General features: G+C 70.2%; 24 protein-coding genes (2 of these 24 cut by a window edge). 10 read left to right on the top strand and 14 right to left on the bottom strand.

Annotated elements, in window-relative coordinates; genetic code table 11:
- The 4 genes in view from AWQ70_RS15770 to AWQ70_RS15755 are tightly spaced (at most 57 nt apart) and all read left to right on the top strand, a layout consistent with a single transcriptional unit that may run on beyond the window.
- Positions 1-1,229, top strand: partial view of an ABC transporter substrate-binding protein gene (locus AWQ70_RS15770; protein WP_067176372.1) — the 3' portion only. Its footprint begins 559 nt before the window's first position; 1,229 of the gene's 1,788 nt are visible here — the last part of the coding sequence; the start codon falls outside the window, past its left edge; the stop codon is at positions 1,227-1,229.
- Between the two features lie 57 nt (positions 1,230-1,286).
- A complete protein-coding gene (locus AWQ70_RS15765) occupies positions 1,287-2,267 on the top strand; it encodes an ABC transporter permease (protein WP_067176370.1) in 981 nt (326 codons plus the stop codon).
- Between the two features lie 10 nt (positions 2,268-2,277).
- Positions 2,278-3,336 carry an ABC transporter ATP-binding protein gene (locus AWQ70_RS15760; RefSeq protein ID WP_067176368.1) on the top strand — a complete coding sequence of 353 codons (1,059 nt, stop codon included), beginning with the start codon at positions 2,278-2,280 and terminating at the stop codon, positions 3,334-3,336.
- Positions 3,336-4,364, top strand: a complete 1,029-nt coding sequence (locus tag AWQ70_RS15755; protein ID WP_067176365.1) for an ABC transporter ATP-binding protein — start codon at positions 3,336-3,338, stop codon at positions 4,362-4,364. Before AWQ70_RS15760 ends, AWQ70_RS15755 begins: the two co-directional genes overlap by 1 nt.
- A gap of 91 nt (positions 4,365-4,455) precedes the next feature.
- On the opposite strand, the gene AWQ70_RS15750 is transcribed toward AWQ70_RS15755, so the two are convergent.
- Together AWQ70_RS15750 and rpe are read right to left on the bottom strand one after the other, a co-directional pair.
- On the bottom strand, positions 4,456-7,605 hold the full coding sequence (locus AWQ70_RS15750) for a S41 family peptidase (RefSeq protein WP_067176363.1): 3,150 nt from the start codon (positions 7,603-7,605) through the stop codon (positions 4,456-4,458).
- Positions 7,606-7,820: 215 nt separating this feature from the next.
- Positions 7,821-8,489 (bottom strand): ribulose-phosphate 3-epimerase, encoded by a 669-nt coding sequence (gene rpe, locus AWQ70_RS15745; protein ID WP_067176361.1) that lies wholly within the window; start codon positions 8,487-8,489, stop codon positions 7,821-7,823.
- Between the two features lie 160 nt (positions 8,490-8,649).
- On the opposite strand from rpe, the gene AWQ70_RS15740 reads away from it, so the two are divergent.
- Positions 8,650-9,423, top strand: a complete 774-nt coding sequence (locus AWQ70_RS15740; protein WP_169808674.1) for a thioesterase II family protein — start codon at positions 8,650-8,652, stop codon at positions 9,421-9,423.
- Between the two features lie 331 nt (positions 9,424-9,754).
- On the opposite strand, the gene AWQ70_RS15735 is transcribed toward AWQ70_RS15740, so the two are convergent.
- Positions 9,755-9,976, bottom strand: coding sequence for an MbtH family protein (locus AWQ70_RS15735; RefSeq protein WP_067176357.1), 222 nt, complete (start codon positions 9,974-9,976; stop codon positions 9,755-9,757).
- A 374-nt stretch (positions 9,977-10,350) separates the two neighbouring features.
- Here AWQ70_RS15735 and AWQ70_RS15730 point away from each other — a divergent pair, with 374 nt between their 5' ends.
- Complete coding sequence (locus AWQ70_RS15730) at positions 10,351-12,483, top strand: M20/M25/M40 family metallo-hydrolase (protein ID WP_169808673.1); 2,133 nt, start codon at positions 10,351-10,353, stop codon at positions 12,481-12,483.
- A gap of 28 nt (positions 12,484-12,511) precedes the next feature.
- On the top strand, positions 12,512-13,717 hold the full coding sequence (locus tag AWQ70_RS15725; RefSeq protein ID WP_067176351.1) for a cytochrome P450: 1,206 nt from the start codon (positions 12,512-12,514) through the stop codon (positions 13,715-13,717).
- Here the strand turns inward: AWQ70_RS15725 and AWQ70_RS15720 are convergent.
- The 7 genes from AWQ70_RS15720 to AWQ70_RS15690 form a co-directional block, all read right to left on the bottom strand.
- The gene (locus tag AWQ70_RS15720; RefSeq protein ID WP_067176348.1) at positions 13,708-14,877 is read right to left on the bottom strand and encodes a pyridoxal-phosphate dependent enzyme; all 1,170 of its coding nucleotides are present in this window, start codon (positions 14,875-14,877) and stop codon (positions 13,708-13,710) included. The genes AWQ70_RS15725 and AWQ70_RS15720 overlap by 10 nt on opposite strands.
- Positions 14,878-14,959: 82 nt before the next feature.
- Complete coding sequence (locus AWQ70_RS15715) at positions 14,960-16,189, bottom strand: MFS transporter (protein WP_084517140.1); 1,230 nt, start codon at positions 16,187-16,189, stop codon at positions 14,960-14,962.
- Entirely contained in the window at positions 16,186-20,064 is a 3,879-nt protein-coding gene (locus AWQ70_RS15710; RefSeq protein WP_067176345.1) for a non-ribosomal peptide synthetase, read from the bottom strand. The genes AWQ70_RS15715 and AWQ70_RS15710 overlap by 4 nt, the downstream gene beginning before the upstream one ends.
- Positions 20,051-23,335: a non-ribosomal peptide synthetase gene (locus tag AWQ70_RS15705; protein WP_084517135.1), complete on the bottom strand. Its 3,285-nt coding sequence runs from the start codon at positions 23,333-23,335 to the stop codon at positions 20,051-20,053. The genes AWQ70_RS15710 and AWQ70_RS15705 overlap by 14 nt, the downstream gene beginning before the upstream one ends.
- On the bottom strand, positions 23,328-32,912 hold the full coding sequence (locus AWQ70_RS15700) for a non-ribosomal peptide synthetase (RefSeq protein ID WP_067176338.1): 9,585 nt from the start codon (positions 32,910-32,912) through the stop codon (positions 23,328-23,330). Before AWQ70_RS15700 ends, AWQ70_RS15705 begins: the two co-directional genes overlap by 8 nt.
- The gene (locus AWQ70_RS15695; RefSeq protein ID WP_067176335.1) at positions 32,909-34,177 is read right to left on the bottom strand and encodes a cysteate synthase; all 1,269 of its coding nucleotides are present in this window, start codon (positions 34,175-34,177) and stop codon (positions 32,909-32,911) included. Before AWQ70_RS15695 ends, AWQ70_RS15700 begins: the two co-directional genes overlap by 4 nt.
- Positions 34,174-39,366 (bottom strand): non-ribosomal peptide synthetase, encoded by a 5,193-nt coding sequence (locus AWQ70_RS15690; RefSeq protein ID WP_067176332.1) that lies wholly within the window; start codon positions 39,364-39,366, stop codon positions 34,174-34,176. Before AWQ70_RS15690 ends, AWQ70_RS15695 begins: the two co-directional genes overlap by 4 nt.
- A 266-nt stretch (positions 39,367-39,632) precedes the next feature.
- Here AWQ70_RS15690 and AWQ70_RS15685 point away from each other — a divergent pair, with 266 nt between their 5' ends.
- Both AWQ70_RS15685 and AWQ70_RS15680 read left to right on the top strand, forming a co-directional pair.
- Positions 39,633-40,856: a cytochrome P450 gene (locus tag AWQ70_RS15685; protein ID WP_067176329.1), complete on the top strand. Its 1,224-nt coding sequence runs from the start codon at positions 39,633-39,635 to the stop codon at positions 40,854-40,856.
- 5 nt (positions 40,857-40,861) lie between these two features.
- Entirely contained in the window at positions 40,862-41,884 is a 1,023-nt protein-coding gene (locus AWQ70_RS15680) for a MupA/Atu3671 family FMN-dependent luciferase-like monooxygenase (RefSeq protein WP_067176326.1), read from the top strand.
- Here AWQ70_RS15680 and AWQ70_RS15675 read toward each other — a convergent pair.
- Together AWQ70_RS15675 and AWQ70_RS15670 are read right to left on the bottom strand one after the other, a co-directional pair.
- Positions 41,881-48,162, bottom strand: a complete 6,282-nt coding sequence (locus tag AWQ70_RS15675; RefSeq protein WP_067176323.1) for a non-ribosomal peptide synthetase — start codon at positions 48,160-48,162, stop codon at positions 41,881-41,883. The two genes, AWQ70_RS15680 and AWQ70_RS15675, sit on opposite strands and share 4 nt — an antisense overlap.
- Positions 48,163-48,176: 14 nt before the next feature.
- Positions 48,177-54,449: a non-ribosomal peptide synthetase gene (locus AWQ70_RS15670; RefSeq protein ID WP_169808672.1), complete on the bottom strand. Its 6,273-nt coding sequence runs from the start codon at positions 54,447-54,449 to the stop codon at positions 48,177-48,179.
- Between the two features lie 179 nt (positions 54,450-54,628).
- Here AWQ70_RS15670 and AWQ70_RS15665 point away from each other — a divergent pair, with 179 nt between their 5' ends.
- Positions 54,629-55,531: a GNAT family N-acetyltransferase gene (locus tag AWQ70_RS15665; protein ID WP_067176316.1), complete on the top strand. Its 903-nt coding sequence runs from the start codon at positions 54,629-54,631 to the stop codon at positions 55,529-55,531.
- Between the two features lie 21 nt (positions 55,532-55,552).
- Here AWQ70_RS15665 and AWQ70_RS39865 read toward each other — a convergent pair whose 3' ends face one another.
- Both AWQ70_RS39865 and AWQ70_RS15655 read right to left on the bottom strand, forming a co-directional pair.
- A complete protein-coding gene (locus tag AWQ70_RS39865) occupies positions 55,553-56,170 on the bottom strand; it encodes an LmbU family transcriptional regulator (protein WP_281196987.1) in 618 nt (205 codons plus the stop codon).
- A 618-nt stretch (positions 56,171-56,788) separates the two neighbouring features.
- A protein-coding gene (locus AWQ70_RS15655; RefSeq protein ID WP_084517127.1) for an RsmB/NOP family class I SAM-dependent RNA methyltransferase crosses the window boundary here: on the bottom strand, positions 56,789-57,671 show its 3' portion. 674 nt of this gene lie beyond the right edge of the window; 883 of the gene's 1,557 nt are visible here — the last part of the coding sequence; its start codon lies off the right edge, out of view; its stop codon occupies positions 56,789-56,791.

Below are 57,671 nucleotides of genomic sequence, written 5' to 3'. Positions count from 1 at the left end.
CGCAGGAGGACTACAAGAAGACCTACAAGGGCCCGTACGACGGCAAGCACCTGGACAACGTCGAGACGCCCGACGACAAGACGATCATCTTCAAGTTCAAGGAGCCGCACGCCGACGCGAACTACGCGCTGGCGATGACGACGTACGGCGTCGTGCCGAAGGCGAAGGACACCAAGGAGAAGTACGACAAGGAGCCCTTCTCCAGCGGTCCGTACATCATCACGAACCACGTGACCGACAAGTCGATGGAGCTGGAGCGCAACCCGCACTGGGACCCGGCCACCGACCCGATCCGCGGCGCGTACCCGGACAAGTGGCACCTTGAGTTCGGCTACCAGGCTCTCCAGGTCACCGACCGGTTCATCGCGGACGCCGGCGACGACAAGAAGACGTTCAGCTTCTACACCTCCGTCGCGCCCGAGCGGCTCCAGCAGGTGCTGACCGACCCCAGCTTCAAGTCGCGCCTGATGACCCAGCCGTCGCCGTACACGAGCTACTTCTACTTCAACCTCGACCGGGTCAAGGACATCAAGATCCGTCAGGCGATCAACTACGCGTGGCCGACCAAGCAGATGCAGACGATCGGCGGCGGCCCCTCCTCCTCGGTGATCTCGACCACCATCCTCAACCCGACCGTGTCGGGCTTCCAGGACTACGACCTCTTCGGCAAGAAGGCCAAGCCCGAGGGTGACATCGAGAAGGCCAAGGAGCTGATGGCCCAGTCGAGCAACCCGAACCCGACCCTGGTCTACGCGTACAACCAGACGCCCACCCAGGAGAAGATGACGGTCGCGATCAAGACCGCCATGGAGAAGATCGGCATCAAGCTCGTCGCCAAGCCGATCAACCCGAAGATCTGGTACGACTCGGTGACCCAGGTCGACAACGGGTTCGACCTCTACTGGGGCGGCTGGGGCGCCGACTGGCCCACCGCGGCCACGGTCTTCCCGGTGCTCTTCGGCCCGGTCACCGACGGCGCGCAGAACATCTCGCACCTGAAGGACCCGGAGATCACGGCCGAGATCAAGCGCATCCAGGGCCTGAGCGACGCCGAGGAGGCCAACAAGGCCTGGGGCGCCCTCGACAAGACCATCATGGAGAAGGTGACGCCGCTGGTCCCCGACCTGAACGACATCGCCAACTCCCTCCACGGCTCGCTGATCGGCGGCGCCGAGATCGACCCGATGAGCTGGGTCGTCTCCCCGAACACCATCTTCGTGAAGCAGTAAGCCACGCCTCCGGGGCGCCCCGCACGGGGCGCCCCGGAGCACCGCACAGGAGCTCCAGTGCTTCGTTTCCTGACCCGCAGAACCATCGGCGCGGCGTTCATCCTGCTGATCGTCGCCGCCGTGACGTTCTTCCTCTTCTTCGCCGTGCCCGCCGACCCGGCCCGGCTCGCCTGCGGCAAGGTCTGCCCGCCCGAGACGCTCGCCCAGGCCAGACACAACCTCGGCCTGGACCAGCCGATCTTCGTGCAGTTCGTCGAGTGGCTCGCCGGGATCTTCGTCGGCCGCGAATACGAAGGGCTGGGGCACTGCCCGGCACCCTGCCTGGGCTACTCGTTCGTCAACCGGGAGCCGGTGTTCGAGACGATCATCGACCGGCTGCCCGTGACGCTCTCGCTGACCATCGGCGCGTCGGTGGTCTTCCTGATCTTCGGAATCGGCACCGGCATCGTCGCCGCGCTGAAGCAGGGCAAGCCCCTCGACAAGATCGCCAGCGTCTCGTCGCTGGTCGGCGCCTCGGTGCAGATCTACTTCATCGGCACCCTCGCCATGTACTTCCTCGTCTTCCAGTGGCAGGTCATCGAGCGGCCGCGCTACGTGCCGCTCACCGAGGACCCGATCGGCTGGGCGTACGGCCTGATGTTGCCGTGGGTCGTGCTGGCGATCATCTTCACCGCCAACTACACCCGTATGACCCGCTCGACCATGGTCGAGCAGCTCGGCGAGGACTACGTCCGCACGGCGCGCGCCAAGGGCATGTCCGGTCGCACCGTGGTGATGCGGTTCGCGCTGCGCGGCACACTCACCCCCCTCGCCACGATCTTCGGCATCGACCTCGCCAGTCTCATCGGCGGCGCGATCATCACCGAGACGACGTTCAGCCTCCAGGGCATCGGCCGCCTGTCCATCCAGTCGGTCACCAACAGCGACCTGCCCATGCTGATGGCCACCGTGCTGCTCGCCGCCGCCGCGATCGTCGTACTCAACGTCATCGTGGACGCGCTCTACGCGGTCATCGACCCGCGCGTCCGCCTCAGCTAGGAGCCATCGCTTGACCGCCGTCACGTTCACCGAGACCGGCCCGGGCCGCCGGGGCGACTCGTTCCTGTCCGTCCAGGACCTGCACGTCTCCTTCTCGACCGAGGACGGGGTCGTCAAGGCGGTGGACGGGCTCTCCTTCGAGGTCGAGAAGGGCACCACCCTCGGCATCGTCGGCGAGTCCGGCTCCGGCAAGTCCGTGACCAACCTCGCCATCCTCGGCCTGCACAACAGCGAGCACGCCGAGATCGGCGGCGAGATCTGGTTCGAGGACCAGGAACTGGTCGGCGCGAGCCGCGGCACCCTGGAGCGGCTGCGCGGCAACCGCATCGCCATGATCTTCCAGGACCCGCTGACCGCGCTGTCGCCGTTCCACACAATCGGCCGGCAGATCGGCGAGGTGTACCGCAAGCACAAGGGCACGAGCAAGCGCGAGGCGCGCGACCGCGCCATCGAGATGCTCGAACGCGTCGGCATCCCCAACGCCAAGGTCCGGGTGGACGACTACCCCCACCACTTCTCCGGCGGCATGCGGCAGCGCGTCATGATCGCGATGGCGCTGGTCTGCGACCCCGCGCTGGTCATCGCCGACGAGCCGACGACCGCGCTCGACGTGACCGTGCAGGCGCAGATCCTCGACCTGCTCAAGGACCTGCAGGACCAGATGGGCACCTCCATCATCCTGATCACGCACGACCTCGGCGTGGTCGCCCAGACGGCGCACAACGTGCTCGTCATGTACGCCGGCCGCGCCGTCGAGCGTGGCACGGTCCGCGAGGTGCTCGGCACGCCCCGGCACCCGTACACCTGGGGGCTGCTGTCCTCGGTGCCGCGGCTGGGCTCGTCGGTCGACGTGCCGCTCAAGCCGGTGCGGGGAACGCCTCCCAGCCTGCTCAACCCGCCCCCGGGCTGCCGCTTCCACCCCCGGTGCGACTACCGGAACCTGGTCGGCCCCGACCTGTGCTCCACCGAGCAGCCGGAGCTGTCGCCCGAGCGCGGGCACGGCGACGCGTGCTATCTCACGCTGCAGCAGAAGCAGGAGATCCACACCCAGCTCATGGAAGGCCGCTGATGCAACCGCTGCTGGAGCTCAAGGGGCTCACGAAGTACTTCCCCGTGACGGGCGGCTTCATCTTCAAGCGCCAGGTGGGCAACGTGCACGCCGTGGACGGCGTGGACCTCAAGGTCGGCGAGGGCGAGACCGTCGGCCTCGTCGGCGAGTCCGGCTGCGGCAAGTCGACCCTCGGCCGGCTGGCCGCCCGCCTGTACGAGCCGACCTTCGGCAAGGTGCTCTACCGGGGCCAGGACATCAGCACCGCGTCCCGTCGCGAGCTGAAGCCGATCCGCCCCGAGATCCAGATGATCTTCCAGGACCCGTACAGCTCGCTGAACCCGCGCCAGACGGTCGGCGCGATCATCAGCGGCCCGATGGAGATCAACGGCATCAACCCGCCGGGCGGCCACGAGAAGCGGGTCCGGGAGCTGCTGGAGACCGTCGGGCTCAACCCCGAGCACTACAACCGCTTCCCGCACGAGTTCTCCGGCGGCCAGCGGCAGCGCATCGGCATCGCGCGGGCTCTCGCACTGAACCCCAAGCTGATCATCGCCGACGAGCCGGTCTCCGCCCTGGACGTGTCCATCCAGGCCCAGGTCATCAACCTGCTGCAGGAGCTCCAGCGCGACCTCGGCATCGCGTTCCTGTTCATCGCGCACGACCTCGCCGTGGTCCGGCACTTCTCCCAGCGCGTCGCGGTCATGTACCTCGGCAAGGTCGTCGAGGTCGGCGACCGCGAGTCGATCTACCTGCGGCCCCGGCATCCGTACACGCACGCGCTGCTGTCGGCCGTCCCCGAGGCCACGGTGGAGGACGAGCCGCGCCAGCGGATCCGGCTCGCGGGCGACGTGCCCTCCCCGATCAACCCGCCCACCGGTTGCCGGTTCCGTACGCGCTGCTGGAAGGCCCAGGAGCGGTGCGCCGAGGAGGCGCCGCCGCTGATCCAGCTCGCCGGCAACCGCGAGGGCCACCTCACCGCGTGCCACTTCCCCGAGGCGCCCACGACGTCGGGCGAGGACGTGGTGCTCGACCCCGCCCTCGCCTGACTGTGTCCACGGACCTTGGCCGTCCCCGTGCCTTCTTGGGCACGGGGACGAACCGGGGACTGTCCGCGGCCTGCCGTACTCTCACCCCTCGTCAGCGCGGCGGCGGCAACTCCGGCGGGGTCGCCGGGTCCCTCTCCTCCAGCGCCGCCAAGGCGAGTTCCACCGCCCGCGCCAGCTGCGGATCCCGCCCGGCTACCAGATCCTGCGGCGTCACGATGACCTCGACATCCGGGACGACGCCGTGGTTCTCCACGCCCCACCCCTCGCCCTCCAACCAGAACGAGTACCGCGGCTGAGTGACGACGGTCCCGTCCACAAGCGAGTACCGCGAGTCGATGCCGATCACGCCGCCCCAGGTCCGCGTGCCCACGAGCGGCCCGATGCTGCGATTCTTGATCCCGGCGCTGACGATATCCCCGTCCGACCCGGCGAACTCGTCGGTGACGGCCACGATGGGCCCGCGAGGTGCGTCGTCCGGATACCGCATCGGCTCGTACCCTCGGGCCAGCGACCACCCGGTCACCCGGCGCTGCAGCTTCTCCAGCACCAGCTCGGAGACATGACCGCCCCCGTTGTCGCGGACGTCCACGATGAGCCCGTCGAAGCCCATCTCGGCACGCAGGTCCCGGTGGAAGTGCGCCCAACCGGTGGCCACCATGTCCGGCACGTGCAGGTAGCCGAGCCGCCCGCCCGACGCCTCACGCACGAACGCCCGCCGTCCGGCCACCCAGTCGTGGTACCGCAGCGGCGTCTCGTCGGCGACGGGCGTGACGACGACCCGGCGAGTCTCGCCGCCGGAGCCGGGCTGGACGGTCAGCTCCACGGGCCGCTCCGCCGCGCCGGCCAGCAGGGCGAGCGGCCCGCGGACCGGATCGACCCGGCGTCCGCCCACGGCGACGATCGCGTCGCCCTCCCGGACGGCGACGCCGGGCGCGAGGAGCGGCGAGCGGGCCTCGTGGTCGGATGACTCCCCGGGCAGGATGCGGCTGATCCGCCACACTCCGTTCTCGTCCCGGGCGAGGTCGGCGCCGAGCAGGCCCTGGCGGCGTTTGGGATCTCGGGCGGCGCCGGCCGGCCGCGCGTAGGCGTGGGAGGTGGCCAGCTCACCCTGGACCTCCCAGAGCAGGTCGATCAGCTCGGAGTAGGCGCCGATCCGCTCCACCAGCGGGGCGTAGCGGTCGAGCGTGGCCTGCCAGTCGACGCCGTTCATGTCCGCGCGCCAGAAGTGGTCGCGCATGAGCCGCCCGGCCTCGTTGTAGGCCTGCCGCCACTCGGCGACCGGGTCGATGGTCACGGCCACACGGTCCAGGTCGATGGTGACGACCTCGCCGTCCTCTCCGGTGGCGCGGGTCTGCAGGCCGTTCTTGCCGGTGGCCACCAGGCGCGTGCTGTCGCCGCTGACCTCGAAGGCCCGGAACTCCCTGCCCAGCTCGCTGACCTTGCGCTTGGTCAGGTCGTAGCGTTCCAGGATCGGCGCACCGGGCTCGGTACCGTCGCCGAGCTGGCCGTTGAGCGGATGGCGCAGCCACAGCAGGCCGTCCTTGGCGGCACGCAGGTTGGAGTAGGTGCCGGCGGGTACCGGCACGGGCACGATCCGCGCCGCCAGCCCGTCGGCATCCAGCTCGGTCACGGGCGGCGTGTCGGACGTGCCATCGTTCCCGGCGTCCGAACCGGCGTCGGCCTCCCCGTTGAAGCCGCGGCCCGCCGGCGAGGGGTCGAACGGCGAGGGCGTGGTCGCCTTGAGCGGCACCAGGTACGGCCGGCAGCTGCTGGGGAAGGACAGGTCGAATACGTGGGCGTCGTAGACCGGGTTGAACGTACGGTCGGACAGGAAGGCCAGGTACTTGCCGTCCCTGGTGAAGGACGGGCTGTAGTCGTTGAAGCGCGGCGGGGTCACCTCGATCGCGGCGCCTCCGTCCACGCGGGCCAGCTTGAGGTGGCGGCGCTCGGCCTGGTAGGCATGCGCCCACGCGAGCCAGGCCGAGTCCGGCGAGAACGTCAGATGCTGCACGTCGCCGTGACCGGTGCGGTCCAGCTCCCGGACGTTCCCGAGGTCGAGGTCCACCACCAGGAGCCGCCCATCGTGAGTGGCGACCGCGGCGTGCCCGCCGTCCGGCGCTGCGGCCAGGTCGAGCACCCGGCCGAGCTGACCGGCGGCCAGCGTGCGAATCTCACCGCCGGGTGCGCCGATCTCCAGCGCGTCCTCGCCGGAGGCGTCCGACACCCAGACGGCCCGGCCGGCGTCGTCGAGCGGCCGCGGCAGCCGTACCCGGACGCCGGGCTCGGCGCGCAGCACGCCCGCGGGGCCGTCGCGGTGGGTCAGCCAGTGGGCGGTGCCGCGGATCTCGACCACGCTGGCCCGCCCGGTACGGTCCGGCGCGAAGCCGTCGACCTTGCTCGGCGCCGGTCGCCTGGCCCGGGCCGGACGCGGCCCGCTCAGGGTGAGGTCCAGCTTGTACGGCTCTGCTTCCAGGCTCTCCAGCAGCCACAGTTCGCCGGCGAGGCTGTAGACGACGCGGGAGCCGTCGGATGCGGCATGGCGCGCGTAGAAGCCGCGGTGCTTGGTGTGCTGCCGCAGGTCCGAGCCGTCGGGCAGGCAGGAGTACAGGTTGCCGTCGCCGTCAGTGTCCGCGAGGAAGGCCAGGCGCTCCCCCACCCACATGACCGACCAATGCTGCGCGGGGTTGCCGGCGAACAGGCGGGTGAACTCGCCGTGGCCCGTGGCGTCCACCCAGATCTTGGCCGCGGTGCCTCCGCGGTAGCGCTTCCACTGCGACGGTTCGCGCCACACCGCCGAGACGGCCGCCACCTTGGGGCCGCTGACCGCGGCCTCGCTGACCCTGCCGTACGGCAGAGCCGTCGCCTCGCCGCCGTCCAGCGGAACCGCGTAGGCCCACAGCCGGGAGCGTGAGCCGTGGCCCGCGGCGGTGACGGCCAGCACGTTCCCGTCCTCGGTCCAGCCTCGCACGCCCGTCATGGCGTTGCCCCAGTGCGTGAGCCGCTCGCTCTCGGCGCCCTCCAACTCGGCGGCGAACACCTCGGGCTCGCCCTCGCGGGTGCTCGTCCACGCGATGCGCGTGCCGTCGGAAGAGAACCGGGGGTGGGAGACCGCGACCTGGTCAGCCGTGAACCGCCAGGCCCTGCCGCCTCCCACGGGTGCCAGCCAGACGTCGTCGTCCGCTACGAAGGTGAGGAGATCATCATGCAAGTGGGGGTATCTCAGATATGCGCCATTCGCCACATATGCACCGTACGTCGATCAAGCCCTTCCTGCTTGCGGATTTCCGGACCTGCAAGCGTTCACCTGGATCGAGGGAGCGGAGCGAAAGGGAGCGAGGACGTGGTGCTCGACCCCGCCCTCGCCTGAGAACCGAGGTCCGGTCATTCGCGGCCCGGGGCGTCACCCGCCCCGGGCGCCGCGGCTCCCCGCGTACGCTTCGGAACCGCGAAACCGTCCTACGCCTGCTGGGCGGCCGCGGCGAGCGCCCGGAGGTCGTGGACGGCCCTGGCCGCGTCCTCCGCGCCGTAGACCGCGCTGCCGGCCACGAAGACGTCCGCCCCAGCCTCGGCGCAACGCTCGATCGTCTCCGCCGAGACGCCGCCGTCCACCTGGAGCCACACCTCGCCGCCGTGCTTCTCGATCAGCGCGCGGGCGCGGGTCACCTTGGGCAGCACCACGTCGAGGAACTTCTGGCCGCCGAAGCCCGGCTCGACCGTCATCAGCAGGAGCATGTCGATCTCGGGCAGCAGATCCTCGTAGTACTCGATCGGGGTCGCCGGGTTCAGCGCGAACCCCGAGCGCGCGCCCGCCGAGCGGATGGCCCGCAGCGTACGCACCGGCGCCCTCGACGCCTCGGCGTGGATCGTCACGCTGCCGGCGCCCGCCTCCGCGTACGACGGCGCCCACCGGTCCGGGCTCTCGATCATGAGGTGGCAGTCGATCGGGAGCGACGTCGCCTTGAGCAGCGACTCGACGATGGGCAGGCCGAGCGTGAGGTTGGGCACGAAGTGGTTGTCCATGACGTCCACGTGCAGCCAGTCGGCGACGCCCTCCACCCGGGTCGCCTCGTCGGCGAGCCTGGCGAAGTCTGCGGACAGGATGCTGGGCGAGATCTGTACGGCCATGATGCCTGAGTCTATTGACAGTCCTCCCCCACCCGAAAACGGGGATTCGACAGTTGAGGACGCCGGGCTCTCCGCCCACCCGCGCCACGACACCCACTTGTGTACAGTCAATACTTCTTATGATCATCCGGCCGAAGCGAGTCCCGGAGAAGGAGTGCCCGTGAAAAACCACTGGCTCCTCCACTGGCGGCCTCTGCCCGACCCGGCACTCCGCATGATCTGCTTCCCATACGCCGGCGGAGGCGCCTCGCTCTACCGCCCCTGGGCTGAGACGCTGCCCGACGAGGTCGGCCTCTGCGCCGTGCAACCACCTGGCCGTCAGTCGCGTTTCAGCGAGCCCGCTTTCACCTCCCTGACCTCGATGCTGCCCTCCCTGATGAATGCACTGGCGCCATTGCTTGACAGGCCGTACGTGACGTTCGGACACAGTCTGGGCGGCCTGACGAGCTTCGAGCTGGTCCGTCACCTGCGCGCGAACGGCCTGAGACTGCCGGACCTGATGATCGTCTCGGGGTGCCGCGGACCGCGTGTTCCTTCACGCGACCGTCACATCCATGATCTCCCCACCACCGAATTCCGCGCCGCCATCAAGGAGCTCAACGGCACGCCCGGCGAAGTGCTCGAGAACGAGCTGTTACTGGAGCTGATCGAGCCCGCGCTACGCGCCGACATCGCCATGAGCGAGCGTTATGTCTACCGCCACGAGCCTCCGCTGCCGATGCGTTTGTCGGTGTTCTATGGAACGGGCGACGAGGCCATGACCCGGGCGGACGCCGAAGCCTGGCGCCAGGAGACGACAGGCGCGTTCGTCCTGCGCGAGCTCCCCGGCGACCATTTCTTCATCCATAGCGCCGAAGCCGATCTGCTGCGGGCGGTGCTCCGGGACATCACGCCATTGCTCTACACCCGCAGCGACCAACCCCTTGATCGCTGAACTCGCGATTGCGGCGCAGGCCACCGGCCGCTGAATGCGTCTGATCATGGCCGCCTACGCCCGAGTCCGGCCGGCCCGCCCGCACGTCGATGACCTGCGCCGTCCCTGGCATCCACGCCCGAACCGGGAAGGCCGCTCAGCCCGTACCGGGTCCGCCTCGGTTTTCGCCTCTCCGCGCAAAACTCGGGGCGCCCGCCGGCTCACCGAAACTCGCCCGGCCCGGCCTCGGACGCCCCAAAGGGTCAAGGAGCCAAGCGAAGGACAAGCGTCCGCCCTACCGAAAGACCGCAATGACCGGCGACGAACACCGAGAGTGGCGTCACATCGCGGGCTAAAGGGTCGCGGAGCCCTCCATCGCCTCGATGAGGCTCTTCGGCCGCATGTCGGTCCAGTTGGCCTCCACGTAGTCGAGGCAGGCCTGGCGCGTGTCCTCACCGTGGGCGACGGTCCAGCCGCCCGGCACGTCGGCGAACGAGGGCCACAGCGAGTGCTGGCCCTCAGCGTTCACGAGAACCAGGTAGGTGCCGTCGGGGTCCTCGAACGGATTCGTCATCGCAGTCCTTTCTCTATCGGCAAGAGCCAGGTAGGCATTATAGCCATACGCCCCTTTTTTGGCATTATCTTTTGTTTTATAGACGCATTTCGGGTGTCGCATCTTGCGTCGCGTTGATTCCAGCCATTATTCTCCGCAAACCTCCCGCCTTACCGACCGAAGGGACGTTCGCGATGACCTGGAGAACCGTCTTGCGGTCGGCAACTCCAGTCGTCGACGACAGCCGGAAATTCCTCTGGCGACCGACGACACTCGTCGCCTGGGTGCTCATACCACTCGCCGCCTTGCTTTCCGTGACACAAATATTGCCGCCCGTTCCGGCGCCCGCCCAGGCGCCTGCCGGAGAGTTCTCCGCCGGCAGGGCGATGGACCACGTGAGGCAGATCGCGACCAAGCCTCGGCCCACCGGCTCAGCCCAGGCCGCCCAAGTCCGCGACTATCTGGTGCGGCACCTGTCCTCGCTCGGCTTCGCCACCGAGATCCAACGCGCCATCCCGGTGCGCACCCAGGCAGGCGGCATGGTCAACGCGGCCCGCGTGGAGAACGTCATCGCACGCCTCCCCGGCACCAACCCCGGCTCCGCGGTCATGCTCAGCGCCCACTACGACAGCGTCCCCTCCAGCCCCGGCGCCAACGATGACGGGACCGCGGTGGCCGCTCTCCTGGAGACGGCCCGCGCCCTCAAAACGGGGCCTCCGCTACGCAACGACGTGATCATCCTGCTCACCGACGCCGAAGAAAGAGGGCTGCTCGGTGCCCAGGCCTTCTTCGAGAGCCACCCGGCCGCAAGGGATGTCCGGGCCGCGTTCAACTTCGAGGCCCGCGGTGGCGGCGGGCCCTCGGTGATGTTCGAGACGGGCCCGGGCAACGGCCTCCTGGTCCGGGAGCTCGCCCGCACGTCTACGCCGGTTGCCACGTCCCTGGCCGTCGCCGTTTACCAATTCCTCCCGAACGACACCGATTTCTCGGTCTTCCGGCAGGCCAACGTGCCAGGGCTCAACTTCGCCTACATCGGCGACCGTGTCTATTACCACATGCCCGCGGACTCGCTCGCGGACGTGGAAACGGCCAGCCTCCAACACCACGGCGTCTACGCCCTGGGCCTGGCCAGGCAGCTCGGCGACGCCGACCTGCGCGACCTCCGCGCCCCGGACTCGACGTACTTCACGCTGCCAGGGCTGGGCCTGGTCTGGTACCCGTCCTGGCTGGCCACCCCTCTCGGCGTCTTGGCCGTGCTGCTCGTGCTGGTCGCCGTGGTCTTGGGCCTACGGCGAGGCCGCCTACAGCCCGGCAAGCTGGCCACCGCCCCCTTCCTGGTGCTGGCTGCCATGGCGACGTGCGCCCTGGTCCCGGCCGCGCTGTGGTGGGTGGTGACGCTGATGCATCCGGACTATCAGGCCATGCCGGCGGGCGAAAGCTACAACGGCAGTTGGTACGGCGTCGCACTGCTGCTCACCGCCGGGGCGCTCGCCCTCGGCTGGGTGCGCGTCTGCGTGCGGATCGTCGGTCGGGACAACGCGCTGGCCGGCTCGGCGATCATCTGGGGTGTGACACTCGCGGCCATGCTGGTGGTCGTTCCCGACGGCGCCTATATGCTCACCTGGCCGCTGCTGTTCTACGCGGGCGCGCTGGTGTACCTCTTCCGCCGGCTCTCCGACATCGGAAGGGCCCGTGCACTGACCACCCCGGCGCTGGTGATCGCTGCAGCTTTGTTCGCTCCCGCGCTGTACCTGCTGCAGCTCACGTTCGGGGTCCCGTTCTCCGGTCTGGTCGGCGCCCTCATCGCACTCGTGGCCGCGCTGGCCCCGGCATTCGCAAATCCGACGAGCCGGGCCGTGCGGTGGTGGCCGGCGCCCGTGGCCGTGGCAGTGGTCGCCCTGCTCGTCGTGGGCAACGTCACGGCGGGATACGACACGGTGCGGCGCCGCCCTGCCACCCTGGTGTACGGGCTCGACTCGGACACCGGGGACGCGCAGTGGATGTCCCCGGACGCCGAACCGCAACCCTGGCAGGCCAAGCTGCTGACCGGCACTCACCAAGGCCCCCTTCCGGCGTTCTTCCAGAACCCGATGGAGCTCAGGATCGGGCGGGCACCTGCCGTACCGTCGCTGACCGCGCCCGAGCTCCAGATGCTGTCCAGCACGAGCGCGCACGGCGTACGCACGGTGCGGCTGCGGATCCGCTCCACGCGTGGCGCGCCGATGCTCCAGCTGGCCGGCGACTCCGGCGCCGTTCTGCACAAGCTTTCGATCGACGGTGGCGGAACCGTCCGGCCGGCGGCGACCGCCAAGTGGAGCCTCAACTTCTTCGCGCCCGACCGCGAGGGCGTGCAGGTGACGCTCGAGCTCACGGACGGCCGGCCCTTGGTGGTCAGGCTCCGTGACCGGAGCTTCGACCTGGCGGAGATCCCCGCCCTTGCGAACGTCGCCAAGCGCCCGTCCGACACCATGCCGGGCACCGACGACGGCGACTTCGTCATCGTCAGCCGTCGCATCCCCCTTGCCTGACACCGGCCTGGAAGAGCAGAGGAAACGCATGACTCAGGAACGTCTGATCGACGCACTCCGACCCGAGTGGCTGCAGGACCCTTACGGTCTCTACCGGCGGCTCAGGGAGCGCAGTCCGATCTACTGGGACGACTGGATGCGTAGCTGGGTCGTCCTCGGGCATGCCGACATCACCAGACTCGGCAAAAGTGGCAGCCTGTCGGGCGCCAGGATCGCCGATTTCCACGAACGCCTGCCCAAGGGGGCGCGCGCGGAGATGGCACCGCTGGCCAAGGTGCTCTCGGACATGATGCTGTTCACCGAGCCTCCGCGGCACACGCGGCTGCGGAGGCTGGTCAGGCCCGGGCTCACGCCCCGGTTCATCCGGTCGATGCGCCCCATGATCGAGCGGCTCGCCGAGTCGCTGCTCGACGCGGTCATCGAGCGTGGGCGGCTGGACGTCATCGAGGACTTCTCAGAGCCGCTCACCCGTGGAATGATCGCCGAGCTGGCGGGGGTCCCCCCGGAGTCGGCACACCTGCTGGAGAACTGGCAGGGGCTGATGCACGAGTTCTTCACCCAGTCGAGTAAAGAGGTCGGCCGCATCCAGCACCTACATGACGTCTTCGGCAAGAGGGCGGCCGAGCGCGCCGCGGGGATGGCCACCGACAGGTTCAGCGAGATGATCGCCCCGCAGGTGGCCGAAGACGAGTTCAGCGACGACGAGATCTTCGCCAACTTCATCCTGCTGATCGACGCCGGGCAGGCGACGACCACTCACTTGATCGCGAACGCCGTGCTGGCGCTGATCCGCCACCCCGACCAGATCGAACTGCTGCGGCGCGACCCTGCGCTCGCCGCCAACGCCGCACACGAGCTCATGCGTTATGACAGCGCCGTCCAGTTCACGACCAGGATCGCCGAGGAGGACATCGACGTTCCCGGCCACGCGATCAAGCGTGGACAGTCGGTGACACTCGTACTCGGCTCGGGCAACCGTGACCCGCTGTGCTACCAGGATCCCGATCGGCTCGACGTCACCCGCAAGGCGACCGACCATCTGTCCTTCGGGCACGGCATCCACTACTGCCTGGGCGCCTCACTGGCACTGGCCGAGATAGAGATCGCCATCGCGACCCTGCTGCGCCGCTGCGACGACCTCCGTCTCGGCCATCAGACGCCCGAGTGGCTCGAAAGCATCAACTTCCGCTTCCTCAAGAGCTTGCCGATCACGTTCACCCCGCGTCAGGCGTAGGAAATTCCCCGGCCGGTCGAGCTGATGTTCACCAGGATGTTTCCCGACGGGCGCCGTTCCGCCTCCGCCACCACCGCGGCGAGCTGGTAGCCGGTCTCCAGCGCAACGGTGCGGCTCTGGGTCCTGCCGAACAGCTCGGCCGCGCTCCTGGCCTCCTCGTCGCTGAACGTCGCGGTCCTGATCAGTCCATCGGCGTGGAAGCGGGCGACCGGAGCGGCGACGATCGTCGAGCCCAGGCCGCCGATGTAGGCGTCGTCGCCGAGCAGGTGATCCAGGCCATAGGTTCGCAGGCGCGGGTAGAAGTCCTGGTCGTCGATGGAGTACTCGCCCATCCTGCCCTTGCTGACGATCGGGCACAGCTCCGACTCCGCGCACACCACGTCCGTCGGCGTGCCGTACTCGATGGCCTCCGTCAGGAAGGCCCCGGCGATGCCCAGCAGGTTGGCGCCGCCGCCGCAGCTGCCGACGACGACGTCCGGCCTTACCTCGCCGAGTTGCTGCCTGGCCTCGAGGCCGACGATGGTCTGAGGCACGATGAAATAGGTGTAAACGCTGCCGAAGATGTAGCGGGAGCGGGGCCGTTTCCCGGTGTAGGAGACGGCGCGGTTGGCCGACAGCACGAGAGGGTCGAAACTGTCGTCATCGGTGTCGGGGCCGACCACCTCGACCCGGGCGCCGGCCGCCTCCATCAGACGCACCCGGTCTGGCCGTGCCGCCACGCTCGCTTCGTCGATGAAGCAGATCACCTGGATGCCGAACCTCGACGCGGCCGTGGCCAACGCGATGCCCCAGTTGCCGGTCGTCTCCGTGGTGATCTCGCGAACGCCGTCGCGCGCGCAGTGGTAAGCGATCCAGAAAGCGCTGTTGGCCTTGTGGTTGGAAGACGGCGTCGCGCCCTCGTCCTTGATGAAGATCCGGCATCCGGTCCCCAGCGCCTGCGCGAACGCGGTCGCCTCGAACAGTGGCGTCGGCCGGTAGCCGTGGAAGACCTCACGGAGATCGTCGGGGATGGGGATCCAATGCTCCCCCGACAGTTCTAGGGCGGCCAGCGACGGCGGCAGCGCCTGCTCCAGCCGTTCGAGCGTGATCGGCTCGCGCGTGACGGGATCCAGGACGCTTCCCGGGCAGTAAGCGGACAGGTTGAGCAATGCGTCGATCATGCTTGGCCCTTTCGGTCAGCGGATCACTCGGGAGGTGGCGTCGGCCCTCGGGGCCCCGGGATTTGCGCAGGTCTCTGGTGCGTCACCGGACGGCGGCCTGCGTGACAGGGGCATCGAGATCGGACTCGACCCCCCTGACGCGCGGGTTCGCGAAGGTGATCCCGGCCGCCGCCACCATCACCACGCCCAGGGCGGCCAGCACCAGCGGCCCGCCCGAGTCCGTACGCTCGGCGAGGAAACCAACCAGCAGATAGGCGATCGGCACGCAGGACTGGGCGATCATCCGACGCGTGGAGAACACGCGGCCTTGGAGGACGGGGTCCACCTTGAGCTGCCAGATCGTCTGACTGGAGGCGTTGACGACGGGGATGCAGAAGAAGTAGGCGAACGACACGACACCGAAGACCACCAGACCGGGCCATCCGCCGGCGATGAGCAGCAGGCCCCCGGCGAAGGCAGCGGCGCCGCAGATGAGCGGCACGCGCCGGGCCGGCCCGCCCCACGCCGACATGAGCAACCCGCCGGCCAACATTCCGAAACCGCCGATCGAGGCGATCGTGCCCAGCGCCGTGACCGAGGCGACCGACAGCACCAACGGGGTGACCAGCACAGTCACGCCACCCGTGACGAAGTTGCAGACGGCGAAGAACACCAGCAGGCCCAGCAGCCCTCGTGCACCCAGCAGGTAGCGCCAGCCCTCCGTCACCTCCCGGACGAACGCCACGCCCGTGCCCTTGTCGGCCGCGACGCCCGGGACCCGCACGACGGCCAACGTGAGCAGCGCGAAGCCGAACGAGACCAAGTCGAACGCGACCACGGCGCCGAGCCCGAAGGCGTTCAGCAGTCCGGCGGCCAGCAGTGGCGCGCTGAGCTCGGCGACGGCCTGGCCGGTGCCGACCATGCCGTTGGCGCGGCCGAGATGCTGTTTCGGCACGAGGACCGCGATCGCCGCGGTCAGCGCCGGCCATTGGAAGGCCGCGCACACCGAGGCGACGGCCTGGAAGGCGTAGACATGCCAGATCCGCAGATCACCCAAGGAGTGAGCGAGCACGATCCCGCCCATGGCCAGCCCGGCGACGGCGTCCGCGACCAGCAGCACCGCCCTGCGGTTCCACCGGTCGATGACCACGCCTGCAAACGGCGCGGCCAAGATGCCGGGGACGAAGCCACAGACGAGGCTGACACCGAACCTGGTGACCGAGCCGGTCTCCTGATAGACCCACAGGCTGAGCGCGAATCCACTGGTCGCCGAGCCGATCACGGAAACGAGCTGGCCGAACCAAACTACGAGAAAACCAGGCATCCGGGTCATTCCCCGCTCCCCTCCTCGCCGGCGATCCTGGCGATCATCCGGGCGGCGAGCGCCGCGCCGTTCGGCCCGCTCAGCAGCGAGTAGTGCGTGCCTTGGACAGTCTCGATGTCGAGGCGACCGGCGACCAGCGGTGCCCAGCCGAGGTCGTGAGGCGCTCCCTCGTGCCCTTCCGACGGGCGGTACAGCACGGCGTTCGCGGCTAGCGGGTCTGGCCGGTAGGCGAGCGAGGCCCTCGCGTGGACCCCGTACACGCGGGTGATCCGCTTGAGCTGGTCCTTGGTGAGGATGTCCTGGCGGATGTCGGTGGCGCGCTTGGCCGCGGCGAGCGCCACGCTGAAACGCTCCTCTTCGGTGAGCCCGGCGAGGTCGTCGGGGGTCAGATCGAGCCCCTTGGCGTAGACGACGTCGAGCAGCAGGCGGATCTCGTCCTGGGCGTAGGCTTCCGGCACCGGCTCGTTGGCGTTGGAGCTGATGATGCCGAGCAGGCCGACCTTCTCTCCCGCGGCCTCCAGCTGCCGCGCCATCTCGAACGCCACGACACCGCCCATGCACCAACCGGTGAGCAGGTATGGGCCGTGCGGCTGCACTGCCTTGGCGGCCTCCAGATAGTGGGCGGCAAGCTCCTCGATGCTCTCCATGGGCTCACCGTGCTCGAGGCCGGGCGCCTGGAAGGCGTAGAACTTGTGACCTGCGGCGCCGAAATGGCCGGCCATCTCGCGGTAGCAGAACACGTGCCCGCCGAGCGGGTGGACGCAAAGCAGCGGCGTCCGATCCCCCTCCGGGCTCAGCACCACCGCAGGGCCCCTCATGCCCTCCGACCTCGACCGGACGGACTCGGCCATCGCCGCCACGGTTCCCTGCTCGAACAGCACGGAGGCGGGCACTTCCGAGGCGAACTCCTGGCGGACCTTGGCCAGCAGCCGCAGCGCCAGCAGCGAGTCGCCGCCGAGGTCGAAGAACTGGTCGTAGACGCCGATCGACTCGAAGCGGAGCGTCTCCGCCCACAGCTTGGCAAGATCGCGTTCCAGGTCGTCCCTGGGCGGCGTGGGAGTGCGGGCCAGCACGGGCCTGTCGCGGCCCGCCCGCGGCAGCGCCTTGCGGTCGATCTTCCCGTTGGGGGTCAGCGGCAGGGCCTCCATGGGAATGAAGGCCGCAGGCACCATCTGCACGGGCAGCTTGGCCGCCAGGTACCCCCGAGGGTCGGAGGGCGGTCTGGCGTCCGGCTTCAGCACCACATACGCGATCAGGCGGCGATCGTCAGGACCGTCTTCCTGGAGGACCACGGCCGCGGAGTGGACGCTCGGGTGCGACATGATCGCGGCCTCGACCTCGGCGAGTTCGATGCGGTGGCCACGGAGCTTGACCTGGTGGTCGAGCCGGCCGAGGAACTCGATGCGCCCGTCGGGCAGCCTGCGCGCCACGTCACCGGTCCGATAGAGCCTGGCCCCCGGCGTATCGGAGAAGGGATCCGCGACGAAGCAGCCGGCTGTCAGAGCCGGCTGGTTCAGATACCCCCAGGTGACGCCGTCGCCGCCGATGTACAGCTCGCCGGGCGTCCCGGGGGGAACCGGCGACATCTCCGCGTCGAGCACGTAGAGCTGGGTATTGGCCAGCGGGTAGCCCAGCGAAGGCCGGCCCGAGACGACGACGGGGTCTGCGGAGGACCAGATCGTGGTCTCCGTCGGGCCGTACACATTCCAGACCTGGTCGAAGCGAGCGGCGAGATCGGCGGCGAGATCGTCTGGAAGCGCCTCTCCTCCGCACAGCACACGCATCGATCGCGGGAACTCCGACCGGCCCGCGGTGATCTGCCGCCACACAGACGGGGTCGCCTGCATCAGCGTCGGCGGAGCGGGGAGCTGGGCCAGCGCGCGTTCGGGCTCGAAGAGGAGATCCCCGGCCACCACCAGGCGAGCGCCGCTGATGAGCGGGAGGAACAGCTCCAGCGCGGCGATATCGAAGGAGAGCGACGTCAACGCCACGACCACGTCGTCGCTGCCGGCACCCACCTGCTCGGCCATGGAGTGCAGCAGGTTGGCCACGTTCCCGTGCGAGACCATGACCCCCTTGGGACGACCGGTCGAACCCGAGGTGTAGATGACGTACATCAGGTCACCTGCACCATGGTCGCGCTCGACGAGGTGCGGGACCGGCGCACGGCTCAGCACCTCACCCACGTCGACCAAAGCCGCCGCGCCCACCGGCAGGGACTCCGCGGCGGCGCCGCTGGTGAGGATCACCGGCATACCAGCGTCCTCGATCACGTAGGAGATCCGCTCAGCGGGATAGGCAGGATCGATAGGGACGTAGGCCGCACCGGCCACCAATACCCCCAGGATCGCCACCACCATCTCCGGCGAGCGGCCCATGCAGACGCCGACCAGGCTGCCGCGTCCGATACCCCTGACGTGAAGGTCCGCCGCGATCGAGTCCGCCCGGCTGACGAGTTCGCCGTAGGTCAGGTCACCGACGGCATAGGCGTCAGGCGTCCTGCGAGCCTGCTCCCTGATGAGCTGGTCCACCGTGGCATCCGGCCAGTCGGCCGCCGTGTCGTTCCACGTGCCGATCAGCTCCTTGCGCTCGGCCTCCGACAGCAGGTCGACCACGGTGACGGGCTGGTCCGGCGCATACGCCAGGGCGGCCAGTGCCGAGGTGTAGTAGCCGGCCATCCGGTGCAGCTGGGCGGCGGGGAACTCGCGCGGGTCGCTGACGAAGTTCAGCTCCAGCTCCGAGCCCGACAACCCGGCGTTGACCGTGATCGGAAAGTTGTTGCGTTCGAAGAACTTACTGTCCACGATCCTGGCCTGACCGTCGTCGCCCAGTGACTCGTAGACGTGGAAGTTGCGGAAGTCGAAGGCGACCTCGAACAGCGATTCGCCGGCCTGGAGGTGGTCACGGTGCAGCTGCGCGAGCGGATAGCGGCGGTATGGCAGCAGCCGTGTCTCCGCCTCGAACACCCGGCTCACGACCTCGCGCCAGGTGCCCTTGGGGAACGTGAACCGGAACGGGACGGTGTTGAGGAACAGCCCGAGCGCGGCGTCGCCGCCTGCAGTCTCCGGACGGCCATGGGTGACCAACCCCGTACACAGGTCGTGCTCGCCCGACAGGAGTCTCAGCACCGCGAGGTGAGCCGTCAAGATCGCGGAACGGACCGGGACACCCAGGTCGCGCGCCAGCTCCTGGAGCCGGTCGGCGATCTCGCGCTCAACCTTCACCCTGACGGAGCAGTGGTCGGCGGACTCTCGCTCCGGCCATCGGGGCAAGGCGGTGAACGGCCGGCCGCTCAAGGTCTGCTGCCAGAAGCGCTTGGCCTCCGGGTCGTCGAGCGCCTGCCGTTCGAGCGCCACGTAGTCGGCCATGGAGACGGACGGCTTCGGCAGGTCGGTCACGCCTTGGCAGCGGGCCATGAGCTCGGTCACGAGGGAAGCAAGACTCCAACCGTCCAGGATCGCGTGGTGGAAGGTGAGCCCGACCCGGTGGCGCTGGTCGGCCAGCCGGTGAACGTGGAAGCGGGCCAGCGGGGGCCTGCTCCAGTCGAGGGGCCGGGTCTTCTCCTCCTCGAACCACTCCTCGATCTTCCTGGCCTGGTCTTCCTCGGCGAGGTCTCGCAGGTCCGTCATGGTGATAGCGGCGTCGATATCCTCGTAGAGGAGCTGCATGGGTTCGCTGAAGGAGGTCAGGTCGAACCCGGTACGGAGCGTGGCGTGCCGCGCCAGCGCGGCGTTGACGGCCTGCTGGAGGATCTCCAGGTCGAGCGGCCCTGCCACCTCAAGACTGAGGATGTCGCGGTAGGTCGAGCGTGCCGTCTCGTCCTGGCTGTGCAGCAACATGCCGCTCTGCAGCATGGACAACGGATAGGCGTCAATCAGACGCATTGGCTCCCTCATTTCCGTCGTGACGTTCCAAGGCGCGCTTCATTTCGGCGAACCGCTCACGGTCGGTGTCGGACAGCAGTCCTCGCTCGGGCGCGGGCGCGGTGGGCGCCGTCTTTCCGCTGACCGTCGCGAACCTGTCGATCGTGGGGTGCCGGAAGAGGTCGTTGACCTCCAGGTCGATGCCCTGGTCGCGGGCGAGCGCGACAACGCGGATGGCGGTGATGGAGTCGCCGCCGAGTGTGAAGAAGTTGTCGTGGATGCCCACCCGGGCACACCCCAGCACCTCGCCCCAGATCCCGGCCAGCGCCACCTGCACCGGCGTCACCGGCGCCACGAAGCCCTCCGCGGAAACCTCCGCCGCACCGGGATCCGGCAACGCCCCCCAATCCACCTTCCCGTTCACGGTCAACGGCAGCTCCTCCACCACCACAAACCGCGAAGGAACCGCGAACGCCGGCAAAACCTCCCCCGCAAACCGCCGCACCACCGACACCCCCGGCCACGAGGGCGCCACCACATACGCCACCAAGCCGCCACCCCAACCCCGCACCGCCGCACCCAGCACCCCAGGACACGACAGCAACACCGACTCCACCTCAGCCGGCTCCACCCGATGCCCCCGTACCTTCACCTGACGATCGACACGCCCAAGGAACTCCAGCACCCCATCACCACGCCACCGAGCAAGATCACCCGTCCGATACAACCGACCACCCCCACCCCACGGATCCGCCACGAACCGCTCCGCCGTCAACCCGAAACGCCCCGAGTAGCCGCGGGCGAGCTGCGCGCCACCGATGTAGAGCTCGCCCGGCACGTTCACCGGGACGGGCCGCAGCCGGGCGTCGAGAACGTGGACGGCGACCCCGGGCACCGGACGGCCGATGGGGATGGTCTGACCGGTCTCGGCGACGGGGTGCGCGGTCACGTCGATGGCCGATTCAGTGGGACCGTACAGGTTCACCAGAGCCGCCTCGCAGTCGCGCAGGAACCTCCCGGCGAGGTCGGCGGGGAGCGCCTCGCCACTGCAGACGACACGGGTGACGCAGCCGGGCAACGGCTCGTTGTCCAGGTAGGCGCGGAGCATTGACGGCACGAAGTGGCACATGGTCACCCCTTGAGCCGCGATGGTCCTCCGCAGCGCCGCGGGATCGCGGTGGGCGCCCGGCGCCGCGACCACCAGCCGAGCGCCGGACAGCAGGGGGAGGAAGAGCTCCCACACAGACGGGTCGAAGCCGATGGGGGTCTTGTGCAGGATCGCGTCATCCGGGCCGACACGGTATTCCTCCCGCATCGCCATAAGCCGGTTGGCGATGGCGCGATGGGTCACCTGCACGCCCTTGGGCCGCCCCGTGGATCCTGATGTGAAGATCGTGTACGCCAGGTGATCCGGCGTCTCTTCCACCGGCGGCGGTGTGTCCGGGTACCCGCCGAGGTCGGTCTCCGCCAGCACGAGGATCCCCGGCAGGCCGCGGTCCACCGCGCTCACGATCAGCGAGGCACCCGCGTCGGCCGCCATGGCCGACAGCCGCTCCAGCGGGTACGCCGGATCCAGCGGCAGGTAGACCGCGCCCGCCGTCAGCACGCCGAGAACGCTCACCACCAGGTCCACGCCGCGTTCCAGGTGCACGCCCACAACCGTCTCCGGTCCTGCCCCGAGTGCGCGCAGGTGGTGGGCCAGCCGGTTGGCACGCCGCCCCAGCTCCCGGAAGGTGAGGCTCTCGGTGTCTGTGACGAGCGCTGTCGCCTCCGGCGTGCGCTCGGCCTGCGCCGCGACCAGCCGATGCAGGCAATCGGACGGCTCCGCCGCCGCAGGGCCCGTGGCGGCGGCCAGCGCCTCCAGCCGTTCTGACTCCTCCAGCAGATCGAGTTCGGAGATCGGCCGTGCCGGATCCTCGACGGCCTGCTCGACGACCCTCAGCAGATGCCGGATGAAGCGCTCGATCGTGGACCGGTCGAACAGATCCTTCGCGTACTCCACGCCGCCGCGCAGGCCCTCGCCGTCCGGGGAGAGCATGAGGTTGAGGTCGAACTTGGCGGTGGCGTTGTCGACGCGGATCTGCGTGCCGTCCGGCCATCCCGTGGGGGCGGCCGCGGGGGTGTTGTCCATGGCGAGCTGGACCTGGAAAATCGGCGGGTGTGCCGGGTCGCGGGGCGGCGCGATGGCCTGGACCAGCCGCTCGAACGGGAGCTCCTGGTGCTCGTAGGCGCCCAGCGCAACGGCCTTCACCCGAGCGAGCAGCTCGGCGAAGGCGGGGTCGCCGTCGAGGTCGATCCTGAGGGCGAGCGAGTTGACGAACAGGCCGATGAGCGGCTCCAGCTCGGGCCGCGGCCGTCCGGCGACGGGCGTGCCCACCACCACCTCGCGCTGCCCGCTGTAACGCGACAGCACCACCGCCATGGCCGCGAGGACCACCATGAACGGGGTGGCGCCGTGCGCGGACGCGAGCGCACGCAGCCCAGCCGCGGCCCCTGCCCGGATCTCCACTGGCGCGACCGCACCGCGAGAGCTCCGTACGGCCGGCCGTGGCCGGTCCGAGGGCAGGTCGAGGACGGCAGGCGCGCCCTCCAGGTGGTTGGTCCAGTAGGCCAGCAGGCCATCCAGCCGCTTGCCGGCCAGCTCCGCTCGCTGCCAGGCGGCGTAGTCGGAGTATTGGATCGTCAGGGGTGGCAGCTGATCGGGCAGGCCCTGCCGCCTGGCGGAATACATTCGGGCGAGCTCGCCGACCAGCACGCCGACCGACCAACCGTCGGCGACGATGTGGTGGACGCTCACCGCGAGCAGGTGCCCGCCGGACGCGACCTCGACCAGCAGCACCCGCAGGAGCGGGCCTCGCTCCAGGTCGAAGGGGGCGGCCGCGGCCTCGGCGGCCAGCCGCTCGGCCGCGGCCCAGTCGGCGGCCTGTTCGCGGCGGATCGTTACGTCGGCGGACGGCTCGATCCGCATAGCCGGCCTGCCGTCCTCGCCGAGCACGAACGTGGCGCGCAGAATCTCGTGCCGTCCGACGACCCGGTGAAAGGCCCAGGTGAGGGCATCGACGTCGAGGCCGGCGTCGATCCGCACGGCACCCTTCATGTTGTAAGTGGCGCCTCCGCCGTCCAGCTGGTGCAGCGCCCACATGCGTTCCTGGGCGAAGGAGAGCGGCGGCTCGTCAGTGGCCCGGCGCCTGCCGATGGGCGCCACGCCCGCGGCGCGCTCGGCGAGCAGTCGCTCCAACAGGGCTCGCCGGTCGGCCGAGAGGGCGTTCACTCGGGCGGAGGTGTCACTCATGCTCGCTCCCCGGACGGCGCAGCAGCGCCGCCACTTCCTCGTCGGACAAGTTCTCGATGGCGGCCAGCAGCTCGGACTCGGCGGCCAGCCGCCGTTCGACGATCACTGTCGCCAGCCGCTCGATGGTCGGGGCCTCGAACAAGTCGCGAACTCCGAGGTCGGCGCCCGTCTCCGCGCGGGCACGGGCGATCATCTGGGTGCCCAGCAGCGAGTGGCCGCCGAGTGTGAAGAAGTTGTCGTGGATGCCCACCCGGGCACACCCCAGCACCTCGCCCCAGATCCCGGCCAGCGCCACCTGCACCGGCGTCACCGGCGCCACGAACCCCTCCGCGGAAACCTCCGCCGCACCGGGATCCGGCAACGCCCCCCAATCCACCTTCCCGTTCACGGTCAACGGCAGCTCCTCCACCACCACAAACCGCGAAGGAACCGCGAACTCCGGCAAAACCTCCCCCGCAAACCGCCGCACCACCGACACCCCCCGCCACGAGGGCGCCACCACATACGCCACCAAGCCGCCACCCCAACCCCGCACCGCCGCACCCAGCACCCCAGGACACGACAGCAACACCGACTCCACCTCAGCCGGCTCCACCCGATGCCCCCGCACCTTCACCTGACGATCGACACGCCCAAGGAACTCCAGCACCCCATCACCACGCCACCGAGCAAGATCACCCGTCCGATACAACCGACCACCCCCACCCCACGGATCCGCCACGAACCGCTCCGCCGTCAACCCGAAACGCCCCGAGTAACCCCAGGCGAGGTGCGGTGTACGGATGCACAGCTCGCCGATCTCACCAAGCGCGGACGGCTGGCCGCCGGCGCCGGTGACGAGCAGGTCGACTCCAGGGATCGGGCGGCCGAGGGGAACGGGTGTGTGGACCTCCGTAGGGGACACCTCTGCCCAGGTCATCGCCTGCGGCGTCTCGGTCGCGCCGTAGAAGCTCACGCACCGCGCGGACGGCGCGATCACCCGCAACCTGGCGACGTCCGCGGGGGTGAGCACGTCGCCGCCGCAGAACACCCAGCGCAGCTCGGGCAGCGCCGCGGGCGCGGCGCCCTCGGCGAGGAACCGCAGCAGCGGCGGCGTGACGTGCGCGACCGTGACACCGTTGCCCGCCATCCAGTCCCTGAGCAGGGCCGGGTCCGCCATGGTGTCGGCGGTGGGGATGGCCAGCGTGGCGCCGAGGTGCAGCGGGGTGAACACGTCACGCAGGAGCGGGTCGTAGGCCAGGCCGGACAGCAGAGCGAACCTGTCGTTCTGAGTGAGGCCGAAGGCCGAGATGTGCCAGTCCAGGAAGTGGGCGACCGGCCCGTGGCCGCCGAGGACAGGGGCGGGTTCTCCGGTGGAGCCGGAGGTGAACATGACGTAGGCGGCGTCCGCTGGCCGGGCAGGCGAGGGTGCGGTCTCGGGCTGGTCCGGTGCGTGCCAGCCGTCGGGATCCGCGGCGATGTCGAGCATCACCCGCCCGCCGACGTGCGCGCACAACCGCTCCCTGCGCGCCGGCGGGTGGGCGGAGTCGATCAGGGCGAAGGCGGCCCCCGCCTTGTGGCAGGCGAGCATGGCCACGACCAGTCCCACCGACCTGGTGGCGACGAGCGGCACGAGGTCGCCCGGGCGGACGCCCTGTTCGATCAGCCGGTGGCCGAGGCGGTTGGCGGCGCGGTCAAGCTCGCCATAGGTCAGAGAGCCCGTCGCGCCGATGAGGGCAGGCACCTCGGGGAAGCGCTCGGCGTTCCTGGCGGGCTTCTCGTGCAGCGGCGCGGGCCGCCCGGTGTCGCCGGCGGACGCTTCGCGCGAGGTCGCGTGCGGCCCGGAGCGACTGGCCTCGCCGGCCAGCGGGTAGGCACGCACCCGGCGGTGCGGGTCCGCTGCGGCGGCCGCGAGCAGCCGGGCGAGCTGACCGAGGAAATCGGCCATCAGCTCGGGCTCGTACAAGTCCTCCCGGTAGCTGAGCACCAGGTCGAAGTGGTCGTCGCCCTCGGTCACGTAGAGCGTCATGTCGAACTTGGGGCCGATCTCCGGCTCGCGCAGCGCCTCCACCTTGACGCCCGGCAACGTCAGCGTGCCCTTGGCGACGTTCACCACATTGAGCGCGACCTGGACGAGGGGGGTTCTGGTGAGGTCCCGTTCCGGCTGCAGTTCCTCGATGAGCCGCTCGAACGGCAGGTCCTGGTGGGCGTAGCCGTCCAGGGCCAGCGTGCGCACCCGGTCCAGCAACTCGGCGAACGTCGGGTCATCCGGCAGCTCCACGCGCATGGCCAGCGTGTTCATGAACATGCCGATGAGCTGTTCCAGCTCGACTCGGCCGCGCCCGGCTATCGGCACACCGATCACCACGTCAGGACGTCCGGACCAGCGGGACAGCACCGTCGCCATCGTGGCGAGCAGCCCCATGAAAACGGTGACGCCCTGCTCGGCGAACAGCCGCCTGATCTCACCCGTCTCGGCGGCGCCCAGCCGCAGGTCGGCCATGCCTCCGCGCGGCGTCTGCCCGGCCTGTCCCATCCGTCTGGGCAGGTCGATGCCACGGGGCGCGTCCGACAGCCGCTTCCTCCAGTAATCCAGGTGCGGCGCCAGCGACTCGTCCGAGAGGCAGGTGTGCTGCCAGCGGGCGTAGTCGCGATAGCGCACGGGAAGCTCCGGCAGCTCGGCGAGGGTCGGGTCGCCGCCCGCGCGATAGAGCTTGCTGAGCTCGGTGGCCAGCACCCCGACCGACCACCCGTCGGCGACGATGTGGTGCACGGTGACGCTCAGGGTGTGCTCGACGTCGGTGAGCCTGATCAGCCGCGCGCGCAGCAGAGGACCGTTGGCCAGGTCGAAGACCGCCGCGGCCTCCTCATCGCACAGCCGCAGCGCCGCGGCCTCGTCCTCCACGTCGGTGCGCTCCATCGCCCACGAGTCCGCGGGCAGGATCCGCTGCACCGGCAGCCCGTCCACTGTGGGGAAGCCCGTGCGCAGCGCCTCGTGCCGCTCGACGACCACACGCAGGCAGCGTTCCAGCAGGTCGCCGTCGAGCAGACCGCGCAGCCGCCAGCGGCCGTGCATGGTGTAGGCGGTGGAATCGGGGTCGAGCTGGTCGAGGAACCACAGGCGGCGCTGGGCGAAGGACACAGGGACGGGCTCGTCGTCGCCGTCGGCTCGCCGTACCGGAGGAAGAGGTCTTTCCCGTACGGCGGTGCCGTCCAGGCGCGTGGCGAGCCCCGCCACGGTCGGGCTCTCGAACAGGGCCCTGACCGGGAGCTCCGCGCCGAAACGATCGTGGATCCTGGCCAGCACGCCGGTCGCGAGCAGTGAATGGCCGCCCAGCGTGAAGAAGTCGTCATCCGCGCCGACCGAGGACAGGCCGAGCACCTCGCCGAAGATGGCTGCCAGGTCGCGTTCCACGGTGCCGCGCGGCAGCCGGGAGACGTGCGCGGACTTGCGCGCGTTCCAGTCGGGGGCCGGCAGTGCGGCGCGATCCACCTTGAAGTTCCCGGTCAGCGGGAGCCGGTCGAGGACGACCACCGCGCTTGGCACCATGTATGCGGGGACGCGCTCAGCCATCCAGGCGAGCACCGCAACCTCCAGCTCGCGCTCCCCGCTGCCTGGTTCGTGCGGCACGATGTGGGCGACGAGCCTGCCGTCCGGCCTGGTCACACTGGCGACGGCGGAGGCCAGGGCCGGGTGACGGCCGAGCACCGTCTCCACCTCGCCGAGCTCGACGCGGAATCCGCGGATCTTCACCTGGCCGTCGCCGCGGCCGAGGAACTCGATCTCCCCGTTCGGCAGACGGCGGGCCAGGTCGCCGGAGCGGTAGAGCCTGGCTCCCGGCGTGCCGGAGAACGGATCCGGCACGAACGCGGTTGCCGTCAGCCCCGGCCGTCGCCAATAGCCTCTGGCCAGGCCGTCGCCACCGATGTAGAGCTCGCCGGCGACCCCGATCGGGGCCGGGCGCAACCGCCTGTCGAGCACGTGGAGCGTGGTGTTGGAGATGGGACGGCCGATCGGCAGCGAGGGCCTGGCCAGGCTCTCCTCCGTGACGGGGTGGCGGCTGGCCAGCGTGGTGCTCTCGGTGGGGCCGTAGCAGTTGGTCAGGTCGAGGTCCGGGGCCGCGCGCAGGGCTCGCCTGGCGTGTCCGGCGAGCATGACGTCGCCACCGCTCAGCAGCCGGCGCAGGGCGCGCAGCACACCTGGGCGGTGGTCGACCAGCTGGTGGAACAATCCCGCCGTCAGCAGCAGCGTGGTGACGCCGTGCTCGCGGACGAGCCGCTCGATCTCGCTGAGGGAGGGTTTGCCGGGGCTGGCAATGACCAGCTTCGCGCCGTTGATCAGGGCACCCCACACTTCGAAGGTCACCGAGTCGAAGGCGGCCGGCGCGACCTGCAGCAGAACGTCGTCACGCGTGAGCGAGGCCAGGTCGCTGCCGTGGACCAGCCTGACCACGCCGTGGTGGGCGATCGCGATGCCCTTGGGGTCTCCTGTCGATCCTGACGTGTACATCACGTACGCGAGCCGATCGGCCCGCACCGGCAGGCCCAGTCTGGTGCCCGGCATGCGGGCGAGTTCTTCGCCCAGCTCGTCCACGGCCAACGCCGGCAGGTCCCCGGGAAGCAGGTTGCGCAACGCCGATGAGGTGACCACGGTCTCCGCGCCGGTGTCCTCCAGCATGTGCGCCAGCCGGGCCGGAGGGGTGTCGGTCTCGAACGGCACGTAGACGCAGCCGGCCTTCAGCACGGCCAGTTCGGCGACGACGAGGTCGGCCGAGCGCTCGAGCAGCACGCCGACCCTCGACTCGTCCCGCGCTCCCCGGGCACGCAGCAGTCTGGCCAGCCGGTTGGCGCGCCGGTCGAGCTCGCCGTAGGTCAGATCACGCTCCCCGCCCGGCAGGACGAGCGCGACCCTGTCGGGAGCGGCCGCCGCATGCTCCTCGACGAGCACGTGGATCGCCGCCTCGCGCGGGTAAGGCACGTCCGTGCGGTTCCATCGCGCGACGAGCGCGGCCTCTTCCTCCTCCGGCACCAGCCGCAGGTCGCTCACCCGCCGGTCCGGATCGACGGCCACCTGCTCGAGCACCTGGCGTAGGTGCCCGGCCCAGCGGGCCACGGTGGCCGCGACGAACAGGTCGGTGCTGTACTCCAGCACGGCGGCGAACCTGGCCCCGTTCGCCACGAACGCCACCAGCAGGTCGAACTTGGCTGTCCGGGTGTCCAGCGCGGCGCCGTCGGCGGCCAGGTCTTCCTCGTCGAGGGAGATCGCGACCTGGAAGATCGGGTGGCGGCTGAGGTCACGTTCCGGCCGCACGGCCTCCACCACACGGTCGAACGGCACGTCCTGGTTGGCGAACGCGTCCAGGGTGCCGGTCCTGACCCTCCGCAGGAGCTGAGCGAACGTGGGGTCGCCCGACAGGTCGGTGCGCAGCGACAGGGTGTTGACGAAACAACCGACGACCTCGTCGAACTCGGGTCTGCCGCGCCCGGCGACGACGGTGCCGGCGATGAGGTCGCCGGCGCCCGAGAGGCGACTCAGCGTCGCCTTCAGGGCGGCCTGCAACACCATGAACAGCGTCGCGCCGTGCGCCCTGGCCAGCTCGCGCAGGCGGTCGGCCAGGTCGTGCGGCAGGTCGAGGACATGGGTGTCGCCCTCACCCGACAGGACGGCCGGCCGCGCCTTGTCCGCGGGCAGGTCGAGCACGGGCAGCGGGCCGGCGAGCCGGTCCCGCCAATAGCCGAGCTGGGATTCCAGTCGGTCATCGGTCATCATGGCGCGCTGCCAGGCGGCGTAGTCGGCGTACTGCAGCGGCAGCGGCCTGAGGCCCCCGTCGCCGCCCTCACGCGCCTGGCGGTAGAGATCCGCCAGGTCGCGGGCGATCAGCCGGATCGACCAGCCGTCGGCGGCGATGTGGTGCACGGTGATGATGAGCAAGTGTTCGCCGGCCGACAGCGTGGTGAGCACGGCGCGCAGCGGCGGCTCGGACGCGAGGTCGAAGGGGTCGCACGATGTCTTGTCGATCAGCTCGGCCAAGCGGGCCGTCCGCTCCTGCTCCGTCAGATCAGCCAGATCGGCCACATCAAGGACGACAGCGGACGCAGGCCGCACGAGCTGACGCGCCTCGCCATCCTCGGCCACCACGATCGACCTCAGCACCTCGTGGCGCTCGACAAGCGCCTGGAAGGCCCACTGGAGGTGACGCACGTCGAGCGTGCCGTCAAGTCTTACGGTGAACGGCATGTGATAGCTGCTGTCACCGGGGTCGAAACGGTGCAGGAACCAAAGCCGCTGCTGAGCGAACGACAGCGGCAGCGACCCCTCACGCGACACCGGGACCGGCGCGAGGTCCGGTCGACCGTCTGCCCGCCTGACGACGGCTGCCAGCCCGCCGACGGTGGAGTTCTGGAACAGGTCTCTCATCGAGATCTCGGCGCCGGCCTCGCGGCGGAGCCTGGCGACCACCGCCATGGCCGTCAGCGAGCTGCCGCCCAGGAGGAAGAAGTCGTCGTCGACACCGGCCGGTGAGCCGAGCACGCTTTCGAAGGTGTCGGCGACCAGGCGCTCCCAGATGTCGCGTGGCGCGGTCCGCTCCCCCTCGACGCCGGAGGCCGGCGGCAGGCCGGACCTGTCGACCTTGCCGTGCGGGGTGCGGGGCAGGGCCTCCACAGGCACGAAGACGGACGGGATCATGTGGGCGGGCAACAGGTGGCGCAGATGATCGCGGAGCCCGGCCGCGTCCCTTCCCGTGGCCACGTAGGCCACCAGGCGCGTGCCGGACACCGTCACCAGCGCCTCGCGCACGTCGTCGTGGGCAAGCAGAGCAGCCTCTATCTCGCCGGGCTCCACGCGGAAACCATTGATCTTCATCTGCTCGTCCGCGCGGCCCAGGTATTCGATCGAGCCGTCGGGCAGGAACCGGGCGCGATCGCCCGTGCGGTACAGGCGCCCGCCCGGCGTGCCGCTGAATGGGTCGGCCACGAACGCGGCGGCGGTCTGCGCGGGGCGACCCCAGTAGCCGCGCGTGACGTTGACTCCTCCGACGTACAGCTCGCCGGTGACGCCGAGGGGGACGGGGCTCAGCCGCGCGTCAAGGATGTACACCGTGGTGCCGCGGAGCGGCCGGCCGATCGGCACCGTCACCCCGGCGGGCGGCTCGCCCGGTGTCAGGGGGTTGACGGTGACGCCGACCGTGGTCTCGGTGGGTCCGTAGTGGTTGACGACGGCGCAACGCGCCCGGTCGCGCAGCGGTCCGGCGAACTCCCAGTGGGAGGCCTCGCCGCCGATGACAAGCGTGCGCAGCGGCAGCACTCCGTCACCGTCGCCGGTCTCCAGCAGCATGGCCAGATGGGAAGGCGCGATCTTGAGGTAGTCGATGCCTTCAGCGGAGAAGTAACCGGCCAGGGCGCGCGCGTCCGCGGCGCGGTCGGTGGAGATCAGGTGCAGCCGCCCGCCGCCCAGCAGCGGCGGGAAGAGCATCGTCAGGCACGAGTCGACGGTGAGCGGCTGAAGCATGGCGTAGTCGCCCGCGGTGTCGAGCCCGAGGTCGCGCACGACGGCATGAACGTAGGCGTGCAAGTGCCGGTGCTCGACCACCACGCCTTTGGGCGTTCCGGTCGACCCTGACGTGTAGAGCAGGTAGGCCGCCTGGTCAGGACGAACCGCCACAGGGGGCGGAGTGTCGGGCCGTGCGCGCCACTGCGGGTCGTCCAGCGGTATGGCACGGACCGACGCGGGAAGCCTGTCCAGGTGCGCCGCCGCGGTCACCACGAGCCACGCGCCGGTGTCGTCCAGAATGCGCCGGAGCCGCTCGGCAGGCTGGTCCGGCGCCAGTGGCACGTACATGGCGCCGGCCTTCAGGATGCCCAGCACGCCGACGACCATCCCCCTGGAGCGATCGAGGCATATCCCCACCGGGGTTTCCGGGCCCGCACCGAGCTCCAGCAGGTGGTGGGCCAGCTTGTTGCTGTCACCCTCCAGCTGCGCGTAGGTCAGCGTGCCGGACTCGTCCACGGCGGCCACGGCATCGGGAGTACGGCGGGCATGCTCGGCGAACAGGGTGTGGAGCGGCCGCCCGGCCGGGAGCGGCGCGGTCCTGTTCCAGGACACCACGATCTCCTCGTACTCGGCGGCGTCGAGACGGGTGAGCTCGGAGAGCGGCCGGTCCGGATCGGCCGCCGCGCCGCGGAGAGCCCTCTCCAGGAGGGCGAGCATCCTGGCGGCGGTCGCGGGCCGGAACAGCTCCGCGGGGAAGGTCAGGTCCAGTCTGATGCCGTGGCCGGTGTCGGTGGCCGTCAGCGTCAGGTCGCGCTTGGCGATTCCGCCGTCGCCCACGTCGAGCGGGCTGAGCGTGAGGCCTGTGCCCACGGGCACTGGGGCGTCCGCGGCCTCCTCCACGATGAGCATGACCTGCTGGTAGGGCAGGTGGCCGAGGTCGCGCCGCGGGTTGAGCGCGGCGATGACGTGGTCGAGCGGGACATCTTGATGCTCGAAACCCTCCAGGCAGGTGGTCCTGACCTGGACGAGCAGGTCCTTGAAGGTCGCGGCCGCGGCCAGATCGGCCGGCAGCACGAGCGTGTTGACGAAGCAGCCGACCAGTTCTTCCAGCTCGGGCCGCCCGCGACCGGTCACGGGGGTGGCGATGGGGACCCGCGTCTGTCCGGTGAACCGGCTCACGACCGCGGCGAGTCCGGCCAGCAGCGTCATGAACAGGCTGGCGCCCGAACCGCGGCCGAGCTCACGCAGCGCCGCGGCGAGCGCGGCGTCCAGGGTCAAGGTCCGTGTCGACCCCGATCCGCTGAGCCGCGCCGGGCGCGGCAGGTCTGCGGGCAGGTCGAGCGAGGCCGGCACGTCGGCCAGCAGGCCGCGCCAGAACTCCGTCCCCTTCTCCAGGCCGGCAGCCGAGCTCCGCTGCCAGGCCGCGTAGTCGGCGTACTGGAGGGGAAGCGGCGGAAGGCCGCCGCCTTCGCCGAGCCTGCGCGCGTAGGACTGGGCGATGTCGCGGACGAGCAGCTCCAGCGAGCGGCCATCGCCCGCGATGTGGTGCATGACCAGGACGAGGGCGTGCTCACGCATATCCAGCCTGGCCAGCAGCAGGCGCAGCAGCGGGCCGCGTTCCAGGTCGAACGGACGCCGCGTAGCGGCGACGATCAGTTCATGCAGTCCGGGTTCGGGGTCCTCGCGCAGATCGTGAACGGACACCTCCGCCTCGGCGTCCCGCGACATGCGCGTTCTCGGGGCGCCGTCGCCGGCGGTAATTGTGGTGCGCAGCACCTCATGTCGCTCGATCACATCGCTCACCGCGCCTCTGAGCGCGTCGACCTCGATGTCGCCGGTGATACGAACCCCACCAAGCAGGACACCCGCTGGACCTTCCGGGTCCAGGCAGTGGAGCAGCCAGATGCTCTCTTGGGCGAACGACAGCACCCTCTCCTGGTCGGGATCGCGCATCGGGATGCGGTCCTGGCGGCGGCCTGCCCCCGCGAGGGCGGCGAGCCGGCGCTCGAGAGCGGCGCGCTCGTGCGGCTTCAGGCGGGCGATCCGGTCCGCCAGGCTGTCTTGGGGGGTTCGGTCGTCGCCTCCGAAGGTCTCCGGAGAAGTCATGTCAGCCTTCCGACAAGGTCGAGAGCGTCGGCACTCAGTGCCTGCTCTCTGTGCATCCGCACGTCCGCCACGGCCGGGATCAGGGTGTGGTCGCGGCGGAACCGCTCCCGCCCGCCGCCGGTGATGTTGAGCAGGACGACCGCGTCGCGGGCGATGAGGCCACCTTCCGCCTCCTGGCGCAGGGCGGCCACGGCGAACGCGGCCGGCCGTTCGATGTCGATGCCCTCGCATTCCGAGAACAGCTCCATCGCGGTCGCGGCCGCGGCGTCGTTCATGGCCACCAGCGTCCCGCCGCTCTCCTTCAGGACATCGCGGACGCCACCGCGCACGGTGTACGGCGGCTGCCTGTTGGTCAGTTCCGGCGTGGTGGACGCATGCGCCCCGGCCCGGTCGCCGTCCAGGTCGGCGAGGCCGATTTCGTCACCGGACAGGGACGAGGACCACGCACGGTGGAGCGGGGCGTAGGAGTCGTTCTGGCACAGGACGAGCCTGGGCGGCTCCTCCCCCAGGCGCAGCGCCGCCTCGTGCGCCGCGATGGCCCCCACGCCGCTGCCGACCGCCTGGAAGTAGTGGTCAGGTGTGCGGCCTATGGCCTCGTGGGCGGCCAGCATGACGGTCGCCAGGCCGTCACGGCGGCCGACGTTCCACCCACCGCCTTCCGCCTCGAACCCGCTCAGTGTGGCGATCCTGGCGGCGAAGGCGATCGCGTCGGTGTAGTCCGCACCGCCGCCCAGACTCACCAGCCGGACACAGGGGTGACGCGGTTGGCGGGAGGCCAGCCGTCCAAGCGCCCCCTCGGGCACAACCAGCACGCACGGCACCTGCGATGCGGAGCAGGCGGTGGCGAAGGCCGCGGCCGTGTTGCCGGCGGAGGACACCACGAGCGTGCCGGGCCGGTCGGCGCGTCTGCCCAGCACCGTGGCCGCCTCGAGCTCCTTGAACGTGGCCGTCTCGGCGAACGCGCCACGCTCCGGCCAATAGCCGTGGAAGGCGATCCACAACTCGCTCAAGCCGAGCCTGGCGGCCAGCCCACGCGATCGGTAGATCACCGTGCCCGGCGCGTTCGCGGTGGCCTCGGTGACCGGCAACCAGTCGCGGTAGCGGAAAAGGCCGGCCTCCCCCTCCCTGGGGAGGAGGCTCTTGGTGACGTACTCCGTGCGTAGGTAGGCGGGCTCGTGCGGCTCCGAGCAGGTGAGCCGGTGGCCGTCATCGGTATAGGAACGGGCGCAAGCCGTACAGCGCAGGAGATAGTGACGAGCGCTCATCGGTCCTCCGCCGGGCGCCGCAGCGCGGCCGGTAAGTGAAGCTTGCCGTCGCCTGAGCGGGCAGCCGCGTAGCGGGTGCGGTCCACCCGTGTGATCGCTGCCCGGCCCCGGCGCTCGGCGCTGTCGATGGTCTTGGCCAGGCCGGCCACGGTGGGCTCGGAGAACAGACCGTGCAGGGCGAGCTCAACCGAGAACGCGTCCCTCACCCGCGCGGCGAGCTGAGAGAGCAGCAACGAGTGCGCGCCGAGGTCGAACAGGTTCTCGTGCCGGCCCACCGTCTCCACGCCGAGCAGCTCACCGGCCATGCGGGCCAGCGCCCGCTCGGTCTCGCCTACCGGAGCCTCGCCGCTCGTGTCGCGTGGCTTGCGTTCCGGCGCGGGCAGGCGGGAACGGTCGATCTTGTCGTTCGTCGTCGTCGGGAGCCGATCGAGCCAGGTGAAGGAAGAGGGGATCATGTAGCCGGGCAGCGACTCCGCCAGCGTCTGTCTGAGCTCACTCTCCGCCTCTGCGGATGCGACGCCCTCCAGATAGGCGACGAGGGTACGGCGGGCGTCGTCGCCGTGAGCGGCCACCACGGCGCGACGCACCGCGGGGTGCCGCTCCAGTGCGTTCTCGACCTCGCCGGCCTCGATGCGGTAGCCGCGGATCTTGAGCTGATGGTCGGAGCGGCCGAGATAGTCGAGGGAACCGTCGGAGCGCAGCCGCACCAGGTCGCCCGTGCGGTAGAGCCGCCCGCCGGGATGACCGAAAGGATCGGCGACGAACCGTTCGGCTGTCGCGCCGGGACGGTCGTGGTAGCCGCGGGCCACTCCTGTGCCACCGATGTAGAGTTCGCCCGCCGTGCCCAGCGGCACCGGGCGTAGCACGTCGTCGAGCACATAGGTCGAGGTGGCGTCGATCGGGCGGCCGATGGTGACGCCGCCCTGGCCGATCGGCGTGGCGGTCGACCAGATGGTGGTCTCGGTGGGTCCGTAGAGGTTCCACAGCACGGCGCCCTTGCCCGCCAGCTCGGCGGCGAGCTGTTCCGGCATCGCCTCTCCACCACACAGCATGGTCAGCCCCGGGGTGCCACCCCAGCCGGCGTCCAGCAGCAGCTGCCAGGTGGCCGGCGTGCCCTGGAGATGGGTGATCCGGCCGCTTTCCAGCGCGGCGCGCATTCGTGCTCCGTCGCGTGCCGTCTCGCGGTCGGCCAGGTGGACAACGGCGCCCGCGGTGAGCGGGGCGAGCAGTTCGAGCACCGATATGTCGAACGACACCGTCGTGACCGCCAGCCAACGTGACTCCGGTGAGATCCCGAACATCCTCCTGGCGGCGGTGCAGAAGTTGGCCAGCCCCTCGTGGGTGACGGAGACGCCTTTCGGCTGCCCGGTCGAGCCCGAGGTGTAGATGACGTACGCGAGCTCGTCAGGCCCGACGTCCGCGGCCGTCCAGTCCTCCCGCCCCTCGTCAAGGCTGATCACTTGGCCGTCGCCGTACGGGATCCGCAGCCGGTGCTCGCCGGTGGTGACGACGACGCGGGGACGGGCGTCACCGATCATCTGTTCGATGCGGCGGATGGGGAAGCCCGGATCGACGGGCAGGTAGGCCGCTCCGGTCCGCAGCACACCAAGCAGCGCGGCCACCAGGTCCGGCGTGCGCGGCAAAGCCACAGCCACGATGTCGCCCGGCCCGACCCCGAGCTCCCGCAGCCGACCGGCCAGCCCTCCGGCGCGCCGCCCCAGCTCCGCGTAGGTCACCGTCATGTCGCCGGCGACGACCGCGGGCGCGTGGGGGCGTCGTGAGATCTGCTCGCCGATGCGGGCTGACACGAAGGCGGACGGCTCGGGCCTGCGGTGCTCTCTCGCGGCGTCGCGCAGTACCAGCCGCCGTTCCTCGTCGGTGAGCATGGGCAGGCGGCCGACCGCTCGCTCGGGCTCGGCGGCGATCGCCTCGGCGAGCACGCGGAAGTGGGCCGCGACCCGGACGGCGGTCGCCTCGTCGAACAGGTCGATGTCGTACACCAGTGTGCCGCCCAGCCGGCCATCGCCCAGTTCGCCCATCGCCAGCGCCAGATCGAACTGCGCTCCGGTCGGGCCGAGGCCCTGTGAACGCAGGTCCAGCTCTCCCAGGCGCAGCCCGCCGCCCTCGCGGCCGAGCGCGAACGGGATCAGATCGCCCCCCGGGACGTGCGGCGACTGGTGCATCGAGAACAGCGCGTGGACCAGCGGCGTGTGCCCCGATCCGCGCACGGGCCGCATACGCTCCACAAGCGTGGCGAAGGGGAAGGCGGCGTGCCTGAACGCGTCACGCGTCTCGGCGTGCACGCGTCGCAGCGTCTGGCTGTACGGCTCCGCCGGATCAACCATGGTGCGCAACACGACCGTGTTGACGAAACAGCCCACCGTCCCGGCGAACTCGGCCCGGTCGCGCCCGTGGAACGGGGTTCCCACGACGACGTCGCGCTGCCCGCCGTACCGGGAGAGCAGCAGTTGGAAGACGGTGAGCAGGGCGGAGAAGAGTGTGACACCGTGCGCGGCGGCGATCCGGCGCACCGCGTCGCTGGTGCGCGCGTCCAGGTCGACGGCGACGGCCGCTCCGCGCTGGCGCGCGATGGGGGGACGGACCCGGTCCGTGGGCAGGTTCAGCTCGGCGGGGGCGCCCGCCAGCCGGTCGCGCCAGAACCGCCAGAGCCGCTCGCCCTCTGGCCCCGACAGCAGCTCCCGCTGCTGCTCGACGAAGCGCCGGTACGGCCAGGCGTCCGTGCCGCCGGGGTCTACACCGGCGTAGAGCGCGTCGAGCTCTCGCACAAGGACCGCGATCGACCAGAGGTCGGCGACCAGGTGGTGGACGGTGAAGACGAGCCGGTGGTCGTGGGGCGCGGTGGAATACAGGTGGACCCGGAACAGCGGACCGTGCGCCACGTCGAGCGGTTCCCGCGCCGCCTCCACGGCGGCGTCGATCTTCTCCTCGCTCCAGCCGTCACACGCCACCTGGCGGAACTCTGGTTCCAGCCGGTCATGCAGGCGCCCGGCTCGCAGATCGCCGGTGGAAAAAGTGGTGCGCAGCGCCTCGTGCCGGTCGGCCAGGCGCCTGAGGGACTCCCGCAGCCGGGTCACGTCCACCGCCGAGCGCACGCGAGCGACGGCGGACAGCAGGTACGCGCCGCTGTCCGGGACGAGCTGGTCCATGAACAGCAGCGTTCGCTGGGTCGCGGACAAGGGCACGTCCGGCTCCGGCGGCGGCCGCCGCGCCCGGTCGGCCGCAGGCGTCTCACGTTTGGTGAGAGTGGCCGCGAGCGCGGCGATGGACATGCCCATCGCCTCCTCGAGGTCCACGCCCGGCTCGTACTCGGTGCGGATCCGGTGCCAGAGCTGGAGCATGGTAAGCGAGTCGGCACCCGCCGACGGCAGCGGGCGATCGAGGGGGATGCGCTCCGGTGGCACGCCGAGGAGCACGGCGACGGCCTCACGGATGACCGCGGCGGCACCCTCCGCCGCGGCAGGCCGGCCATCCGTCGCGCCGCCGGTGTGCATCACATTGAGGTCGCCTTCGAGGAGGCGGCGGCGGCACTCGCGCCGCTGGACCTTCCCGCTCGTCGTCTTGGGCAGGGAGCCCGCGCGGATCAGCACGACTTCGCCGGGGCTCACCTCGTGCGTCTCGGTGATCGCCGCCCGCACCGCCGCGACGACGGCCGGCAGTTCCTGCGCGGGCGTCCGCCCGTCCACCTCGTGGACGATGACGAGTCGCTCCGTACCGTCGCCGTGGACCGCGAACGCGGCGCCGCCGCCCGGGCGGAGCGCGGGATGCGCTTGCCCGGCCGTCTGCTCCAGATCCCGCGGGTAGTGGTTGCGGCCGCGGATGATGACGAGATCCTTGAGCCTGCCGGTGACGAAGAGCTGGCCGTCCCTGACGAAGCCGAGGTCCCCCGTGCGCAGGTACCGGACCTCCGGCTCGCTTGTCAGCCGGCCGGTGAAGCCATCGTCGGGTACGCCCAGGTAGCCCTCGCTGACGCTGGGGCCCGCCACCCAGATCTCGCCTTCCCTGCCGTCGCCGGCCGACGTCCCCGCGACCGGGTCGACGATCGCCAGGCGGTCGCCGAGGGGCGGCACGCCGCTGCTCACAAGAGTGAGGTGGCCCGATCCGCCGTCTCTCGGCACGACGGTCAAGGCGGGCGCCGAGCCGTACGGCTTGCAGGTGACCATCAGGGTGGACTCGGCCAGGCCGTAACAGGGGGTGAACGACTCCGCGCGGAAGCCGCACCCGGCCATGGCGGCGGCGAAGCGATCGAGTGTGGCGGCGCTGATCGGCTCCGCGCCGTTGAAGGCGACCTCCCAGCAGCTGAGATCGAGATCGGCCAGGTCTTCGGGGGAGATCTTGGCGACGCACAGGTCGTAGGCGAAGTTCGGGCCACCGCTGATGGTGGCCCGGGTGTCGCTGATCAACCGCAGCCAGCGGACCGGGTCCATCACGAAGTCGGCGGGCGACATGAGGGCGATGGTGCCGCCGCAGTACACGGTCTGCAGGATGCCGCCGATCAGTCCCATGTCGTGGTGGAGGGGGAGCCAGGACACCGCGCGCATCTCCGGTGAGGTGCCGAAGGCTCGCGAGATCACGCTCGAGTTGTGCAGCAGGTTGGCGTGCGTCAGCCGCACTCCGCGCGGCAGTGAGGTCGACCCCGACGTGTACTGCAGGAGCGCGAGGTCGCCCGGCACGGGGTCTTCGTCGGGGTAGGCCACGTCGGGGCCGGTCAGCCAGGACTCCACGTCTGGCGTGTGGAGTTTGAGCAGCTCGGGCCGGTCGGCCGCGCGGCGCTGGAGCCGTGTGCGGCCGATGGCTGTGGTGAGCGCGAGCGTGGCGCCGGTGTCGGCGACCATCGCCGAGAGCCGGTCCAGCGCCGATCGTCGCGCCGTGGGAGGGTAGGCGGGCACCGGCACCACCCCGGCACGCAGGCAGGCGAGCAGGGCGATGACGTAGTCGAGGCCGGGCGGGTAGAGCAGCAGAACCGGACGGCCTTCGGCCAAATCGGCCAGATGCGCGGCGTATGTCTGCGTAAGACAGTCGAGCTCGCCGTAGGTGATCTTGGTCCGGGTCGCGTCGTCGTCACTCTCGGCCGCCGCGAAGGTGAAGGCGGTCTTTCCAGGCTGGCACGCCGCCCACTTCCGGATTATGGAAGACCAGCCGGCGGGCGGCCGATCGCCGCTATAACGCATGGTCTATGACGTCGGCCGTACGGCATGCCATATGGAGCATCCGTCTCCCCCTGAATGACATACTCCCCGCCCCTGAATCCAATTCGCACAGCACGGAAAACGCCGATTAGCGCTGAGACGTAACCGTCAGGGGGACCTTACCCAAGACACTCCGCTTTGGGTAGTCACCTTTCATCCTGTTTCCGGACACAGCCGTAACACACGGTCACTTCGCAAAGAGAGCGACTCTACTCCATTCAGTACTGATAATCAGCTATAAACCTCTCATGAGAACTTCGGCAGGACACGCAGTCGCGGATCCCGCAGCCTGGGCCGATCCCCAGAAGGTCGCCGCCGCTTTGGCCGAGCGCCGCAGGACCGCGCCGATATCCCTGGTCGAGCAGCCCGGATACCGGCCGTTCTGGCTGATCACACGGCACGAAGACGTGATCGCGGTCGAGCGCGATTCCATCCGCTTCACCAACCACCCCCGGCCGATGCTGCTGCCCACCTGGCTGGACGAGCTCGAGCAAAACGGCAGGCAGCTGTCCACACTCGTGCACAAGGACGGTCAGGACCATCGCAAGCACCGGGCCGTGGCCGCGCAGTGGTTCACGCTGCGCAGCATGCGCAGGCTGGAGTACGAGGTGGCCCTGCAGGCCAAGCGGGCCGTCGACGACATGCTCGCATCGGGCGGGACGTGCGACTTCGCGGCCGAGGTGGCGCTGCCGTATCCGCTGCGGGTCATCATGTCGGCGCTCGGGCTCCCCCACGGGGACTACCCCAGGATGCTGCGACTCACCCAGGAACTGTTCGGCAGCGAGACCCCGGCCACCCTGCTGCACGACGATCCCAAGGCCATCCAGGAGACCATCCTGGACTACGCGGACTACCTCGCCCGCCTTACGGAGGACCGCCAGGCCAGGCCGTCCGACGACCTGGCCTCGGCGATCGCCAACGCCCGCATAGACGGGCGGCCGATCGACTTCCAGGACCAGATCGCCTACTACGTCATGGTCCTCACCGCCGGCCACGACACCACCAGCGCCGCGCTGGCCGGCGGGCTGTTCGCCCTGCTCCAGCGTCCCGAGCAGCTCCAGCTCCTGCGGCGGGAGCCCGAGCGGCTGCCCGCGGCGGTGGACGAGATCATCCGGTGGACCACCCCGATCAGGCACTTTCTCAGAACCGCCCAGGAGGACGCGGAGATACGCGAGGTGGAAATCGCGCGGGGAGACACGCTGATGCTCTCCTATTTCTCCGCCAACCGCGACGAGAACGTGTTCCACGACTCCGAGACTTTCGACATCACCCGGCGTGCGACCAAGCATGTGGCTTTCGGGTTTGGCGCCCACCACTGCCTCGGCGCCAATCTCGCCCGGCTGGAGCTACGGCTCTTCCTGACCGAACTGCTCGGCCGGGTACGACACCTCGAGCTGGCCGGCGAACCGTCCTGGACGGAAACCCTGTTTGTCGGCGGATTAAAGCACCTGCCCATCCACTATGCGGAGTGAGTGAAATGCTATTCAGCCTGTCCTTCTTTTCGGCCACTGGCGACAGCGCTTCCCACGGGAAGTACACCCTGCTGCTCGACGCGTCCCGCTACGCGGACGAAACCGGGTTCAGCGGCGTATGGATTCCCGAGCGCCACTTCCACCCCTTCGGAGGCCTCTACCCGAATCCCGCGGTACTCGCCGCCGCCGTCGCGAACGCCACCTCCCACGTGACGATCAGAGCCGGCAGTGTCGTGTTGCCGCTGCACCATATCGTCAGGGTCGCCGAGGAATGGTCCGCGGTGGACAACCTCTCCGGCGGCCGGGTGGAGATCTCCTTCGCGTCCGGCTGGCAGCGGACCGACTTCGTGCTGGCGCCCGGCGCCTACGAGCGGCGCAAGTCCATGTTGGAGGATGCCGTCGACCAGGTCCGCAGGCTGTGGCGCGGCGAGAGCCTGGAATTCGACGCCGGAGACGGCATCACCGAGAAGGTGCGGACCTTCCCCCGGCCGCTGCAGGAGGAGCTGCCCATCTGGATGACCTCCGCGGGCTCTCCCGCTACGGCCGAGCTGGCCGGCCGCATGGGCGCCGGCCTCCTCACACACCTGGTCGGCCAGACGTACGGCGAGCTCGCCGAATTGATCCGTCGCTACCGCGAGGCGTCGATGGCCGCCACCGGGCAGCCCGGCCGGGTCGCGCTGATGCTCCACACCTTCCTGCACGAGAACGGCGACCAGGCCCGCGCCCTGGCCAAGCCGCCGCTCAAGCGATACCTCAGCTCCGCCGCCGACCTGCGCGCCGGCGCCCGCAACCGGCAGATTCCCACCGAGCATCTGACCGCCGAGGATTGGGACGTCATGCTCGAGCACGCCGCCGGCCGATACATGGACAACGCGCTCATCGGCGACGTCGCCGCGTGCGTGGCCGCGGTCAAGCGCGCCGAGGAGGCGGGAGTGGACGAGATCTCCTGCCTCATCGACTTCGTGGAGTCGCACGACACCGTCATGGCCGGCCTTCCCCTGTTGAACGACCTGCGGGCCGCCTGCTAATTTTCCGCCTCCAGCTCGGCCAGCAACCGCTCCAGCTCGTCCGCGTCGACCTGTTCCGCCTGAGCCTGCACGACGCGCAGGGCGAGCTGGGCCACGGTCGGCGCCTCGAAGTAGGCGCGTAGCGGCAGTTCTACACCGAACTCCTCACGCACCCGCGAGGCCAGGCGCATGACCAGCAGCGAGTGGCCGCCCACGTCGAAGAAGCCGTCATGGACGCCGATGGCCGCCCCGCCCAGCACATCGGTGACCATGGTGTGGAGGCTCTCCTCCACCGGTGTTCGAGGGGCGACCACATCCTGGCCGTCGAGCACGGGCGCGGGCAGTCGTGCTCGATCCACCTTTCCGTTGGCGTTCAGCGGAAAGCGGTCGAGCATCACGATCGCCGACGGCACCATGTACGCGGGTAACGTGTGCGCCAGGAAACGGCGCAGGGTCGTCCCGTCCACTTCTTCGTCCTGGGACAGCTGCGTAGTGACGTAGGCGACCAGGTTCTTGTCGCCCGGCCGGTCCTCGCGGACCATGGCCACGGCGTGCCGTACGCCTGGATGCCTGCCCAGCGCCGACTCGATCTCGCCCAGCTCGACGCGATAGCCGCGGATCTTGACCTGGTGGTCGGTGCGCCCGATGAACTCCAGCGAGCCGTCCGGAAGGTATCGCACCAGATCACCGGTGCGATACAGGCGGCTGCCCACCATGCCGAAGGGATCGGCCACGAAACGCGCAGCGGTCAGCCCCGGGCCGTTCAGATAGCCACGGTCGAGCCCGATTCCGCCAACGTACAGCTCCCCTGCGACGCCCAGCGGGACCGGCCGCAAGCCGCGATCCAGAACATACAGGCGGGTGTTGCGCAGGGCCCGGCCGATGGGCAGCCTGCCGCCCGCCGCCGCTCCCGCCGGGAGCCGGAAGGCGGTGGACGTGCACGTGACCTCGGTCAGCCCGTAGACGTGGATCAGGTCGGTGCCCAGCTCCTGCCACTCCTCCAGCCGGGCGGGCAGCACCCGCTCGCCGGCGATGGCGACGAAGCGGAGCGTGCCCGGCGGCTTCGCCTTCGCGCCCGCCAGACCGCGCACCCACTCGTGCCAGTACGCGGTCGGCAGCTCGAGCCCGGTCACCGCCTTGTCGGCCAGGTAGGCGGTCAGGTCGACGTCTCCGGTGAGGATGTCCCGGTCGGGCAGGACGACGGTCGCCCCCGCGGCCAGCGTCGGCAGCAGTTCTTCCACGAGCACGTCGAAGCCGATCGAGGCGAGTTGCAGGATGCGGTCCTGCCGGCGCAGTGCGAACTGTTCGATCATGGCGACGGTGTAGTTGGCGAGCGCGTCGTGCACGAACATCGCGCCCTTGGGCACGCCGGTCGACCCTGAGGTGTAGAACACCGCCGCCAGGTTCGACGCCAGGGCGTCCGCGCCGTCCCGGTCATGCGCGGGTGCGGGCCACTCCTCGTCAAGCATGAACAGCCGCCGTCCCGCCAGCGTCGCCGCGTGCTCGTCTGCGACGCCGGACTGGGTGAGGATCAGGTCGACCCCGGCGGCCTCCATGATCGAGGTCAGCCGCGCGGCCGGTTGCGCCGGATCGAGCGGCAGGATCGCCGCTCCCGCCATGAGCACGCCCACGATGGCAACCACGAGATCGGGGGTGGGCCTGACGCAGATACCGACGAGCGATTCCGGCCCGGTGCCGAGGCCGCGCAGGTGCCCGGCGAGCCGACCGGCCCCGCGCACGAGCTCGGCATAGGTCAGCCGCGCTCCCCCGTGTTCCACGGCGATCGCGTCGGGGGTCAGGCGCGCCTGACGCTCGATCATGTGATGCACGCGCTCGTCGGGGATCGGCGCCTGGGTTCTGTTCCATTCCTCAAGCAGCAGACGCAGGTCGTTCTCGTCGAGCACGTCGTAGTCACTGATGGGTCGCTCGGGGCCGGCCGCCGCCTCGACCAGCAACCGGGTGAGCCATGTGCTCCAGCGCCTGGCCGTATCGGCGTCGATCATGTCGAGTCCGAACTCGAGCGTGCCCTTGATCCCGCCCGGCCTGCCGTCGTCCGACATGTGCTCGACGAACTCGACTGACAGGTCGAAGTTCGCCATGCCGAAGGGACTGTTCTCGATGGTGATGGCCAGTCCTGGGATGTCCAGCATCGGCCGGTCGGTGTTCTGCTGGATGATCATGACCTGGAACAGCGGGTGCCTGGCCAGCGACCGCGAGGGCTGCAGCTCCTCCACCAGGCGGTCGAAGGGGATGTCCTGGTTGGCGTAGGCCGACAGGTCCGTCTCACGCACTCGTCCGAGCAGGTCGGCGAAGGTCGGGTCGCCCGAGGTGTCGGCACGCAGCACCAGCGTGTTGACGAAGAACCCGACCGCGTCGCCCAGCGCCTCGTCGGTGCGTCCCGCGATGGGCGTGCCCAGCGGGATGTCGGTGCCCGCGCCCAGCTTGGTCAGCAGCGCCGCGAGCCCTGCCTGCAGGACCATGAACAGCGTGACCTGATTCTCCCTCGCCATGGCCAGCAGGCTTGCGTGCAGTTCGGGCGGGAGGGTGAACGTGACGGCGTCGCCCAGGTAGGTGGCGACCTCGGCGCGCGGCCGATCCGTGGGCAGCGCAATCTCCTCCGGCAGCCCGTCCAGCGTGCTCTTCCAGTAGTCGAGCTGACGGGACATCAAGCTGCCGGGGTCGTCGCCGTCGCCCAGCATCTCACGCTGCCAGAGTGCGTAGTCGGCGTACTGCACCGGCTCCGAGTCCCACGCGGGCGGCCTGCCCGCACGCCTGGCGGCATACGCGGTGGTCAGGTCGCGCGCGAGCGGCACCATCGACCACGCGTCGCCGGCGATGTGGTGGACGACGAACAGCAGCACGTGCTCGCGCGGGCCGAGCACGAAGAGGCTGACGCGAATGGGCAGATCGGCGGTGAGGTCGAATCCCCTGCTCGCGGCGGCGGCCACGGCCTCAGGCAGCCGATCCTCGGCGACCTCGATGACCTCGAAGGAGAAGTCGGCCTCGGCGGCGTCGGCCACCTGCTGCCTGGGCACGCCGGCTTCCTCCGGGTACCTCGTGCGCAGGACCTCGTGCCTGGTCACCAGGTCGCGGATCGCCTCGGCCATCGCGGTCCGGTCGAGTTCTCCGGTCAGGCGCAGCGTGGTCGGCATGTTGTAGGCGGCCGACATGCTTTCCAGGCGGTTGAGGAACCAGAGCCTCGTCTGCGCCAGCGAAAGAGGGACGACGTCGGGCCGGTCGCCGACGCGCAGGGCGGGACGGCCGGAGTCGGCGCCGAGCACGACCTTCGCCAGGCCCGCGACGGTCGGCGTGTCCAGTAGATCCCTGATCGACAGCTCGACGCCGAGCACCGATCGCGCCCGGCTGATCAGCCGGGTGGCCAGCAGAGAGTGGCCGCCGAGCTCGAAGAAGTTGTCGTCCCTGCCGACCTCGTCGACGCCGAGCGCCTCGGCGAACAGGCCGGCCAATAGCTGCTCGTGAACGCTGCCGGCGGCACGACTGGTCGGCCCCTCCACCGGCAGGTCGGGCGGGGGGAGCGCGTCGTGGTCGAGTTTGCCGTTGGCGGTGAGAGGCAAGCGCTCCATGGCCACGAAGTGGGCCGGCATCGTGTGGCTCGGCAGCAGCGCGGCCGCGTGCTCACGCAGATCGGCCGGGATGCCGGGCACGACGTAGGCGATCAGGCGGCGGTCTCCCTGCCCGTTGTCGAAGAGCGTCACCGCGGCCTGGTCGACCTCGGCGTGGGCCCTCAGGGCCGCCTCGACCTCACCTGGTTCGACGCGCAGCCCCTGCATCTTGAGCTGGCGGTCGGCGCGGCCCGCGTAGAGCAGGCTGCCGTCGTTGGCCCATCTGGCCAGGTCACCGGTCCGGTAGAGGCGGGCGCCGGGCGGCCCGAACGGGTCGGCGACGAACCTCTCGGCCGTCGCGCCCGGCCGGTTCCAGTAGCAGCGCGCGACCTGGACGCCGCCCACGTAGAGTTCGCCGATGGCGCCAGGCGGCACCGGCCTTAGATAGGCGTCGAGCACGTAGGCCCTGACGTTCGCCGAGGGCGTCCCGAGCCCTGGGACGGCGCGTGTGCCGGGAAGCGGGCCGCTGGCCACCATGACGGCGGTCTCCGTGGGGCCGTACGCGTTGTGCAAGGTACGGCCGCGCGCCCACGTGGCCGCCTGGTCGGGAGGACAGACCTCGCCGCCGACGACGAGATGCTCCAGCGCGGGCAGCTCCCGGTCCGGCAGGGTGGCCAGCAGGGTAGGCGGCATCATGCAGTGAGTGACCTCCGCCTCGGCCAGCGCGTCGGCTACGGCCTCGCCGACGAACGGCCCGTCGCTTTCGACGAGCACGAGCATGGCCCCGGAGAGCAACGTGACGAGGATGTCGGCGACCGACACGTCGAAGTTGGTCGACACGACCTGGAGCAGGACGCTGTCGCCGGTGACGGACAGCCGGTCGATGTACTCCACCGCCATGGCGGCCGCGGCCTCGTGGGTGACCGCCACCCCCTTGGGCGTGCCGGTCGAACCCGACGTGTAGATGAGGTAAGCGACGTTGCCCGGACGCGGACCCTCCTCGACCGGCGGCGCGTCGTCCTGCCACGGGTCGGCCACGAGCAGGTGGTCGAAGGCCTCGATGACGAGGTCGGGACGCGCGTCCCGGATGAGCTGGTCACGCCGGTGCTCGGGATAGGCAGGGTCGACGGGGACGTAGCAGCCCCCGGCCTTGAGCACACCGAGGAAGGCGACGACGAGGTCGAGCGAGCGCGGCACGGCGACCGCGACCCTGCTCTCCGGTCCCACGCCGAGCTCCGCCAGCCTTCTGGCGAGGCCGTCGGCGCGGGCGTCGAGTTCGGCGTAGGTGAGCGATTCGCCACCGCACGTGACCGCGACCGCGTCCGGCGTCCTGGTCACTGCCCTGGCGAACAGCTCGGGGATGGTCGCCCCTGGCTGCTCCCGGGTGAACCCGCTCCAGCCGAGCACACGGCGGCGCTCCGCCTCGCTGAGCGCGCTGATGGCGTCGATGGCACGCTCCGGCTCGGCGACGGCGTTGTCCACCAGGCGCGCGAACTGGTCGGCGAGCGACAGCATGGTGGACCGGTCGAACAAGTCGGTGTTCCACTCTAGGAAACCGGTGAACCCCTCATCCGACTCCCACAGCTGCACGTTGAGGTCGAGCTGGGTGGTGGACAGCGGGAGGTCGACCAGACTGGTCTCCACCGAGGCAAGCGTGGGCACGTCAGCCGGCGCGTTGTGCACGACGAGCATCGCCTGGGCCAGCGGGTTGTGACTCGACGTGCGCCGTGGCGCGAGCTCCTCGACGAGCCTGTCGAACGGCATGTCCTTGTGGTCGAAAGCGCCCAGCGTCGTCGCCCGCACCTGGTGCAGCAGTTCGCGGAACGTGGTCTGGCCGGCGAGCCTGACCCGCATCACCAGCGTGTTGAGGAAACAGCCCACCACGGTCTCAGTCTGCGGGGTCCGGCTGGCCACGGCGGTGGCGACCGACACCTCTTCCTGCCCGGCGTGCCGCCCGAGCAGGACGGCGAACGCGGCGAGGAACACCATGTACGGCGTGCCCCCGGCCTGCTTGCACAGCCCGGCGACCGGGCTCGCGATGCGCAGCGGCACCCGGTCGCCCCTGCCGGACGGCACCGTGGGACGCGGGTGGTCCCACGGAAGCGTGAGCAGTTCGGGTGCGCCCTCAAGCTCGGCGCGCCAATATCCGGCCAGCTTGTCCGCCGCCGGGCCCGCGAGGAAGTCGCGCTGCCACGCCGCGTAGTCGCCGTACGCGATGCCCTCGGGCGACGGTGGCGGCTCCGCGCCGGCCAGCCTGGCCTCGTACAGCACGGTCAGCTCGTTGGTCAGCAAACCGAGCGACCACATGTCGGCCGCGATGTGGTGCACAGCGAACACGAGGATGTGCTCGGCGGCGCCGACCCGCACGAGCTCCGCCCGCAGCAGCGGACCCTTGGCCAGGTCGAAGGGACGGTTCACGATCTCGACACAGTGCCGTTCGACGTCCTCGCGCGAGCGGCCGGTCAGGTCGCGCTCGGGCACGTCGATCGTCAGCCGCGGCAGCACGAGCTGCAGGGGCTCGCCCTGTTTGGTCCTGATGACGGTTCTGAGCGTCTCGTGCCGCGCCACCAAGTCGGCCACACACGCGCGTAACGCGTCGACATCGAGATCGCCGCTGAACCGGAGCGCCACGGAGATGGTGTGCGCGGCGGACGGGCCGTCCACCTGCGTCATCAGCCAGAACTGGCGCTGAATCGACGACAGCGGGAAGACGCTGAGTCCCCCGTTACTCCCCATAGTGAGCCCTCCGCTCATGAACCGTCTCCGAGCAGCTCTCGCAGCTCTTCGGAGGTGAGATCGTCGAACATGTCCGCGACGTCGGCGGCGTCGAAGCCACCCCGGGGTAACCGCTCGATCAGCGCCTGGCTCGCAGCCTCTTGGGACTCATCCGCCAACCGCGCGGCCAGTCCGGCCAACGTAGGCGCTTCGAACAGCGCGCGCACCGACACCTCGATGCCGTGCACCTCGCGTATCGCCGAGATCATCGCCAGTGCGAGCAGCGACTGCCCACCGAGATCGAAGAAATCGTCATCGGCGCCCACCCGCGGCACGCCGAGCACCTGGGCCCACACCTCGGCCAGCCGCTTTTCCAGCTCGGTGCTCGGCGGCCGGTACGGAACGCCGAGCCGTCTGTCGCCGGACGGCGCGGGAAGGGCGTTCCTGTCCAGCTTCCCGTTCGGGGTCAGGGGGATCGCGTCGACCGGCACGATCGCGCCGGGCAGCATGTGCGGCGGCAGCGTGGCGCGCAGGTGCTCGCGCAGCCCCGGCACGGCCTCGTCCGCGTCGTGGGTGACGATGTAGGCGACAAGCGTGTCGCCGTGGTGCTCCGCGCGCATGACCACGGCCACGTCCGAGACGAGCCGGTGCCGCAGTGCCGCCGCTTCGATCTCGCCGACCTCGACACGGAAGCCGCGTATCTTGACCTGGTCGTCGGCGCGCCCGAGATATTGCAGCTCGCCGTCGCCGCCCCGCCTGGCCAGGTCGCCCGAGCGGTACATCAACGACCCGGGTGGCCCGTAGGGGTCGGCCACGAACCGTTCCGCGGTCAGCCCGGGCTTGCCGAGGTAGCCCCTGGCCAGTCCGGCGCCGCCCACGTAGATCTCGCCTGGGACCCCGGGAGGTGTCGGGCGCAGCGCGGAGTCGAGCACGTGCACCTGGAGGTCGGGCAGGCTCCTGCCGATGACGCTGCCCTGGATGTCCTTGCCGAGCGGCATCAGAGTGGAGTGGACGGTGGTCTCGGTGATGCCGTACATGTTGACCATGGCGGGCCGCTGGTCGCCGTGCCTGGCGAACCACTCCGCCAGCCGCCGGGGGTCGAGTGCCTCCCCACCGAAGATCACCAGACGGAGGCTGAGCCCTACCTCGCTGTCCCGCTCCGCGGCGGCGAGCCTGCCGAAGGCGGAGGGTGTCTGGTTGAGCACGGTGACCTGCTCTTCGGCCAGCAGGTCGAGGAAATCCGCCGGAGATCGCGCGATGTCCTTAGGGACCACGACGAGACGCCCTCCGTGCGCCAGCGCGCCCCAGATCTCCCAGACCGAGAAGTCGAAGGCGGAGGAGTGGAACAGCGTCCACACATCCTGCGGGCCGAAGCGGAAGTCCGGCCAGGTCGTGTCGAGTAGCCGCACCACATTGTGGTGAGGTATCAGGACCCCCTTGGGCGTCCCTGTGGAGCCGGAGGTGTGGATGACGTACGCCAGGGTGGCCGGGCCGGCCGAAGCGATGTCGGCTGCCTGCCCGTCAGCGGCCCGTACATCGTCGAGGGAGTCGATCACGGCGACGGGCCTGGCGTGACGCAGGATCATGTCGCGGCGGGCCGAGGGGTATTCCGGATCGATCGGCACGTACGCCGCGCCGGCCTTGAGCACGGCGAGCATGGCGACCACCAGCTCGATCGAAGGCGGCAGCGAAAGCGCGACCAGCCGCTCCGGTTCCGCTCCCCGCGCGACGAGCGCGCGTGCCAGCCGGTCGGCCCAGGCGTCGAGCTCCCCGTAGGTGATCCGGTCGTCCCCCGAGACGACGGCGACGGCGTCGGGGGCGATCGCGGCCTGGTGTTCGACGAGCGCGTGGATGGTCGTCCGCCGCGTCCGCGGCGTCTCGACGGGCTCCGCGGGAAACCTTCCCGGCAGGTCGACCAGGCCGAGGGCCCGCTCGGGATCCACGACGAACGCCTCGACGAACCGCACGACACAGGCCAGGACCCACTCGGCCCGCTCCCTGCCGAAGACGTCGGGACGGAAGCGCAGGACCAGTCGCGGGCCACCAGGCTGGGAGGTCAAGGCCAGCAGCTCGACCGGATAGTGCGTCGTGTCGTGGATCTCGGCGTCGGTCACGGTCACCGCGCCCATCACCGCGGCCTGGCCGATCGGGTAGTTCTCGACGACCAGCAACGAGTCGAACAGCTCCTCGCCGCCGGCCGCCGCCTGGATGGCCGCCAAGCCGAGGTGCGCGTGGGCGGCGAGCTCGGCTTGGCGGCACTGCAGGTCGGCGAGGTTGTCCAGGATCTTCCTGCCCGGCCGGAGCACGGCGCGGACCGGGACTGTGTTGATGAACAGCCCCGCCATCTCCTCCACCCCCGGAATCTCCGGTGGCCGGCCGGAGACGGTGGTGCCGAACACTACGTCGTCGCGGCCGGTCAGGTGGCGCAGGGCGGCCGCCCAGGCCCCTTGCAGGACCGTGCCGGCCGTCAGGCCGAGCCCGCGTAACGCGGCTGTCAGATCCGGCAGGATCGCGTCGAGGCGCTCGGGGCGGGAGGATCGGGAGGAGGCGGCCACGGAGGCGGCGAGCCTGGTCGGCTCCGCCCCAGCGAGCGCCGCGCGCCACGCGGCCGTCGCGGCCTCGCCGTCCTGGGCGAGCAGCCAACGCAGATAGGTCTCGTACGGCGTGGCCTCCGGCAGGGCGGCGCCATCGTACAAGGCCGTCAGCGCGCGCAGCAGGACGGGCATCGACCACCCGTCCATGAGCAGGTGGTGGTACGTCACGACTAGCCGGTGCGCGGCGGGTCCGAACTTGATCAGCGTGAAGCGCAGCAGCGGCGGCGTGGCGAAGTCGAAGCGGCGGTCGCGTTCCTCCTCCAGGATCGCGGCGGCCTGCTCCCGGCCATCGGCCTGCACGCTCAGGTCGACCTCGCGCCACGGCACCCGCAACCCTTCCACCACGACTTGAACGTCCTCGTGGACGGCGACACGCAAGTTCGGGAACCGGTCGAGCAGCGCCTGCGCGGCCGTCTGGAGGGCCGATGCGTCGAGCGGGCCGTCGAGGTCGAGCACGGTCTGCGCGGCGTAGACGTCGGGCCCCTGCTCGCCGAGCAGGCTGTGGAACACCATGCCCCGCTGCAGGGGCGTGAGCGGCCACGCCTCCCGCGCTCCCGGGTACCGTGCCCTGACGGTCTCCGTCAGCGGCGTGAGCGGGCCGTCCACATGAGCCGTCTCCCGCTCCAGCGGCTCCGCCACACACGCCAGGGCGCGTGGCGTCTGGTGCTGGAACACGCTCTGCACCGAGATCGCCAGCCCCGACTTGCGAACCGCGCCGGCCAGCCGGATCGCCAGGATGCTGTCGCCACCGAGGTCGAAGAAGCCGTCGTCCACTCCCACCCGGTCGGCACCCAAGACCTCGGAGAACGCCTCGCACAGCGCCTTTTCCCCAGGCGTGGACGGCGCGCCGCCGGCCCGCTGGGCGGTCACCGGATCGGACACCTCGGGCAGGGCCCTGCGATCGAGCTTGCCGTTGGGGGTCAGCGGGAGTTCGGCCACGGTCAGGACCACGCCCGGCACCAAATGTGACGGCAGGAACCGCGCGGCGTGCGCACGCACGTCCGCCGGGACCACGTCGCGGCCCGAGGCCGGCACCACGTAGGCGATCAAGCGTGGGCCGGCCCCCCGGATGTCGCGGATGGCGACCGCGACCCGCGCCACCTCGGGGAGTCCGCCGATCACGGTCTCGATCTCGCCGGGCTCTATGCGGAACCCCCGGAGCTTCACCTGGTCATCCGCGCGTCCCAGATACTCCAGCTCGCCGTGTGACGTCCAGCGCGCGAGGTCGCCGGTGCGATACATGACCGTTCCCGGCGCGCCGAACGGACACGCCGTGAAGCGTTCCGCGGTGAGCGACGGTCTACCCAGGTACCCGCGGGCCAGCCCGTCGCCCGCGATGTAGACCTCGCCCCGCTGCCCTGGGAGAACCGGGCGCAGGACGGCGTCGAGCACGTAAATCTGGGTGTTCCTGACGGGCCGGCCGATCGTGGGCTGCCTGTCGTCCTCCAGGGCGCCGGACACCGTGGACCACACGGTCGTCTCCGTCGGCCCGTAAAGGTTCCTTACCTCGGCTCCCGCCTGCCGGAGGCCGGACAGCAGGCCCGGCGTCAGCGCCTCACCGCCGGACAGGACGCGCAGCCCGTCCAGGCACTCAGGGCGCGCCGCCACCAGCGTCTGCCAAAGCGAGGGCGTGGCCTGCATCATGGTGACGCCGTCACGCTTGAGCACGTCGGCGAGCGCGCCTGGATCACGCACCACCTGGCGTGGGACCATCGTGATGCTCGCCCCGCAGGTCAGCGGCAGATAGAGCTCCAGGGCCGCCGTGTCGAACCCGATGGTGGTCACGGACGGCACACGGTCGCCGGGCCTGAGCGGGATGCGCTCCCCCATCGCCGCCAGGAAGTTCGCCAGCGCGCCGCGCGAGACCACGACGCCCTTCGGAACACCTGTCGAACCCGAGGTGTAGATGACGTAGGCGGCGGCCTCGCGCGGCACCGTCAACCCCGGTTCCATGTCGGGGCAGTCCCGCAGAGCGGCCCGGATGTCGTCGTGGTCGAGCTCCAGGACCTCCGCCGGGTCAGCCAGGAGCCCGCGCAGAGCACCGACGGTCAGCACCATCGACGGCCTGGCGTCCGACAGCATGAACGCGATCCGTTCTGCCGGGTAGTCAGGGTCGATCGGAAGGTAGGCGCCGCCGGCTTTCAAGACCGCCAGGAGCGCCACCACCAGATCGGCTGAGGGCGGGATCATGACCGCGGCCAGCTGTTCCTGCCGCAGCCCTCTGGCGGCGAGCAGCCTGGCCAGGCGGTTGACCCGGGCGTTCAGCTCCCGGTAGGTCAGCGTGTCCTCGGCCCTCACCGCCACGGCGTCGGGTGTGGCGACGGCCTGGCGGGCCAAGTCCCCGGGGAAAGCAGGGGCCTCGCCCTCCGCGCGGGTGGTGTTCCACGTCCGCAGGACCAGCTCCCGCTCCTCCGTCGTGGGCAGGCCGAGTTCGCCGATCGGGCGGCCCGGGTCGGACAGCGCCCGCGACAGGACGCGCTCGAACTGATCGATCAGGCCGCGCACGGTGGCCGCGTCGAACAAAGCGGTGGAGTATTCGGCGAAGCCCGTGTACGTCACGCCGTCCGACCACAGCTGCACGTTCAGGTCGAGCTGGGACACGTGCCGGGGCACCGGCACCCGTTCGGAGGTCAGCCCCGCCAAGCTCGGCTCGGGAAGCGGCGCGTTCTGAATGACGAGCATGACCTGAGTCAAGGGGTTGCGGCTGAGGTCACGGTCGGGGGCGAGCTCGTCGACGAGCCGTTCGAAGGGCAGGTCCTGGTGCTCGAGGGCGTTCAACGTCGTCGTCTTCACCCGGCCGACGAGCTCCTCGAAGGAGGGATCGCCTGCCAGCGAGGTACGCAGCAGGACGGTGTTCACGAACGAGCCGATGACGTCTTCCGTCCCGGGTTCACGAGTGGACACCCCGGTGCCGACCACGATGTCGTCCAGTCCGGACCGTAACCGCAGCACCACCTGGAACGCCGCGAGCAGGACCATGAACGGTGTCACACCGTCGCGACGGCACAGCTCCTGGATGCCCGCCGACACCGCCTCGGGCAGCCGGACCGGCTCGGCCGCGCCTTCCAGCGTCTGCACCGAGGGCCGCGCCCGGTCCGTCTGGAGGTCCAGCTCGCCGGGCATCCCGGCCAGTTCCGCGCGCCAGAAGCGGATGAGCCGTCCAGCGCGTTCGCCGTCCAGTTGTTCGCGCTGCCAGATCGCGAAGTCTCCGTACTGCAGGGCAGGTTCGGCTCGCGCCTGGAACGGATCGTTGTAGAAGGCGGCCAACTCATCGACGAAGAGCCCGCACGACCACACATCCGAGATCATGTGGTGCATCGTTACCGCGAGCACGTGGTGGTCCGGCGCGAGGCGGAAGAGCGCGGCACGCACCAGCGGCCCCTCGTGCAGGTCGAACGGCGCCGCGCACGTGGCGGCGAGCACGGCGCTGAGTTCGCTTTCATCGATCGTGCGCAACGGCAGCGTCAGCTCCGCCTCAGACCGGACGACCTGCACGACTTCCCCGTCAACCTCCGTGACCGTCGTACGGAGCGCATCGTGCCTGGCGGCGACCGTGGTGAGTGCTCGCCGCACCGCGTCGACATCGAGTTTTCCGCGTAACCGCAGCGCGAAAGGGATATGGTAAGCCGCCGTTCCCGGAATGAGCTGCTCGACGAGCCAATTCCGATACTGATCGAACGATGCGGGAAAAATAAGAGAATCGACCGGCGCCATCGTCACACCCTCCCCATGCATGCCACGATCAGGCGGCGGATCGCCCTGAACGCAGGCGAAACCAGGTGAACGCCCGGCCGCGAGCATTCGCCGGAAAACTATCACGGGATTCACCCGAAATCAGCTAGGTTAGAACCGCTCCCCGGGGTTCTTCTGCTACGCCGTCATTAGGAGATGCCGTGCCGGAACTCATCATTCGACCTCTCGAAGAGGGCGAGGAAGAACTGTTTCTCTCCCGCCCCGATCCAGAGCTTCTCGGGCTCGTACCGACTCATCACGGCTATCGGGCGCTCTCCAGCGAAGGTCAGTATCGACCGGAATGGAGCTGGGTCGCCATACGCAACGGCCTGGTCGTCGCGAGGGCCGGGTGGTGGGGCGGCCCCTCGGACACCACGCCGCGCTGCCTGGACTGGTTCGACTTCGACGACCCCGCCGATGGTGTCGCCTTGCTGAAGGCAGCGCCGTACCGTGTCGAGCACAGCATGCAGCTCCCGAGTGGCTGGCGTGACGACCCGGTGCTCCGCGGAGTCATCGAGCCCCGCATCGCTGCCGCCGAACAGGCCGGCATGCGGCTCACGGCGCAGCGCCTGCGGTACCTGTGGGGCACGGACCTGACTCCGCCCACCACCACCGACCGGCTCGAGTTCCGCTCCGAGCCCGACGACGACGTCATCCTCGACGCACTGTGCCAGATCATGACCGGCACGCTGGTCGACCACGCGCGCGATCGCGTCGAAACCGGCGGCGTCGAGGCCGCCGCCCGCGAGGAGCTGGCCGGTCTGCGCTGGTATCCGTCCCCCCGCGAGTGGTGGCGAACGGCATGGACACGGGACGGGGAGCTGGTCGGCCTGGCGGTGCCCGCACGTAACCACACCCGGCCGGTCGTCGGGTTCATCGGCGTCGTCGCGGCGCAACGCGGTCACGGGTACGGCTACGACATGCTGGCCGAGATCACCCGCTTCCTCGTCGAGCAGGGTGCGGAGGAAATTGCCGCGACCACCGACCTGGCCAACATCCCCATGGCCCGGATCTTCGACAGGGCTGGTTATCCAATCATCGGCGAACAGATCGACCTCACCTGATCTGCCCCCGGAGCGTTCTCGTCAGCAGTCGGCCGCGACCTCGTCGAGCGTTTGCACGATCCAGTCGGGCACCGCCAGGCCGACCGCGCCGGCCGCTTCCTCCCAGCGCCGCCGGCTCTCCCGCGGCACTTTCAGAACCAGGCTCGTCGTCCCCGACTCGGCAGGCCACTGTTCCTGCCTGCTCGCCCGCAGTTCCTGCCGGAGCCGCCGCTGGGACCACATACCGCGCTCCGCCCTGGTCAGCCAGTCCTCCTGCTCGTGCTCGGGCAGCGCGGCTACCACCAGGTGGTGCTGCAGGCTCAGCTTGTCCCGTCGACGGGACAGCGGGAAGGCACGCGCGACCCACGCGTAGTTACGCAAGGTCTGATACGCCAGCGACGTGCTCTCGACCGCGCGAGTGTATCGATCAGGAAAGAACTCTTCTCCGAAGACGAGCCAGTCACCGAGCCACCACGCCGTGGAATTGCCCAGCAGACTGAGATTCCTTCCTATCCGCTCCCACGATTCGAATGTGATATCCACTGATAATTGCAAACCAAGACCGCGCACTCGCGCAGCGTCACCAAGCCCCAGCCGCTCTTGCCCGCTGACAGCTCTTGCATATAAAGCCGCACGCCTACTGCCACCCGGGCTCGCCATCGCATTCGGTCGTTGAGCTGCCACTCAGTAATACTAGCGGGTTCGGTTTTCCTTTGACTATGCCCACCACGGGAAGTGTGGAGCCAATGCCAACACCAGGGACTCAGGCGGTTAGCAGTTTTGACCTGCGGGTTCAGGGCGATGAAGACGACGCTCGGGCGGAGGCGAGCGGACGTGGAAGAGGGTCCTGGTGGGAATTTCCGGTCCCTACGCCGCCTCTCCGCCAGGAGCCTCGGTGCGCGCTTCCCTGTGCCGTGGAGACCCGATACACGCTGCACAACTGGGTGCGGATGGACAGGCATGCCGACGGACCAGAGCATCGATGACGTGCTCGAACACCACACGGTCGGGGCTCGGCGTCGACGGCAGCCCAGCGGATGATCCGGGTGGAACCCCGTCCGCGCCTGTTCGCGGCTCACATCGACCCGCAGGCGAACCTCCGCCCCTATCGCCAGGCGTTCTTAGGCAGCAATCGCCTCAATATTCACTTTAGTATCGTTTGTCCCATTCAGATCGAACGCCCGGTCCACGGCCTCGGCGCGGGCGCGCGAAATGGCCGACCGTGACCGTCTACGCGATCACCGGCCTTCCAACCCATCACGCCCGCACGGCCGTGTCTCACCTGCGGCGGAGCAGCGCGAGGAACATCGCGTCGGTGCCGTGGCGGTGCGGCCAGAACTGCGCGTACGGGCCGTCGCCGAGGCCGGGGACCTCCGGGAGGTACTCCCTGGCGTCGAGGATCTCGGCCCGCCCGTCCCCGGCGAGGTCGCCGACCACCGCGCGGGTCTCGGCCAGGTGCGGCGAGCACGTCACGTACGCCACCACCCCGCCGGGCCGTACGGCGTCGAGCGCGGTGGCGAGCAGCCTCCGCTGCAGCGCGGTCAGCTCGGGGATGCCGCGCGGGTCGCGCCGCCAGCGTGCCTCGGGGCGGCGGCGCAACGCGCCCAGCCCGGTGCAGGGCGCATCCAGCATCACCCGGTCGAACACGCCCGGCCGCCACGCGGGCTCCGTGCCGTCCGCCGTGATGATCTTGGCCTCGGCGGTGGCCTGCCAGGCCAGCCGGGCGCGGTGATACTGCACGTCGGAGCCGAGCAGGCGCGCTCCCCGCAGCGTGGCGAGCGCGTCGAGCAGCCCGGCCTTGCCGCCGGGCCCGGCGCACATGTCGAGCCAGCGCGCGTCCCGCTCCAGGGGGACCCGGGTGAGGGCGAGGGCGACGAGCTGGCTCGCCTCGTCCTGCACGGCCGCCCGCGCCTCGCCGATCGCCGGCAGCGCGCCCGGGTCGCCCTCCCGCAGATAGGCGCCGTACGGCGAGTAGGCGGCGGGCTCGGCGCCCGCGGCGACGAGCTCGTCGAGCGTGCAGCGGCCGGGACGGGCCACCAGCGCCACCCTGGGCCGGTCGTTGTCCGCGGCGAGCAGCGCGGCGGTCTCCTCGGCGTCGCCGCCGAGGGCGTCCCGCAGGGCGGCGACGATCCAGGCGGGGTGGCTGTAGGTCACCGCGAGG

The organism is Microtetraspora niveoalba (assembly GCF_001570405.1).
Taxonomy (GTDB): Bacteria; Actinomycetota; Actinomycetes; order Streptosporangiales; family Streptosporangiaceae; genus Microtetraspora; species Microtetraspora niveoalba.
The sequence above is the reverse complement of the archived record's forward strand: the minus strand, read 5'-3'. Positions and strand labels throughout refer to the sequence as shown.

Bases quoted from the DNA above. Each gene is read 5' to 3' on its own strand.
- AWQ70_RS15755 (WP_067176365.1), top strand. From the start codon at position 3,336: ATGCAACCGCTGCTGGAGCTCAAGGGGCTCACGAAGTACTTCCCCGTG.
- rpe (WP_067176361.1), bottom strand. From the start codon at position 8,489: ATGGCCGTACAGATCTCGCCCAGCATCCTGTCCGCAGACTTCGCCAGG.
- AWQ70_RS15735 (WP_067176357.1), bottom strand. From the start codon at position 9,976: ATGACGAATCCGTTCGAGGACCCCGACGGCACCTACCTGGTTCTCGTG.
- AWQ70_RS15725 (WP_067176351.1), top strand. From the start codon at position 12,512: ATGACTCAGGAACGTCTGATCGACGCACTCCGACCCGAGTGGCTGCAG.
- AWQ70_RS15720 (WP_067176348.1), bottom strand. From the start codon at position 14,877: ATGATCGACGCATTGCTCAACCTGTCCGCTTACTGCCCGGGAAGCGTC.
- AWQ70_RS15715 (WP_084517140.1), bottom strand. From the start codon at position 16,189: ATGACCCGGATGCCTGGTTTTCTCGTAGTTTGGTTCGGCCAGCTCGTT.
- AWQ70_RS15710 (WP_067176345.1), bottom strand. From the start codon at position 20,064: ATGCGTCTGATTGACGCCTATCCGTTGTCCATGCTGCAGAGCGGCATG.
- AWQ70_RS15705 (WP_084517135.1), bottom strand. From the start codon at position 23,335: ATGAGTGACACCTCCGCCCGAGTGAACGCCCTCTCGGCCGACCGGCGA.
- AWQ70_RS15700 (WP_067176338.1), bottom strand. From the start codon at position 32,912: ATGACTTCTCCGGAGACCTTCGGAGGCGACGACCGAACCCCCCAAGAC.
- AWQ70_RS15695 (WP_067176335.1), bottom strand. From the start codon at position 34,177: ATGAGCGCTCGTCACTATCTCCTGCGCTGTACGGCTTGCGCCCGTTCC.
- AWQ70_RS15690 (WP_067176332.1), bottom strand. From the start codon at position 39,366: ATGCGTTATAGCGGCGATCGGCCGCCCGCCGGCTGGTCTTCCATAATC.
- AWQ70_RS15685 (WP_067176329.1), top strand. From the start codon at position 39,633: ATGAGAACTTCGGCAGGACACGCAGTCGCGGATCCCGCAGCCTGGGCC.
- AWQ70_RS15680 (WP_067176326.1), top strand. From the start codon at position 40,862: ATGCTATTCAGCCTGTCCTTCTTTTCGGCCACTGGCGACAGCGCTTCC.
- AWQ70_RS15675 (WP_067176323.1), bottom strand. From the start codon at position 48,162: ATGGGGAGTAACGGGGGACTCAGCGTCTTCCCGCTGTCGTCGATTCAG.
- AWQ70_RS15670 (WP_169808672.1), bottom strand. From the start codon at position 54,449: ATGGCGCCGGTCGATTCTCTTATTTTTCCCGCATCGTTCGATCAGTAT.
- AWQ70_RS39865 (WP_281196987.1), bottom strand. From the start codon at position 56,170: ATGGCGAGCCCGGGTGGCAGTAGGCGTGCGGCTTTATATGCAAGAGCT.